We start from the raw sequence: 55,157 nt of genomic DNA on the forward strand, positions 1-55,157 counted from the left end.
AGGTTGAAAACCTGACGTCCTAACCGATAGACGAACGGGCCATGCCTTGGCGTGACGCGTAACTAGGCAAAAGCGGCGGGGGGCGCAAGAGGGATTTTGCAAAAACTTCACGCCGCAATCAGAAATTTACGCTCCGGGGCGCGGGCCTGTCGAACAGGGGGGTTTCAGGCCGGAGCGGCGTCTTCGAGGCGCAATTGCACGTTCTGTCTGCCGCCCCAACTGTTGATGTCGAGCCGCCCGGCAAGGTGGAATCGCGCGCCGCCATGCGCCAGTAACGCGGGCCCCAGCGGCCCGTCGAGCGCGCCAAAGGCGATGGCATCGAGACTGGCGCCCATGCCATCGCCAAAGCGCAGCTTGAGATGCGCGCCGCTCAGCGCCTTGGCAAAGGTAATCTGGCAATCGGGAAAGACATAGCGGGGGCCGGGCGCGCCTGCGCCAAAGGGGCCGGCAGCCTCGATCCGCTCGACCAGGTCGACCGTTGCCGCACCGGGCATCAGGAGACCGTCCAGCCGCAGATCGGCGGGGCCGCCCGCGCCCGCGCCCTGTTTGGCGAGCAACTCTGCAAGGCGCGCCATGGCAGCCTCGAGGTGATCCCGCGCCACGGTGAGACCCGCCGCCATCTTGTGTCCGCCGCCCTTGATCAAGAGCCCCTCGCTGGCCAGTCGCTGAATGGCGGCCCCGAGATCGACGCCCGAGACCGAGCGGCCCGAGCCTTTGCCCTCGTCGCCGTCCAGCCCGATCACGATGGCGGGGCGGTTGGCGCGTTCCTTGAGGCGGCTGGCGACGATGCCCACGACACCGGGATGCCACCCCTCGCCCGCCGCCCAGACAAGAGGGGCCTCAAGGCCGCGGGCCTCGGCCTGAGCAAGGGCGGCATCACGCACCTGCGCCTCGACCTCGCGCCGCTCGGTGTTGAGCTGGTCGAGGCGTTCCGCCATTGCGCGGGCCTCGGCGGGGTTATCACAGGCCAAGAGGCGCGCGCCCAGGTCCGCCTTGCCGATGCGGCCTCCGGCATTGACGCGCGGCCCCAGAAGAAAGCCCAAGTGATAGGCATTTGGGGCGGTGTCCATCCGCGCCACGTCTGCCAGCGCCACCAGACCGGGGCGGGTGCGCGTGGCCATGACGCGCAGGCCCTGGCGCACGAAGGCGCGGTTGACGCCGATCAGAGGCGCCACGTCGGCGACGGTGGCCAGTGCCACCAGATCGAGCATTGCCATCAGGTCCGGCCCCTGAGCGCCCGACGCGCGCAATTGCCGCCCGGCCTCGACCAGCATGAGAAAGACCACACCGGCGGCGCAGAGATGGGCCAGATCGCCGCTCTCGTCCTGACGGTTGGGATTGACGACGGCGAGGGCGGGCGGCAGCGTCTCGCCGCCCAGGTGGTGATCGAGCACCACCACATCCGCGCCCTTGGCGGCGGCAATCGCCTCATGGCTGAGGGTGCCGCAGTCGACGCAGACAATGAGATCGTGGCGCGCGGCCAGATCGGACATGGCGGGCACGTTGGGGCCATAGCCCTCGTCGATCCGGTCGGGGATATAGAGCGTGGGCGTAGGTGCCTGCATCTGGCGCAGCCAGTCGATCAGCAGCGCGGCAGAGGTGCCGCCATCTACATCGTAATCGGCGAAGATGGCGATGCGCTCCGAGGTCCGAGCCGCCCTCAGAAATCGCGCCGCAGCCTCTTGCATGTCGCGCAGGCTGCGCGGATCGGGCAGCAGATCGCGCAGCGTGGGGGCGAGATAGGCCTCTGCGGTATCCTCTGTCACGCCCAGCCGGGTCAGCGTCTGACAGAGCGGGCGGGGCAGGGCGGTGGCCTGTGCCATCGCCTCGGCCAAGCGGTCGGTCTCGACCCCCGGACCCACCCAACGACGCCCCAAGAGCGAGTGTTCCACTCCGAGAAAGGCCGGACCCATGCGCGCCTCCTCTCATTCATCTGGCGGCAAATACCTCGGGGGAGTCCCGGGTCAGGCCCGGGACGGGGGCAGCGCCCCCACCCCCCGTGCCCGTGTTCAGTCCCGCTTGCTGCGATAGATCATCCGCCGCACCGAACCGGTGCGCGAGCGCATGAGCAGGGTCTCGGTTTCGACATAGCCGGGGCGGCGTTTGACGCCCGAGAGGATCGAGCCGTCGGTGACGCCGGTGGCGGCAAAGATCACATCCGATGTCACCATCTCGTCGCGCGCATAGATGCGGTCGAAATCGGTGATCCCGGCCTTGGCGGCGCGGGCGCGTTCATCCTCGTTGCGGAACACAAGGCGTCCCCACATCTGCCCGCCCATGCATTTGAGCGCAGAGGCCGCCAGCACGCCCTCGGGCGCGCCACCTGTGCCCATATACATGTCGATGCCGGTGCGGTCGGCCTCAGCGCAATGGATCACGCCGGCCACATCGCCATCGGGGATCAGGAACACGGCGGCCCCCGTGCTGCGCAGTTCCTCGATCATTTCCTGATGGCGCGGGCGCTCCAGCACGCAGACGGTGATTTCGGACGGGCGGCACCCACGCGCGGCTGCCAGCGCCTCGACCCGCTCACGCGGGCTCATGGCGAGAGAGACGACATTCTCGGGGTAGCCCGGCCCGATGGCCAGCTTGTCCATATAGGTGTCGGGTGCGTGCAACAGCGTGCCGCGCGGGGCCATGGCGATCACGGTCAGGGCATTGGGCATGGCCTTGGCGGTCAGGGTCGTGCCTTCGAGCGGGTCCAGCGCGATATCGACGCCGGGGCCGTCGCCGGTGCCCACCTCTTCGCCGATAAAGAGCATCGGGGCCTCGTCCCGCTCGCCCTCGCCGATCACCACGACCCCCTTGATGGCCAGAATGTTGAGCTGTTCGCGCATGGCGTTCACGGCGGCCTGATCGGCGGCCTTTTCATCGCCACGCCCGATCAGGTCAGCACAGGCCAAGGCGGCCTGTTCGGCCACGCGCGCGAGGCCGAGCGAGAGCATGCGATCGTTGAAGGCAGTATCAGAGGTCATGGGATGGTCCTTGTAAATCTGGTCAAATCAGCATTAGCGCCGCGGGCTCTGGCGCACAAGTCTGGCGGGCGGGGCCGCGTCAGACGGTTTCGATGCGCAGGGCCACCGGCTCTCCTGACAGGACGTCAAGGCGTCTGATGCCCGTCAGGGCGGTGTCGAGCGCGTCGCGCGTGGTCTTGTGCGTCACGATCAGAACCGGCGCTGTGGTGGCGTCATGGCGATACTGGCGCATCCGGTCGATGGAGATACCCGCCTCGCCGAGGATGGTTGCGACCTTGGCCAGGGCGCCGGGTTTGTCGATCAGCGACATGCGCATGTAATAGGGGGCCGGTGTGGCGCTGGTCGCGGTCTGGCAGCGGCTGAGGCTGGCGGCGGGTTGGCCAAAGGTCGGCAGGCGGAAGCCGCGCGCGATGTCCATCACGTCGCCCATCACCGCGCTGGCCGTGGGGCCCATGCCCGCACCGGGGCCGCGCAGCACGATCTGTTCGACATTGTCGCCTTCGAGCACAACCATATTGGTGCCGCCCTCCAGTTGGCCAAGGGGGCTGGTGTCGGGCACAAGGCAGGGAGACATGCGCTGTTCCAGTCCGCGCCCCGTCATCTGCGCCACGCCCAAGAGCTTGATGCGATAGCCCATGTCGGCCGCGTGACGGATATCCTCGATGGTGACTTTCTGGATGCCTTCGAGGGTCACACCGTCGAAATTGACCTGGCAGCCAAAGGCGATGGAGGCGAGCAGCGCCAGCTTGTGCCCCGCGTCGATCCCGCCCACATCGAGGGTCGGGTCCGCCTCGAGATAGCCAAGTTTGGCGGCCTCTTCGAAGACCTGCGCATAGGGCAGGCCCGCCGATTGCATGCGCGTCAGGATATAGTTGCAGGTGCCGTTCATCACGCCCATGACGCGGGTGATGTCATTGCCCGCCAGCCCTTCGGTCAACGCCTTGATCACTGGAATGCCGCCCGCGACGGCCGCCTCGAAGCGGATCACGCGGCCCGCTGCCTCGGCGGCGAGGGCCAGTGCCTGACCGTGATGCGCGAGCATTGCCTTGTTCGCGGTGACAATATCCTTGCCTGCGGCAATCGCCGCCTCGGTTGCGGCCTTGGCCGGGCCGTCCGACCCGCCCATCAGTTCAACAAACACATCCACATCATCGCGTTTGGCAAGGGCGACGGGATCATCCTCCCAGGCGTAGTCACTGAGCGTGACACCGCGATCCTTGTCGCGGGTCCGCGCCGAAACGGCGGTGATGACCACGGGGCGACCTGCGCGGGCGGCCAGAAGATTGGCCTTTTGCCGGATGATCCGCACGACACCCGTGCCGACCGTGCCCAATCCGGCGATGCCAAGGCGCAGGGGTGTGTTCATGGGGCTCTCCGATTATCACTGTTCAGGGATTTTGCCGCGATGTAACGGGTTCGGCGGTCCCTTGCAACGCGGCTTGCAGGGGCAGGGCCGTGGTTTTCACTCGTTCACACCGCTTTGCATGCGCTCTTGCGTGCCGGGATCGACCACACCGCGCTTGAGCCGTGCGGCGCGCGCACGCAATCCCGCACTGCGCTGGTCGAGCGTCTCGGCGGTGTCCGGTGTGATTTGGGGCGTGGTGGCCTGCGCCCTGATGTCTTCGGTCGGGATCAGATCGGGATAAGAGGCGTCACGGGTGCGTTTGTCGACGGTGCGGTCGAGCGGCAGGATATCGCTGCAGCCCGCCACAAGGCCGGTGAGCAGGATCAGAAGAGGCAGGCGCAATGCCATGGCGGCCGGTATCCTTGTTTCGGTGGATGGACCTGTCTTGCCATTCTTTGGGGTCAGAGGGCAAGCCGGGCTTTGATCTGAACGAATGTTCAGTTAAACCCGGTGTCATGGCACGAACCCAAGGCTCTCATTCCGATATCACCGGCCCGCGCGTCCGCGATGCGGCGCTGCGTCTCTTTGCGCGCCACGGGTATGCGGCGGTCTCGATGCGGCAGATCGCGGCGGCGGTGGGGGTGCAGGCGGGTGCGCTCTACAATTACACGCCCGACAAGCAAACGCTGCTCTTTGACCTGATGCGCGGCCATATGGAGGATTTGCTGGCGGCTTGGGATGCGGCAGAGCCCCAGGGCGACGCAATGGCGGCGCTGGAGGCGTTCACCCGGTTTCACATCCGCTTCAACACCAGCCGGGCCGATGCGGTCTTTGTGTCCTATATGGAGTTGCGCAATCTTGAGCCTGCGAATTTCGCGGTGATCGAGGGGTTGCGGCGGGACTATGAGACGCGGCTCGAGGTGGTGTTGCGGCGCGGGGCAGAGGCGGGCGTGATGGTCGTGACCGAGCCACGGATTGCCAGCATGGCGCTGATTGCCATGCTGACGGGCGTGAACACCTGGTATCGCGCAGAGGGGCGTTTGTCGCTCGATGAGGTCGAGGCGGTCTATTGGGATATGGTGCGCCGGTCGGTGACGGGGTGAACCGGCGGCATGGCCCGCCCTGGGGGCAGGCCATCACCAGCGGTCGAGGTCAGTTTCCGCCTTTTTTCAGTCCCGCAGGTTGGTTTCCAGCCAATGTTCCAACCAGTGAATGTTGTAATTCCCGGACTGGATGTCATCCTCTTGCAGCAGCGCGTGAAAGAGGGGCACGGTGGTGTCGACGCCATCGACGATCAACTCGCCAAGTGCGCGGGCCAGACGGCGCAGGGCGCTGTGACGGTCCTTGCCATGCACGATCAGTTTGGCGATCAGGCTGTCATAGTAGGGCGGAATTTTATAGCCGTCATAGAGCGCTGAATCCATCCGCACGCCCAGACCGCCGGGGGCGTGAAACTGGGTGATCCGGCCGGGGCGCGGCGCGAAATCCGGTAGTTTCTCGGCGTTGATGCGCACCTCAATGGCGTGGCCATTGATGATGAGGTCGTCCTGGGTGAAGGACATCGGCAGGCCTTCGGCGACGCGGATCTGTTCCTGCACGAGGTCCACGCCAAAGATCGCCTCGGTTACGGGATGTTCGACCTGCAGGCGCGTGTTCATCTCGATGAAGAAGAATTCGCCCTTCTCATAGAGAAACTCGATGGTGCCTGCGCCGCGATACTGGATGTTCGCGCAGGCATCGGCGCAGATTTTGCCGATGCGCTCGCGTTCCTCGGAGGTGATGCAGGGGCCGGGGGCCTCTTCCAGCACCTTTTGGTGGCGGCGTTGCAGAGAGCAATCGCGCTCACCCAGATGCACGGCGCGGCCCTTGCCATCGCCAAACACCTGAATTTCGATGTGGCGCGGCGTGGTGAGGTATTTCTCGATATAGACTTCGTCATTGCCAAAGGCGGCCTTGGCCTCGGAGCGGGCGGTGAGAAAGGCCTTTTCCAACTCGGCGGCGCTCTGCGCCACCTTCATGCCGCGTCCGCCGCCACCGGCGGTGGCCTTGACGATCACCGGAAAACCGATCTCCGCGCAGAGCGCCTGTGCTTGTTTGAGAGTGGCGACGCCCCCCTCGGAGCCTGGCACGCAGGGCACGCCAAGCGCCTTCATCGTGTCCTTGGCGGTAATCTTGTCGCCCATGATGCGGATGTGTTCGGCGGATGGGCCGATAAAGGTCAGTCCGTGATCCTCGACGATCTGCACGAAATTGGCATTCTCGCTGAGAAAGCCGTAGCCGGGATGGATCGCCTGCGCGCCCGTGACCTCGCAGGCGGCGATGATCGAGGGAATCGACAGATAGCTTTCAGACGAGGACGGCGGACCGATGCAGACGGATTCGTCGGCCATGCGCACATGCATCGCGTCGGCGTCGGCGGTGGAATGGACTGCGACGGTCTTGATCCCCATCTCACGGGCGGCGCGGATCACGCGGAGGGCAATCTCGCCCCGGTTGGCGATCAGGATTTTCTCGAACATCGCAGGGGCCTTATTCGATGATCATCAGAGGTGCGCCATATTCGACCGCCGCCCCATCTTCGATCAGGATGCGTTTGACGGTGCCGCCGCGCGGGGCGGGAATATGGTTCATGGTCTTCATCGCCTCGATGATCAGAAGCGTGTCGCCCTCGGACACCTGCGTGCCCACGCTGACAAAGGCGGGCGCGCCCGGTTCGGCCTGCATATATACGGTGCCGACCATGGGCGAGGTGACGGCGCCGGGGTGGCTTGCCGGGTCTTCGGTGGCTGACGCGGCGGCGGGGGCAGGGGCGGCCATGGCGGCGGGAGCCGGAGCATATGAGGGGGCCGGGGCCGGGGCGTAGTGGGCCGTTACGGCCTCACCGCGGCGGCTGACGCGGACCTGCAGCGTGTCATCCTCGCCATATTCCCGCTTGACCGACAACTCTGTCAGGTCGTTCTCGTTCAGGAGTTCCGCCAGAGCCTTGATAAAGGCCACGTCCGATTCATGGGATTTGTTCGACATATCTTCCTCGACCACAGCGCGATGATGTCCCGCGTGGCGGGCTCATGGCATTTGTTTTGGCCGCTTATAGGGCAAGGTGCAGGCTGAGAAAAGCGGCCATTGACCCTTAATCTGGGGGCAGGAGGGCAATTTTACGAGAGGCGCGCACAATCAGAGCGGCATGCCCGAAAGTTTGGCCACGAGTTCCGCGAGTTTTCGGGCCTGAAATTTTTCAAGCAGGCGTGCGCGATACACCTCGACCGTGCGATAGCTCAGACCGAGATCAAGGCCGATTTCCTTGGACGTCAGCCCGCGACAGGTGAGAATCGCCACCTCGCGTTCGCGTTGGGTCAGTTCGACAAGCGGGCGTTCGTCCGAGAGATCGGAGAAAGACCAGATGCCGCGCTGAAACGGCGCCTCTGGCGTGAGCGACTGTCCGCGCACCCGGCACCAGAAGAGCGTGCCATTGCGCCGCTTCATCACCCGCTCGTCGGAATACCGCCCGGTCTTGCGCATGATGGCGAGCGCATCTGCCCCGATGCGGCGATAATCCTCGATCGAGGGGTAATAGCGGGCGAGCGGAATGTTGGCATAATCGGCGGGCGTATCGCCAAAGATCGCGGCGAATTTCTGATTGCACTGCCGGATGATGCGATGTTCCAGCAGGGCGAGGCCCACGGGGGCATGATCGAAGGCGAGTTCCTTGATGTCCATGGCCCGTTATGCCGCGCGGGATGCGGCACGCCAAGCGGTTTGCGTGTTTCTACGGAATTGTGCCGCGGCGGCGTCGGTGCTTTGGTGTGGTTCGGGAGGAACCGGGGGATGAATATCGGGATTTGGCTGGAACGCGCGGCGCAGGCGTGGCCTGCGCGCGGGGCGCTCTTCACCGGCGTTGATCTGGTGGCGGATTATGCCGGATTTGACCGCGCGGCACGTGAAGTGGCTGGCGCGCTTGTCGCGCAGGGCGTGGCCCCCGGCGACCGGGTCGCGATCTTCATGGGAAATGCGCCCGACTATCTCTTGGCGCTCTACGGTATCTGGTATGCCGGGGCCGCCGCCGTGCCGATCAATGCCAAGCTGCACGGGGCAGAGGCGGCGTGGATCATCTCGGATGCAGGCGCGCGGGTGGTTCTGGCGGATGCGGCGCGGCGGGATGCCTTGGCTGAACAGGGTGTTGCGGCGCAGGCGGTCACGCGGGGCGCGGCCGTAGCCGAGGTCGCCGCGCGCGCGCCGGTGGATTTGGCGTGGCTCTTCTACACATCGGGCACCACCGGGCGGCCCAAGGGGGTGCGGATCACGCATCGGATGCTGGTGGCGATGTCGCTCGCCTATCTGGCCGATGTGGACGAGGTGAGCGCCGAGGATGCCACGCTCTACGCCGCGCCGATGAGCCATGGCGCGGGGCTCTATGCCATGGTGCATGTGCTGCGCGGGGCGCGGCATGTATGCCCGGCGTCGGGCGGGTTCGCTGAGGGCGAAATCCTTGGTCTCGCGCGGCATCATGGCCGGGTGCATATGTTCGCGGCACCCACGATGGTGAAACGGTTGACCGCCTGGGCACGGGCGCGCGGCGAGACTGGCGCGGGCCTGCGCAGCGTGGTCTATGCCGGGGGGCCGATGTATCTGGCGGATATTCTCGAGGCGGTCGAGGTGTTCGGCCCGGTTTTCCTGCAAATCTACGGGCAGGGGGAATGCCCGATGGCGATCACCGCGCTGTCGCGCGCCGATGTGGCGGACCGCAGCCATCCGCGTTGGCGCGAGCGGCTGGCCTCGGTGGGCCGCGTGCAGTCGGTGGTCGAGGTGCGGATTGCGGATGAGACAGCGGCCGAGGTGCCGTGCGGTGAGGTGGGCGAAATCCTCGTGCGTGGCGATGCGGTGATGCCGGGCTATTGGCAGAACACGGCGGCGAGTGAAAAGGCGCTCAAGGGCGGCTGGCTCTGGACTGGCGATCTGGGTCGGATGGACGGTGACGGCTATGTGACCCTGCAGGACCGCTCCAAGGATATGATCATCTCGGGCGGCAGCAACATCTATCCGCGCGAGGTGGAAGAGGTGCTCTTGACCCATCCTGACGTGATCGAGGCGGCGGTGGTGGGCATGGCCGATGCCGAATGGGGCGAGGTGGTGGTGGCCTTTGTGGTTTGCAACGGGACGCTCGATGAGGCCGCGCTTGACGCGCATTGCCTAGGCCAGATCGCCCGGTTCAAGCGGCCCAAACGCTATATCGCGGTCGCCGAGCTGCCCAAGAACAATTACGGCAAAGTGCTCAAGACAGATTTGCGGGCGCGGTTGGCCGGGGAGTCATGAGCGGCAGAGCGCCATAAAACTCACTGCCGCTGAGGTTGGGGCCTTGCAGCCCCTCGGTTCCGGCAAAGGCAATGACCAGTTCATTATTGGTGGAATTGAGAAACGCTCGGGCTTGGAAGCCAAGCGGGCCGTCGATGATCTGTGTAATCTCGGTGTAGGTGCCGTTGGCGGCTTGGACATCTGGTGTTGTGACAGAGTTCCCCGGAGCTTGAGGCTGTAGATATGTTTGGACGGCAATCTGCGCGTAGGCATCCAGCGTACGGATATTTGTAACAGCCATTGTCTTTCCTTTCAGTGCAGCGGAAGAAAACCAGTAACTCCGGCTCCGCCCGGGACGGTGATTTGGGACGGTTTCGGTGGCGAAATGGGATTGGGTCCGTAATAGGCCAAATAAGCGGCTGAGCTTGGTAGTCCTCCTGGCCACCAACAAGTCATGTACTGATCCGCCCGGCCCTCGTTATAGACATCACAAGAGGCCCGACCTCCACGCAGTTTCGGCAAATGCTTGGCCGGGACTTCGGTTGGTTGGTTAGCGCGCAGCGCCTGATAGATCGGATCGTTTTCAGGGGCGGGACCGCAGGCGGTGAGGACGGCCGCCGCGCAAAATGAAACCCATCGTTTCATGAAAACTCTCCACACTCGTTGACACTATGACCGAAACAACTTTCCCGAGTGTTGCCTATAGGGGGCAAGGGTTCAAGGTGGGGTATTCAATACCTTTAGCCGAAGAGGCAAAACGGCGGCGGGCGCTCTGCCTTGTTTTCACCCGCCAAAGGCGCTAGATGCGCGGGGTCGAGCGGTCGCAGCCTACCCGCTTTAAAAAACAAGGATGAAAGATGAGGACGATTGTTATCTGCTCGGGCGGGCTCGATTCCGTATCGCTCGCCCATAAGGTGGCCGCTGAGCATGAATTGGCGGGGCTTCTGAGCTTTGATTACGGGCAACGCCATGTGAAAGAGGTGGAATACGCCGCCGCTTGTGCGCGCCGCTTGGGCGTGCCGCATAAGGTGGTGGATATTCGCCAGATTGGCGCGGCGCTGTCGGGGTCGGCGCTGACCGATGATGTGGCGGTGCCGGATGGGCATTACGCCGAAGAGACCATGAAAATCACCATCGTGCCCAATCGCAATGCGATCATGCTGGCCATCGCCTTTGGCATGGCGGCGGCGGAAAAGGCCGACGCCGTGGCCACGGCGGTGCATGGCGGCGATCATTTCATCTATCCCGATTGCCGCCCCGGTTTCATCAACGCGTTTCAGGCGATGCAGGATGCGGCGCTTGAGGGCTATGCCGAGGTCACGCTCTACACGCCCTACCTCAACGGCTCGAAAGGTGACATCGTCGCCGATGGTGCCAAGCATGGCACGCCCTTTGCCGAAACATGGTCGTGCTACAAGGGCGGCGCGCGCCATTGCGGGCGGTGCGGCACCTGTGTCGAGCGGCGCGAGGCGTTTCATCTGGCGGGGGTGGTTGATCCGACCGACTATGAAGACCCGGATTTCTGGCTGGCGGCTGTGGCCGGGCGGGGGGCGTGATGTACCGGATCACCAAGGAATTCCACTTTTCCGCGTCGCATCAGCTCTTTGGCCTGCCTGAGACGCATCAATGCGCGCGGCTGCATGGGCATAATTACATCGTGGTTGTGGAACTGACCGCAGCGGAATTGAACGCGCATGGGTTCGTGCGCGATTACCTCGATCTGGGCGATCTGAAGCGGTATATCGACGACACGCTGGATCACCGGCATCTGAATGATGTGCTGGGGGATGATTGCGTGACCGCCGAGCGGATGGCCAAGCATCTCTTTGACTGGTGTCGGGCGCGTTGGCCCGAGGTGACGGCGGTCAAGGTCAGCGAAACGCCGAAAACCTGGGCGGAGTATCGCCCGTGAGCGAGGCGATCCGCGTATCCGAAATCTTTGGCCCGACCATTCAGGGCGAGGGCGCGCTGATCGGACAGCCGACGGTGTTCGTGCGCACCGGGGGGTGCGATTACCGCTGTAGCTGGTGCGACAGCCTGCACGCGGTCGACTCGGCCTATCGCGAGACATGGGCACCGATGAGCGCCGAAGCGGTGATGGCCGAGGTGACGCGCCTCTCGGGCGGTCGGCCGATCATGGTGACACTCTCGGGCGGCAATCCGGCGATTCAGCCCTTGGGCGCGTTGATCGACCAAGGCCATGCGCAGGGCTATTGGTTCGCGATGGAAACCCAAGGCTCTGTCGCGCGCGACTGGTTTGCCGCGCTCGATATGCTGGTGCTCAGCCCCAAGCCGCCGTCGTCCGGGATGGAGGTGGATTGGGCGCTGTTCGACGCGTGTGTCGCTGCGGCCAAGGGGGCGGCGCACGTTCTCAAGATCGTGGTGTTTGACGACGTGGATTACCAATGGGCGCGGGACGTGGCGGGGCGCTTTCCTGACCTGCCGCTCTATCTGCAACCGGGCAATCACACGCCGCCCCCACCCGAGGATGACACGGCCACCGTGGATCAGGACGGCATCGACGACCGGATGCGCTGGCTGGTGGAGCGGGTGACAGCCGACGGATGGTTCGAGGCAAGGGTCTTGCCGCAATTGCATGTGATGCTCTGGGGCAACAAGCGCGGGGTGTGAAGGAGAGAAAGATGAGCGAGAATATCTACAAGGATCTCAAACAGTTGGGCGGGGCTACCGTGGTCCCCCAAAATCCGGAAGAGGCGGTGCTTGAGCGGGTTTCCAATCCGCAGGCCGATGTGCAGTATAACGTGCGCTTCACCGCGCCCGAATTTACATCGCTCTGCCCGATGACCGGACAGCCGGATTTCGCGCATCTGGTGATTGATTACGTGCCGGGCAAATGGCTGGTCGAGAGCAAGTCGCTCAAGCTCTATCTCACCAGCTTCCGCAATCACGGGGCGTTCCACGAGGATTGCACGATTTCGATTGCCCGGCGGCTGGTGCAATTTCTCGAACCGGAGTGGCTGCGGATTGGCGGCTACTGGTATCCGCGCGGCGGCATCCCGATTGATGTGTTCTGGCAGACCGGGGCGATGCCCGACGGGGTCTGGATCCCCGATCAGGGCGTGCCGCCCTATCGCGGGCGCGGCTGAGGCCGCTGGATTTTTTTGCGCCCGCCCGGTCAACGGGCGGGCGCGTGTTGATTCAAACGCCAAGCCAGCGATGCTGTGCCTCGGTATCCGCGCGGATGGCCTCGGCGCTGCCGGTCCAGACCACCTGACCCTTGCTGACCACGACCACATCATCGGCAAGCGAGGTGGCAAAGCCGAAATTCTGCTCGACCAGAACCATCGACAGCCCCTCGCGCTTGAGCTCCATCAGCTTGTCATGGATCAGCTTGACGATGATCGGGGCCAGCCCCTCGGTCGGCTCGTCGAGGATCAGCAGGCGCGGATTCATCAAAAGCGCGCGCGCGATGGCCAGCATCTGCTGTTCGCCCCCCGACAGTTGCGTGCCGCCATTCTCCAGCCGTTCGCCAAGGCGCGGGAAAAGGTCCAGCACCCGGTCCATCGTCCACGCCCCGTCAAACCGCTTGGACGCGATTTCAAGGTTCTCGCGCACCGTCAGAGAGGGAAAGATATCCCGCGTTTCAGGCACATAGGCGATGCCCGCCTTGGCGATGTCATAGGGGCGCTTGGGCATGGCCTGTCCTTCAAGGGTGATCTGCCCGTCGCGCAGCGGCAAGAGGCCCATCACCGTCTTGAGCGTGGTCGATTTGCCCGCGCCATTGCGCCCCAGAATGGCCAGAACCCGGCCCGCCTCGGCGCGCAGCCCCATGCCATAGAGCACTTGGGTTTCGCCATAGCCGGAATTGACGGCATTCAGTTCAAGCATCTTCCCAACTCCCCAGATAGATGTCCTTGAGCAGCTTGGAGCCGCGCGCGGCCTCGGGCAGCCCGTCAAACACCACTTCGCCATAGTTCAGCACGGTGATCGTATCGGCCACGTCAAAGGCCAGATCCATGTCATGCTCGATGATCAACAGCGTGAGATCACGCGGCAGATTGTTCAGCAGATCGTGAAAGCCCTTGGCCATCTCGGGGCCGACACCGCTGGTCGGTTCGTCCATCAAGAGAACGAGGGGCCGTGTGGCAAGGGCCACGCCCACCTCCAATTGCCGCCGCACGCCATAGCTGATCTCGGACACGCGCGCATGCAGGTAAGGCATGAGATTGACCTGCTCGGCGACCTCGGCCACGATCTCGCGCACCTCGGGACGGGCGAGGCTGTCGGTATAGAGCCGCGTTGCGTTGCCGGTGTGGATCGCCGCCGCGAGCCCCAGATTTTCCTCGACGGTCAACCCGTCAAAGAGCGTGTTCTTCTGATAGCTGCGCGACAGACCCTGGCGCGCGCGCCGGGCCACGGGCAGGGCGGTCACATCCTCGCCTGCCAGATGCACCGAGCCGCTGTCAGGGGTCAATTCGCCCACCAGCAGGTTGAAGAGCGTCGTCTTGCCCGCGCCATTCGGGCCAAGGATCACCCGCCGCTCGCCGCGCTCCAGTTTGAGCGAGACCCCGCGCGTGACATGCACCGCACCAAAGCTCTTGTCGAGTTTGCGTGTCTCAAGCATCGGTCTTGACCTCCCTAGGGTCTATATCGCGCACCGCATCCGCCGCGCGCCGTTCAATCCGCGCGCCAAACCGCGCCTCGATCCAGCCAAAGATGCCATTGGCGCGGCTCATCACCACGGCAATCAGGATGACCCCGACCACCAGATGCCAATAACTCGTGAGCGCGCCCACCTCATGCTTGAGCAGCACAAAGACCGCCGCCCCCAGCAAGGGGCCGACCAGCGTGCCAAGCCCGCCCAGGATCACCACCACAAGCGCCTCGCCCGAGACCGTCCAGGACAGAAGGCCGGGAGAGACGAACATCACATGCTGCGCCGCCATCGCGCCGGCCAGGCCCGAGATCAGACCAGAGAGGCCAAAGACATCCGCCTTGACCCGCCAGACCGTGAGGCCAAGCGCGCGCATCCGCTGTTCGTTGTGCATGACCCCCGAGAGGGACCGACCCAATCCCGAGCGCAGGATCAGCACCGCCGCGCCATAGATTGCGGCCAACACGCCAAGGCAGAAGAGTGCAAAGCTGCGCCCGTCATTCAGGTCTAGCCCGATCAGCGTGAGGTCCAGCCGGGCAATGCCGCCCAGCCCGTCATCGCCACCAAAGAGCGGCGCCTCGAACACATAGGAATAGCCCATCTGCCCAAAGGCGAGCGTTGCCATGATGAAATAGATGCCGTGACTGCGCGCGCAGATGGCCCCGATGACCCAGGCGATACCCCCGGTCACGGCCACCGCCCCGCCCATTGCCATGAGCGGCGTCAGCCCCACCTTCGTGGACAGGATCGCATAGCCATAGGCGCCGACGCCCAACAGCGCGCCGTGGCAGAGCGAGACCATGCCGCCAAAGCCCGCGACCATGTCGAGCGCGATCACCAGCATGGCGAGAATGAGTATCTCGGTCAGGATTTCCAGCCCGAAATATTCCGCGGTAAAGGCCTGAAAGAGGGCGGCCGAAGCCAAGAGCACGAGCGCGGCATATCTGAGCGGTGTATGTCGAAACATCGCCTTATCCTTTCGCCGGAAAGAGGCCCACGGGCCGGATCACCAGCACCGCCGCCAAGAGCGCGTAGATCAGAACCGAGGCCAGTTGCGGTGCCAGCACCGCGCCAAAGGTCTGCACGAAGCCAAAGATGAGCGAGCCCGCAATCGCCCCCTTGAGCGAGCCGAGACCCCCGATCACGATCACGATCAGGGTTGGGATGAGGATTTGCAGGCCCATGTCGGGTGTGACGCTCAGCAAGGGGGCCGCCACGGCGCCCGCCAGACCCGCAAGCGCGCAGCCCACGCAGAACACGATGAAGAAGAGCCGCTCGACATTGATGCCAAGACAGGCCGCCATGGCGTCATTGTCCACGCCCGCACGGATCATGGCGCCGATCTGTGTCCGGCTCAGCACAAAGGCCAGAGCGGCAAAGATGGCAAGGCCCAGTGCAATGATGAAGAGCCGGTAAGCGGGGTATTCGACACCCAAGAGCGCCACGCGCCCGGCAAGAAGTGTTGGCACTTCCAGCCCCAGTGCCAGATCGCCCCAGACGATCCGGGTGATGTCGAGCAGGGCAAAGATGAGGCCGAATGTCACCAGCACCTGCGCCATCGGTCCCGATTTGCGCATCCGTTGAATGAGGCCGGAATAGAGCAGCACGCCCACCCCCGCGACCGCCACCGGGGCCAGGAAGAACCCTGCCCAATAGCCGCCGACCGCCGCCACAGAGGCCGCGAAATAGGCCCCGAGCGCGTAGAGCGCGCCATGCGCCAGGTTGACGAAATGCATCAGGCCAAAGATTACGGTCAGGCCGATGGAAAGCAGAAACAGAAGCATCGAAAGCTGGAGCGCGTTGAGCGCCTGCAGCGTCCAGAAACCCAGATCAAGTGACATTGCGGAACCTCCTCCCGAATGGGCCCGGCCAGGGATAATGGCCGGGCCTTGGCTTTTAGTTGCTGACGGGTGTGGCCATCTCGCAGCCATTGACCGGATCGGCCTCGGCGGGCAGGGCGGCCAGCACCTTTTGCGTGAGGCCGTCGTCGCCTGCGACAGTCTCGTAGACATAGATCGGCTGCACGATGTTGTTCGTCGCGGGATCAATCGAGAGCGCGCCGCGCGGTCCGTCGAAACTGACCTGCCGCAGGGCATTGGCAAGGCTCTCGCGGTCCGTGGCCCCGGCCTTGACGGCCTCGATCAGCGCGCGACCGGCGTCATAGCCATGCACCGCGAATTCCGACGGCACGCGGCCCGTCTTGGCCTTGAACGCCTCGACGAACTGCACGTTCGCGGGATTGTCGAGCGTGGGCACGTAATGCAGCGCGGTGATCACGTCCTCTGCTGCCGGACCTTCGGCGTTGACATAGAGCGACGAGGTGAGAAAGCCCGAACCATAGAGCGGCAACTCGGCCTTGAGGCCAAAGCTATCGTATTGTTTGACAAAGGAAATCGCCTCGCCACCTGCGTAGAACACGAACACCGCCTCGGCGCCGCTCGACTTGGCCTGTGCCAGGTAGGGGCCGAAATCCTGTGTCTTCTGGAAGGGGGTGAAATCCTGCCCGACAATCTCGCCGCCCGCGGCGGTGAAGGTCTGAACAAAGCCGTCGATCATCTGCCGTCCGGCGGCATAATCGGGGGCCAGCGTATAGACCTTGCGGATGCCCTGATCATACATCCATTGCCCCATCGGGCGGTTGACCTGCCCGTTGGAAAAGGACATGCGCGTGATATAGGGCGAACAGGCCTCGCCCGTCGCCTCGTCATTGCCGGCATTGGCCACGATCAGCGGCACGCCTGCGCCATGCACCATGTCGCGCACGGCGCCCAGTACGCCAGAGCTGACGATGCCCGAGATCACATCGACCTTGTCCTGCAAGATCAGCTTCTTGGCCTTGGCCAGGGCCACGGGCGGCTTGACCTCGGTATCCTCGCGGACAATCTCGAATGTGGCCGGGGTTTCGCCGCCGAATTGTTCAAGCGCGGTGGTAAACCCGGCCTCGATGTCATTGCCGAGGGCGGCATAGACGCCGGAGAAGGGCAAGAGAAGCCCGACCTTGATGTCTTGGGCTGTTGCAGGCACAGCGAGGCCAGTGGCGAGCCCGAGGGCCGCCAGAATTGCGCGTTTCATAGGGTAGTTCCTCCAGTTGGTGTTCAGACCCCTCCTCAGGGTCTATCCAAGATCGCCCCCGCCCACCGGCACGGTAACGCCGGTGATGTAAGAGGCCTCATCCGACGCCAGGAACAGGATGGGTCCTGCCTGTTCGTCGAGTGTTCCGTAGCGTTTCATCAGGCTGGACTGGATCGTCTGATCGACGATGGTCTGATACCAGTCGGCGCGCTGTTCCTCCGCCGCATTGGGGTTGCGCGGCACCACGCGGGGCGGCGCCTCCGTGCCCCCCGGTGCTGTGGCCACAACGCGAATGCCACGTTCCCCCACCTCCCAAGCAAGGCTGGCCGTGATCGCATTCACCCCACCCTTGGCCGCCGCATAGGGCACGCGGTTGAGGCCGCGCGTGGCAATGGACGAGACATTGACGATCACGCCCGCGCCTTGCGGCAACATCTGCTCGATCGCGGCCCGACAGCAATAGAGCGTCGGAAAGAGAGAGCGGCGCACCTCGGCGTCAATCTCATGGGGCGCGTAATGCTCATAGGGTTTGGCCCAGATCGTGCCGCCTACGTTGTTGATCAGAATGTCGATCCGACCCCAGATCTTGACCGCCGTTGCAATGGCCGCCTCGCAGCCGTCCCATGTTTCCAGATCGACGTTGAGCGCCTGGGCCTCGCCGCCTGCGTCGCGGATCGCCCCGACCACCGCCTCGCGCTGCTCGGAGCGGTCCACGACCAGCACTTTTGCCCCCTCGGCGGCGGCGCGTTCGGCCACCCGGCGTCCGATCCCCTGGGCGGCGCCGGTCACGACCATCACCTTGCCTGTGAAACGCGGTGTCATGCGGCGGCTGCCTCTGTCTCGGTCGGGTTGAACTTCTCGAAATGGAACGCGGCGGGGGTTACGCCCAGTTGCGCGAAATGCGCGCGCACCGCGTCCACCATCGGGGGCGGGCCGCAAAGGTAGACATCGCAATCGCCGTTGTTGAGATCCTCGGACGTCACATGATCGGTGACAAAGCCCTTGCGATCATGCGCCTCGTTCTGATCGGCCAGCACGGTGATGACAGTCACATTACCAATCGCCTCGGCCAGTGCCGTCACCCGGTCCAGATCCACCAGATCGGCGGTGCGGGTCACGGCGTAGTAGAGCGTGATCGGCTGATCCGAGCCCTGCACGGCCACCTGCTCCAGCATCGAGAGGAACGGGGCAAGACCCGTGCCGCCCGCCAGCCACAGTTGCGGCCGCGTGATGGGTCGCAGGTAGAAGGCACCCATCGGCCCTGTCAGCGTGACGGCATCGCCGGGGGTGGCGCGCTCGCCCAGATAGCGGCTCATGACCCCGCCCGGAATGTTGCGGATCAGGAACGTCGCTTCCTCCGCGCCAGGGGCAGAGGAGAAAGAATACGAGCGGTGTGCCTCTGTGCCGGGCACGCTCACATTCACATATTGACCGGGCAGGAACCCCATCGGCTTGGCCAGCTTGACGCGCAGACCAAAGGAGGTCTCGGACAGGCGGTCCACGCCCAAAACTTCGGCGCTGATCGCCTCGGGTGCGGTCTTGCACACGGCAGAGGAGGCCGGCACGCGGACCACGCAATCGCTCTGCGGCATCATCTGGCAGGTCAGCACATAGCCCTCTGCCGCCTCTTCCTCGGTCATCGCCTCGTCGAGGTAGAATTCCAGCTCATACTCGCCCTTTTCGGCAAAGCATTTGCAGGTGCCACAAACCCCGTCGCGGCAGTCCATCGGAATGTTGATCTTTTGCCGAAAGGCGGCTTCGGTGACTTTCTCGTCATCCTCGCACTGGATGACACGGGTCACGCCATCCTCGAAATTCAGGGCGATGTTGTAGCTGGTCATGGCGGGCTCCTCCCCTCTGCTGGCGCGCGCCCTCGGGCACGCGCCGGTCCTGGTCTCAGATGTGATAGACGTCGATCACATGGTGGATCTGGTCATTCTTGAGCACGACCTTCTTGTCGGTGATCAGCGGCTTTTTCCCCGTCACATCAAGCGTGTAGAACGACGTGCCCCAGTGCTGGTCGGTCTTGCCATAGCGATAGGTCAGCGTGTGCCAGTTGAAGCGCAGCGTGATCTTGCCTGCCTCCCGGCTCAGCACTTCGATATTGGCAAGGTAATGATTGGTGCGCGGTTCTGGCAGGGACGTGGCCGAAGAGCGATCCGTCTGGATGCGGAACACGCGATCCTCGATGCCCGAGCGGTCGGGATAATAGATCAGGGACATCTCGTTTTGCGGATCCTCGGTCAGTTGATCCTCATCATCCCAGGCGGGCATCCAGAATGGGCAATCCGGGTGATAGAAGGTCAGCCAATTGTCCCAGTCCCGATCATCGAGCGCGCGGGCCTCGGCATAGAGAAAGGCTTGGATTTCCTCGTAGGTCATGGTGGCCTCGGTGCTCTGGCGGTCAAGTGTTGCGGTTGTCATGGTCTCTCCTCCTCACTCAGCCGCGACCTGGGCGTCGGATGCGGTGGCGCGTTCCTTGGCGATGGCCTGCGCCATCCGCTCGGACCACTGCTTGTGCTGGATCACAAAGAGACCCTCGTCCTCGGTGCGGGCTCCCGACAGGATCGGGTTCACGCCAAGTGCCTTGGCATCCTCGTCCGGGCCGTGGATCCACTGGGTCGCGCCTCGGCAGATGTCATTCCACTTGGCATGGGCGGCCCCGGCATAGCCGCGCTGCGTGGCGCGGAATTCCTCGGTGTCGTCAGGCGTGGCCATGCCGGAGGCGTTGAAGAAATCCTCGTACTGGCGAATGCGGCGCGCGCGGGCCTCCTGGGCTTCGCCCTTGGGCGCGATGCAATAGATCGTGACCTCGGTTTTATCCACGCTCACGGGGCGGAACACCCGGATCTGGCTGCTGAACTGATCCATCAGGAACACGTTGGGATAGAGGCAGAGATTGCGCAGCACACCCACCATCCATTCGGCCTTGGTCGCGCCGTATTTCTCGGTCCATTCCGCAAGGCGCGGATAGTTGGGGCGGTTGGTCGGGTCCGACCACGCGGTCCAGAGCAGCAGGTGACCATTCACATAGGAATGGAACCCGCCCTTCTGCTTGGCCCATTTGCTGGCATCGGTCGCCTTGATCTTGTCTTCCTTGCCATCCGCCGTGCGGTGCGATGTGGTGGCGACATAGTTCCAATGCACCGCCGAGACGTGGTAGCCATCGGCGCCATTCTCGGCCTGCAATTTCCAGTTGCCGTCAAAGGTATAGGTGGATGAGCCGCGCAGCACCTCGAGCCCCTCGTCGGATTGATCGACGATCATGTCGATCATCTTGCGCGCCTCGCCGAGATACTCTTCGAGCGGGGCGACATCGGCATTGAGCGAGCCAAAGAGAAAGCCGCGGTAATTCTCGAACCGCGCCACCTTGGTCAGATCGTGGCTGCCATCCTTGTTGAACTGCTCGGGGTAGCCTGCGCCATTGGGATCCTTGACCTTGAGCAGTTTGCCGGTATTGGAAAAGGTCCAGCCGTGGAAGGGGCAGGTAAAGGTCTTTTGATTGCGACGCTTGAAGCGGCAAAGCTGTGCACCGCGATGCGAGCAGGCATTGACCAATGCGTTGAGATTGCCGTCCTTGTCGCGGGTGATCACCACCGGCGTGCGCCCCATGGTGAGGGTAAAGTAATCGCCGGGATTGGGGATCTGGCTTTCGTGCGCCATGTAGATCCAGTTACCCTCGAAGATATGCTTGATCTCAAGCTCAAAGAGCTCCTCATCGGTGAACATGTCACGCCGCGCGCGGAAAATCCCCGCCTCGGCATCTTCTTGCACGATACCGTCAAGACGGCCTTCCAGTTCGTCGAGATTGGATTGGGCAAACATCGTCTTTCCTCCTCCGGAAAAGTCTTGGGTCTTGGGCCGGTTACTCACCGGCCACGGTTTTCAGGCTCCGCGTACGGTCGCGGCGGAAAAACTCGACCTTGTCGTGGTCGAGCGTCACGCCAATGCCCGCGCCCTGCGGCACCTCGACGGTGAAATCGGCATAGCGGATCGGGGTGGCCAGAATGTCCTCGGTCAAGAGGAGGGGACCAAAGAGCTCGGAGCCCCAGCGCAATTCCTCGACACCGGCAAAGAGTTGCAGCGCAGCCGCCGTGCCGAGGCCGGTTTCCAGCATGGTTCCGGCATAGAGGCCAAGGCCCGCCGCCTGCCCGATCGCCACCACTTCGGACGCGCGTTTGATCCCGCCCGATTGTGCGACCTTGACGGCAAACACATCTGCGGCACCCTTGGTCACGATGCTCACGGCATCCTCTGGGCCGTTCAGCGCCTCATCGGCCATCACCGCAATCTCGTGGTTCCGCGTCAATTCCCGCAGCGCATTCAGGTAACGCGCACGCACCGGCTGTTCGACCAATTCGCAACCCACATCCTGCAGGCCCTTGAGCCCCCACCGAGCATCCTGAAGCGACCATGCCTGATTGACATCGACACGGATGCTGGCGGCATCGCCCAGAGCGGTCTTGATCCGTGCCACATGCGCCACATCCTCGGCCACCGCGCGCTTGCCGATCTTGAGCTTGAAGATGTTGTGGCGGCGGGTCGCGATCATCTCTTGCGCCTCGGCAATATCCGTGTCGGAGTTGCCCGACGCGAGCGTCCAGGCCACCGGAAGCCGCGTGTGCACGGCACCGCCGAAAAGCTGCGCTACCGACACGCCCAAACGCCGACCCAAGCCATCCCAAAGCGCGATTTCAACCGCCGCCCTGGCGATGCGATTGCCCTTGACCAGATGGTCGATCAGCTGCACCGCGCCGTTCACATCATCCGCCGCACGGCCCAACAGGGCAGGGGCGATATAGGTGTCGATGGCGGATTGGATGCTCTCGGGGCTCTCTGGGCCATAGGTGAGCCCGCCGATGGTGGTGCCCTCGCCAATCCCCTCGGACCCATCCGAGAACCGTATGCGGACCAGAACGGCGGTCTGGACCCGCATCGTCGCCATCGACAGGACATGGCCCCGGATGGTCGGAATATCGAGGATCATCGTTTCGATCTGGTCGATCTTGGTCACGGCGTTCACCACATGTCAGTATTGCATTGAGGTGCAAACTGCCTGTGGTGGGGCATCAAGTCGATGATGCTGCGGGTCTTGGGTGATACCCGCGCCGAAAGGTTGCCCCTGCCCGGTGCCGCGCCATGGCGCAAAGGAAAAGGCGCGCCAGATTGGCGCGCCTTGCTGAAATCCGTGCGAGAGGGGGCGGTTTACATCATGCCCAATGCTTCTTTGTACATCTCGAGAACCGCCTCTTCTTCGGCGATGTCATCCTTGTCGCGTTTGCGCAGGGCGATAACCTTGCGCATGACCTTGGTGTCGTAGCCGCGTCCCTTGGCCTCGGCCATCACTTCCTTTTGCTGGTCGGCAATGTCCTTTTTCTCGGCCTCGAGCCGCTCGAACCGTTCGATGAACTGGCGCAACTCATCGGCGGTAACGCGGTAGTTGCTGTCGGAATTCATATCGTCCATGGCCTGATCTCCGGTCGGTTGGGGTTTCTGACTAGCGCCCCGCCGGATAGGGTGCAAGGGACATCTGCGGCGCGGCTTGCAATGGTGGAAAAATTGCTCTAGCGCCGGGGCGGTAACCGGCCGGGGAGGTGGCAATGGAGTATATGATCTGGTCTGGGGCCGCCCTGTCGCTGGCTGGTCTGGCCACATTGATCTGGTGCATCGTCAAGGTCTGGCGCGCGCGCAATGCGGGGCTGTCGGATGACGCATTGCGGGCGGCGGTGCAACGGATCGTGCCGCTCAATACCGGTGCCTTGTTCTTGTCTGTGATCGGGCTGATGATGGTTGTTGTGGGCATCCTGCTTGGGTGACTTCGGCTGAGTGCCTCAGGCGTCGGCCCGCCGACCAAAGAAACCCTCGCCATTCTTGACCATCTCGCGCAGCATTGGCGGCACCTCCCAGAGTGGGCTGCCCAAGGCGGCGAGCGCCTTGAAATCCTGCAAAACCGCGAGCATCCCGCGCTGATCGGCGGCGAAAAGAGGCCCGCCGCGCGCGCGGTCGTAGCCGTATCCACGCACCAACAGCAAATCGAGATCCGACGCGCGCTGTACGGCACCGCGCGCCAATAGCTGCATTGCGGCACCGAGCAGTGCGGCCTGCAAAGCATGTCTTGGTGCCACCGCGCCCAATACCTCAGCCGGATCACGCCCTGGCCCTGCCCAGGTCTTGGGGGCGCGCGGTCCGTCGCTTGGGTGGTCATAAAAGCCGCGCCCGACCGCGCGGCCGACCGCCCCTTTGGCCAGACACTCGGCCAGCGGATCATCCGCGCCGTGGGCAGGGCAACCCAGCCATTCGGCCACTGTTCGTAGCCGTGCTGCCACCACCGGCAGCCCTTCATAATCCATCATCAGGAACGGCCCCGCCCGAAACCCGAGGCGTTGGGCCGCCTGATCCACCCGTTGCGGGGTCATGCCAAGGCGCACCAGTTCCAGCCCAGCCAGACTGAGCGCCCCCATCAGCACATGACCCAGCCCCGGCCCCGATGCAGGCTGCGCCGCGCGCACCGCCGCCACGCCCAGCCCGGTGCAGAGCCGCGCAAGGCTGGCTACCGTCCCGGCATCTGCGGCATGGGACACTGCGAGTTCCGCGAGCCGAAGGGTCTGCGCCGGTCGGTAGAGCCGGAGGCCCAGCTGCGCGCCAGCCAAGCCGCGCCCATCATCGAGCGGCAGGCTGAGCGCTACATTCGCGGCCTCTGAGCCGCGCGTGCAGAGCGCCAGATCAACGGGCGCTGTGCCATTCTGCAACCGCGTCAGATATGCGTCGCGGGTGGCAGCCTCGATCTTGCCTTGTGTGACCAGCCCGTCGAGCGCGCGCGACACGCTGGTGCGCAGGTCAGGGGCATCGCTGCGCACCTCCTTGCCGCCCTCCAGGAGCAGCAGCGCGACATCCCCCAACCGCGCCCCGGCAAGTGCGATTCGGGTCATGTCACGCGTTGGGGATTGCGCGCGTTCGGGCATGCCCGAGGCCCGGCGCTCGGCCGCGTAAATGTGCCGCTGCGCGCGCGCTTCGGGGCTGTGCAACCGGTCGTCGAACAGCGTCGCCTCAAAGGCCAGCCCCTGTGGGAAGGGCAGAAGCTGCGCTGCCTCGACGGCACGCAAGATGTCGGAGGCCGCACCGGTCTGTCCCTTGAGCCGCTCGGCGACGGCGGAGATGGCGCGCTGATAGCCTGCAGGATCGGACAGGCCGCGCGTGGCGTCTTGGCTGCGGCGCCAATGGCCCTGATCCGCCAGCTTGTGGGCAAGATCAACCGCCGCAGGCAACGGATCATCTGTGGTGATCTGGGAAAAGAGGCGACGCAGCCGCGGATCGGTGGCGCGGAGGGTCTGCCCTGTCAACATCACCTCCAGCGCCACCTGTGCCCCCAGAAGGCGCGGCAATCGTTGTGTTACTCCGCCCCCCGGCACCATCCCAAGCGTGATTTCAGGAGAGGCGAGCCGCGCCTCAGCCTGCACAACGCGGGCATGCGATGCGAGGGCCAGCGCCAGACCCGCGCCGAAGGTCGCGCCGTGCAACGCGGTGATCACAGGCTTGGGAAACTCCTCGATCCGCGTGCAGAGCGTGTCAATCCACGGCTCTGCCAGCGGGCCGTCGTATTCCGTGAGATCGACACCAGAGGAAAACCCGGTGCCTGATCCCGCAAGGACCACGGCGCGCACCTCGGCTCCGGTGGCCGTGCGATCCAACGCGGCCGCAAGCTCTGCGCGCAAGTCAGGGGACAGCGCATTGGCCACGGGGCGATCCAGCAGCAGCACCGCCACCCCGTCCCGCAATTCCTGGCGTATCTGCCCCGTCACTCCGTCCCACCCGTAAAACGCTTCTACGCACAAGTTCTACGGGGAATTTCCTCCTGTGCAAGCTTGGGACGGAAAAACTGGTGGTTTCAGACGGGCATGTTGTCGAACTGCGCCTCAATAGCCTCGCACAAGAGCAGCTCGTGCAGGCTCTTGGTTTCGTCCGGAACGGCTATGCCTTCGTCATGCAGCCGCGCAATCATCCGGCGCAATTGCGGCTCCAGCTTGTGGCGGGTGTCGGGATTGGCCTGTCCAATCTGATGCTCAAGGCGGTCAAGCTCGGTGCGCGTATTGATCATGGTGGTCCTCCCTGGTGGCAATGCAACTCTAGCGTGTTTTACGCTGCAATTCGAGGCTTTATCGAGACCCCGTAACAGTTGCGTGACGGGATCAGGAAACCTGTGCGGCACAGGCCCGGCAGAGCGGTGTTTCTGGCAAAACATCCAGACGATCAGCGGCAATCTGTTCTTCGCAACGGGCGCAGGTGCCAAAGGTGCCCTTGCGGATACGGTCAAGTGCTGCGCGGATTCGTGCGACTTCTTCCTGACCGTACTGACCCAGATGCTCGAGCACCTCATCGCCTTCGCGCTCGATCGCGGCGTCGTCCCAATCCTTGGATTTGGTCGAATCGAGCTCATCTTCAATGGCATGCAGACGTTTGTCCAATTCGCCAAGCCGGGCCATAAGCGCCAACCGGTATCGTTCAGTCTCGAGCATCCAAAGCCTCCTTTATTTTAGATATCCTAGCAGACGGCGGTGTTTCGGTCATTGATGCAGGTCAAGAGGGCGCAGATCGGCGTGAAGGTGCCTGATTACATCGGATGATCGGTAAGGTTCTGAGCCTCGATCGGCAAGAGATCAGAGCCGTTTCGGGGGGCGACAGGGGCGGGGTCCGGGACCGGGTCTGGCGGGTCCGGCGGGTCTGGTAAAGGTGAGGCCGCCCCTGAAATCAGGCGCAGCGCGCGCACGCCGTTCATTTGCCCAAGCTCTGCCGTGGCCACCAAATGCCCGCGCGTGCCGACAAGCTGGGTTCCGGTCAGCGCCTCTCGCGGAAGGGGAAGCAGATCGCCGGGTTTCAGCGCCAGAATATCACGCAGGGGCAGGCGTAACCGGGCCATGACAGCGTCAAGCACCACCGGAGCCTTGGACACAACCTGGTCGATATGTGCAGGCGTTTCGATTGCGGCGCTTGCGGTTTTGCCGGGGGTGGCGCGTGCCGGCGGTGCGATCACGGGCAAGAGCAGGTCAAGGCGCCCGGTCTTGGCCCCCGGTCCCAGATCGACCGTGAGGCGCAGCACCTCAAAATCCGGGGCCACCAGCAAGAGCAGCAGACCGCGCAGGTCCTCGACCATATCGCCAAAGGCAAAGTGGCGGGCCGGTGGCGCATCAGGCTCTGCCGTCAACTGGCTGTCAAAATCGGCCAGAACCGCGTCGATCAGGGGCGCGACCATCGCCGCGTCGGTGCGCGTGGCCGCGCGTGATCGTGCCATGCCGGCGCGCACGGCGCCCGTGGTCTGCACCTCGATCAGCCCGGCAAGGAATTGTGAATCAAGACAGAGCGCGCCGCGTGCGCCCCCGGCCCCCTCCAACAACACCAAGAGACCTGCATCGCACAAGCTGTGCCCCACGTCGGCAAGCGGCACGCGTATCTGTTCGACGGTGGCCACCGTCAAGCCAAGGCCAAGAAGGGTATCCGCCGCGCGTGCCAAGGCCAGGCGCAGCGCCTTGACCGGAGTCATATGGCGGCTGTCGGACCCGTCGCGTGCGGTTTGCGCCATCCGCTGAATGACCGAACTGTGATCCTGCGATCCCATACCCTGCGCCATCGCCCCTTTCTGAAGCTGTCGGGGTGACCCTAGGCAGGCTTGGTTACGATTTTCTTTAGGCTGGCTGGAAAACCTCTGGTCTATTGTGCGGCCATGCGCGCGCTCAGCGGTAGGGTCACGCGGAATGCGGCCCCTTTTTGTCCCGGTAGGTAGCTGACCGCGCCGCCCAAACGCGCCATGATCTCGCGGCAGATGGCCAGGCCAAGACCCGCGCCGCCGGCCTTGTGCTGGCCTATGCGCGAGAATTTCTCGAATATGACGGCCTGTTGGGCGGGGGCGATGCCCGATCCGTTGTCGGTAAAGTCAATCACCAGTTCCCCATCGATCACCGCCGTGCGAATCGTCAAAATCGGCGGCTGCCCGTCGCAGTATTTGCGCGCATTGGCGATGAGGTTGATAAAGACCTGCACCAGCCGGTCCAGATCCGTGGTGAGCGCCACCGCTTCGGCTGTACGGTCGCGCATCACCCTAAGTGTGCCACCCTGCACCCCCGCCGCGCGTTCCGCCCGGTCCAAGAGGTCAGCCAGAGATCCGGTTTGCACGTGCAAAACGACCTGCCCGTTTTCCAACACGCTGAGATCCAGCAGATCATCCAAAAGCCGCGTCAGGCGCACCGCCTCGTCATGGATCACCGAGGCGTATTTACTCTGTTCTTCCGGGGTCAGATCGCCCGTGTCGCGCAGGATTTCCGAAAAGGCGCGGATCGAGGTCATCGGCGTGCGCAGCTCATGGCTGATCTGGCTCAGAAACCCGTCCTTTTGCACCGAGAGCTGTGTCAGTTTTTCATTGGCCTGCCGGAGTTGGCGCGCGGTACGGGCCAGTTCCTGCGATTTCGCCTCAAGCTGGCTGGAATATTCCATGATCTGCGCGGTTTCATCTGCAACTGCCATCAGATCTTCGACTGACACTGCGGCACCCCCGACGATCTGGCTGATCATGGCATGCGCCGTCGCGGCCCCGACAGAGCCCGACAACTCGCGCTCCAACTCTTGCAGGAAAGAGGGGCTGGGTTCGGGCAGATAGCCCGCCAGCCCCTGTCGTCTGGCGGCCTCGGCAAAAAGCGCCTGCGCCTCGGTGGCACCCATGATGCGTTGTGCCATGATCAACAGGTCTTCGCTCTGCGCCATGCCGCCGGTCCAGCCGCCGGGCGTGCCGGAATGATCGAAGACATTGACGAATTGCGCCCCTTGCAAGCGTTCCACGGGCTGCGGAAAGCTGAGGAGTGAGCCAAGGACAAAGGCGGATGTGTTGAGCAACAGCGACCAGAGCACCGCATGTACCACCGGATCCATCCCCTCGGTGCCAAAGAGCGCACGGGGCCGCAACCAGTGCAGTCCAAAGAGACCTTCGTCAAAGACCACCTGCGGCAGCACCAAGGAGGGGCCGAAGCTGGGCAGAAAAAGGCAGTAGATCCACACCACCGCCCCGACGATCAGACCCGCCAAGGCCCCGGTGCGTGTGGCCCCGCGCCAGAAAAGGCCGCCCATCAGCGCGGGCATGAATTGCGCCACCCCGGCAAAGGCAATCAGCCCGATTGCCGCAAGAGCCGTGCCGCCCCCCGACAGGCGGAAATAGACATAGCCCAAGAGAACGACACCCGCGATACTCAGCCGGCGCGCCAGCAGGGCCACATGCCGCACATCCCCCGAGACCATCGCCGCCCCGCCTGAAAAATGCAGCCAGAGGGGCATCACGACGTGGTTCGACACCATGGTCGAGAGCGCAATCGCCGCCACGATTACCATTGAGGTGGCGCTGGAAAACCCACCCAGAAAAGACAGGATCGCCAGCCCGTCGCGCCCGTCCATCAAGGGCAGCGTCAGCACGAAGAGATCGGGATTAGCACCCCCCGGCATCAATTCCAGCCCTACCGCCGCGATCGGCACGACAAAGAGGCTCATCAGCATGAGGTAGGTTGGAAACGCCCAGGCAGCGGTGCGCAAATGGTCTTCGTCCTCGTTCTCGACCACCATCACCTGAAACATGCGGGGCAGGCACAGAAATGCCGCCGCCGACAGCATCGTGAGCCCAACCCAGCGACTGCCCGACACCTCGAACCGTGCAATGGCCGAGGCGTCGATCCGGTCGAGCGTTGCCGCCACCCCGCCCGACAGACCCCAGACCACGAATATCCCGACGGCCAAAAGGGCAAAGAGCTTGACCACCGCCTCAAGCGCAATGGCCATGACCACACCATGATGGCGCTCGTTCGCATCCAGATTGCGGGTGCCAAAGAGAATAGTGAAGAGCGCCAGCCCCCCCGCCACCCAGAGGGCGGTGGATTGCATGTCCGGCAATGTCGTGGCTGTGGGGTCCGTTTCTGCAAACGCAGCAAAAGACAGCGTCACCGATTGCAATTGCAGTGCAATATAGGGTGTCGTGCCAATGACCGCCAAAACGGTCACGATCACCGCGAGCAGGTTCGACTTGCCATAGCGCGAAGAAATGAGATCGGCGATCGAGGTGATCCGCTGGCTTCGGCCAACCCGCACCATTTTGCGCAGGGTCCACCACCAGCCAATCATGATCAGCGTCGGACCCAGATAGATGGTGACAAATTCCAGCCCCGAGCGCGCGGCAAAGCCGACCGCGCCATAGAATGTCCAGGCGGTGCAATAGATCGACAGCGACAGGGTGTAGATATAGGGCGAGCGTAGCCAGCTTCCGCGTCCGCGCAGCGCGGCGCGGTCGGCGGCGAAGGCCACGGCGAAGAGAAACACCACGTATAGTATGCAGACAAGGATGAGGACGTTGAGGATCGTCATCTATCGCTCCTGCGGCCCCTTTGAGTCTTCCTCGCTCTCGGTCGGGCGCAGCCGTGCCGAGATCACGCCGGCAATCCCTGCCAGCACGATCCAGAGGCCAAAGATATAGAACATCGCCCGCGTGGTGCGTACGCCGTCTGTCTCCCACAAGAGGGGCACCGCGAACAGGACAGCCCCGGCAACCGGCAGCATCCGCGCTGCATCCGAAAGCCGCCGCATCCGATAGGTGCGCCGCGCCAGAAACAGCGGGCCGCGCTCGGCGCTCATGGCACGACCAGCGCCCGCACCGCGGCCAAGACATCGGCGTTGGAAAAGGGCTTGGTCATGTATTGGCTGGCCCCGGCGCGTTCTGCCATTTCGCGATCCTTGGTCTGGCCACGCGCCGTCAGCATCAGGACTGGCGTGTGGCCATAGACGGCATCGGCGCGGATTTCCTGAAGGATGTCAAAGCCGCTTTTGCCGGGCAGCATCACGTCGAGAATGATGAGGTCGGGGGCGCGGGCGCGCACCGCCTCCATCGCATCATGGCCATTGGCATGGGTCTTTACCTCCCAGCCATCCCGCGAGAGGATAAAACTGACAGCTTCGATGATGTTCGGCTCATCCTCGATCACCAGAACCCTCTTACTCATGCAACCGGCCTCCCCTCCGTTGCGCGCGCGGTCTTTGCCGTGCGTCTGATTCCCTGTTCGCCCATGCGGTCACATCCCTTCTGCGACAATCGACGGCTCGCGTCGTGCGGCGCAATCGGCCAGTGGACATATCCGGCAACTCACCCCAATGGCACGCACCGCGCCGCCCGCCTCGCCGGGATCGGGCAGCATCAGCATCAGCGCCTGCATCAGCGGCGGGCGGTCAAAGCCTGCGGGCCCGGTTTGGGCGGCCACCGCAAAGGCCTCGATCACCTCGGCGCCGCGTCCGGCCTGTCGCAGCCGCAACCGCAGGGGCACCTGTGGCTGGCTCAACACCTGATAGAGGGGCCAGAGCGCGCAGGCCCCGGCCATGCGCGGTGTGGCGAATCCGGCAATCGGCTTGCGAAACGTCAGCGTGCCGGAGGCATCGCAGATCACCAAGCCTATCGGCCCCACTTCGGCCTCGGGCAAGCTGGCCAGACGCCGGAACACCCGCGCCATATCCGCGCCCGTCGCCTCGGCCAGCCGGTCGGGGCGCAGCCCCAGTGTCCTGACCCGTGCCAGAAACGCCCGCAGGGGCAGGGCCGCCGCGTCCTCCATATAGCGCAAGAGCGCCTCGCGCGTTAGGTTCTGGGCCGGGCTGGACATGCCGTCGGTTGCGGCAGTTTCAATCAGGCGAGCCACATCACTTGGCCCCGCCATTTCGCGCTCCAGCTCGGGCAAATGATAGCCGCGCGCCGCCAGATAGGCATGCATCTCATCTTGGGGCGAGGTCAGCTCTGCCTCGGTATTGGGGGCCGCTTCGAGATAGCGCACGAGGGCTTGCGCGCCTTCGGTCAGGCGGGCGCTGTCCTCGTTGATATTGCGGTGAAACCGCGCCTGCCATTCGGGTTCGATTGCCTCGGTTTCCACGAGGATCGACGAGGTGGCGCGAATGGCCGTCACGGCGGAAATCACCTCGTGCAGCGAATCCGCGAGAAAGGGATCATGCGCCAGTCGGTCGGTCAGGGTTTCGATGGTGCGCTCCAGCGCCTGCGTGCGCCGATGCAACTCGCTCAAAAGGCTGGCCCAGCCGGGATAGCGCCCGGCGAATTCCTCGGTCCGGTCAAGCTCGGGCCCATCTGAGCGGGGTTTGCCCGCTGCCTCGCGCAGGCCTGAAATCAACGTGGCCTCGGCCCCTTGGGTCAGTTGTGATGGCTCGACCTTGAGCGCCTCGGCCAGTTTGAGCAGGGTCTTGCCGCCGATCCGGCGATGGTTGTGCTCTATCAGATTGAGGTAAGACGGCGAAATCCCGGCCCGCTGCGCCAGATCGGATTGCCGCATGCCGTTCAGAACCCGCCGCTCGCGTATTCTGGTGCCGATCAAGAGCCGGTCCGGCATCTGGCGTGTCCTTTTCCGGGGGAGGCGAGAGATACGAGAATTTTTTTACAACAGGCGCGCAGGGCTTGTCTATAAGTTTACAAGCGATTTGTTCCATATGATATTTGCTTTGCGCAAGATTGTTTCGCGTTTACCTGCGGACGTTCCGTGCTGCAAGTGATCCCGTTCAACGCCCTGCCGTGCCCCCGTCTCGCGCAGGGCCGGATCGGGTGACGGGTTCCCCTGATTTTCCGCGATCACGTCGCAAAATGGCGCGACAGTCGGTTTCGATCTGCCCAGCGTGAGAGGTAGTGGCCGCGCGCCAACAGCTCAGAAATGGAACCCCATGGCCACGCTATTGGCACAGCCCGCCCCCGCGCCCTCGCGCGCGCTGCAAGGGATACTCTGCGTCGAGATCGCCATGCTGCTCTTTGTCGGTCAGGACGCGATGATGAAGACGCTGTTGACCATCTATCCGGTCTGGCTGCTGATCTTCGTGCGTTCCATCGTGACGGTTCTGGTGATGACGCCGCTGATCCTGTGGCTGGGCAAGCCGCATCGCCTGCTGACGCCGCTCTGGCCGCTGCATCTGATCCGTGCGTTCCTTTTCGCCACAGGTTTTTCGATGTTCTACGCGGCTTTCCCGTTCATGGGATTGGCCGAGGTCAGTACGATCTTTTTCTCGGCGCCGCTCATCACCGCGCTCTTCGCGGCGGTGTTCCTGCGCGAAACGATCGGCTGGCATCGCGGGATCGCCTTGGTGGCGGGGTTTGTGGGCGTGCTCATCGCGATGAACCCGGCGGGCGAGAACTTTTCCCTTGTCGCGGTCTTGCCGCTGCTCTGTGCCGTGACCTATGCGATTTCCCAGATCATCGCCCGTCAGATCGGCGACCGGGAGAGCACGCTGACCGTTGGCCTTTATACCCTGACATTTGCAGGGCTCTTGATCCTGCCGATGGGCTGGCTGGTCAATCAGGTGATCGACATCACCCCGGCGACCTATCACCTGCGTTGGGAATTGCCGCCCAGGGCGCTTGACGACCTGCCGCGTCTTGCGCTCCTGGGGGCCATCGGCATGGCGGCTTATACGCTTGTCTCACGGGCCTATCAGGTGGCCAATGCCAGCCTCGTGGCGCCATTTGACTATACCTATCTGCCCTTCGCGGCCCTGCTGGCCTATGTGCTCTGGGATGAGGTGCCGGCGTTCAATACCCTCGCGGGCATGGTGATGATCACCGCTTCCGGTCTTTACCTCGGGTGGCGGGAACTGCGCGCGTCGCGTCAGAGCGATGCATCGCCGGTCACCGCCGAGGCGATCTTTGCCCCCGGCAGCCCCCTGCCGCCGCAAATCCCCGACGAAGAAAGCAGCCTATGACAACCCTGACGATCCAGCCTGAACGCGATTTGCGCGGCTATTTCTTCGTGTTTCTCGCCGGTCTGGTCTGGTCCACGGTGGGCCTTGGTATCCGTCTTGTGGACGAGGCGCAGGTCTGGCAGATCCTGTTCTATCGCTCGGCCTCGATGACCCTGCTGCTTTATGTGGTGATCCGCCTGCGCACGGGGCAGGATGCGCTGCGCCTCGCGCTGCAAATGGGCTGGCCGGGGGTGATTGGCGGGCTTTCGCTGGTGGCGGCCTATACGGGTGCTATCTTTGCGATCCAGACTACGTCGGTTGCCAATGCGATGATGCTTTTTGCCTGCTCGCCGCTCTTGGCCGCGATCCTCGGACGGGTTGTGCTGCGCGAATATGTCCGGCCGCAAACCTGGGTCGCCATCGTGGTGGCGGGCTGTGGCATTGCGGTGATGGTCTGGGACAAGTTCGGGGGTGCAGCACTTGTGGGCAATCTCGCGGCCATCGGTTCGGCGGTGGGCTTTGCCACCTTCACCATCACCCTGCGGTGGGGCAAGGCGACCGAGATGATGCCCGCGATCTTTCTCTCGGGGCTGTTCGGCATGGGCCTCATGGCGGCGATCTGTTTCTGGCTGGGGTTACCACTTCGGATTTCCAACGCCGACACCGCGCTGTCGCTTGGCATGGGGGTGTTTCAGGTGGGGCTGGGGCTGATCCTCTACACGATCGGTTCTCGCACCGTGCCGGCCGCTGAACTGACGCTCTTGTCGCTGGCCGAGGTGGTGCTGGGGCCGGTCTGGGTCTGGCTGATCCTGGGCGAAACGGCGACGACCAACACCCTCATTGGCGGGACGATCCTCTTGGGGGCGATTGCGGGCAATGCGCTCTCGGGGGCACGGCGCAGACCGCCGCCGCCGATGCTCTGACCGGCAATCCCCTGCCGACAGAGCGTGGCGCAGGAACAAATCCCGTTCCCCCACGTTATCTTGGACAACATGAGCAATCCAAGAAACAGAAGGGAAAGACCATGAACCGCAGTCTCATTCTTGCCAGCGTTACCAGCCTTGCCTTGGCAGGGTGCATGCAGGGCGTCAGCGACCGGGAACTTGTTGGCGGTGCGGCGGGTGCTGCCGGGGGTGCCTTGCTCGCCTCGGCCTTTGATGCCGATTCCGACTGGACGATTGTCTCGGCGCTGGCCGGGGCGGCAGCGGGCACGCTGGTCGCGCGCAACACCGCGCGCAATCAATGCGCCTATGCCAATGGCGACGGCACCTATCGCACCGTGCCGTGCTGACACCCGAGGCGGCGGGCGTCATGCCCGCCGCTCAGAACTGCTTGCGCGCGACCTTTTGCGCAAGCTGCACGAAATTGTGCACATGCACGCCCTGTTCATCCAGCCGGTGATTGACCGACAGGCTGGTGCGGGCAATCTCCGGCTCGATCCGCAGGAATTTCATGCCCTTGCGCGGCGCGGTCGCGACCGACTCGGGCACGATGCACACGCCCTCGCCAATCGCCACAAGGCTGAGCGCGGTTTGCAGATCCATGCACCAGAGGCGCAAGGGCGCGGTAAACCCCGCCGCCTCGACCGCATTGAGCACGAAATCGGCGAAACTGGGCCGCGGATACTCGGGGTAGAGCACAAGGTTGTGCGTCTCGAGCCGTTCGAGCTTGGCCACCGTCCGCCCGCCGGTGTCGACCGTGTCGGGCAGGGCGAGAATCAGCTTTTCCTCCATCAACTCCTTGGTGACGAACTCGGGATCCTTCAACGCGGGCCGGGCAAAGGCCACGTCCAACTCGCGTGAGACAAGGGCGCGGTGCAATTGCGCATTGTTCATCGGGTTGAGGCTCAGATTGACCTCAGGGTAATTGGCACGAAAGGATTTGATGATGGTGGGCAGAATGCCAAAGGTGGCCGAGCCGACAAAGCCGACGCGCAGCCGCCCTTCGGCCCCCTGACCCAGGCGGCGCACCTCGAGCTTTGTGTCGTCCAGCTGCGCCAGGATCGAGCGCCCGCGCTCCAGCAACCGCTCGCCCGCCTGGGTGAGACTGATGGCGCTGCGGCCCCGGTTGAAGAGGATCGCGCCCAACTCCTCTTCGATCTGCTTGATCTGACGACTGAGCGGCGGTTGCGCCATGTCGAGCCGTTCCGCGGCGCGGCCAAAGTGCAATTCCTCCGCCACAGCGATGAAATAGGTCAATTGCTTGAAGTTCATCCCGGCCGTCCTCCCCAAGGAAGACGTTAGGGCAAGCCGGTATTCGGGGAAAGAGTTCTGAATTGCGGCTCGCCTCGTGTATGCGGGGCGTCGGTCCTGCCTTGGCGGACCGGTGTGTCGCTGTGCGGCAGGGGCCGTTTCAAGCCCAAATCACCCTGGCAACATAAAGGATCAGGCTCTTCGGTTCATGGTTTCCAACCTGAACTTCTAGGGTTTCGTCGACCCCTGCTATCCTGGCCAATTCCGCGCTGTCACCTTCTGATAACCTGGGTGCAGGCCATGATCGCCTTGCCAAAATTCGGCCAAACTCGGCGATTAGACAACGTTTGTTCAAACCTGGCAGAAAGAGGCGATCTGTGAACAAGACCGATGCGTTGAAAGTTCTCATGACGGCGCAAAAGGGCTTCATAAACAAAACCGTTGATGAAGTTGGCGTCCCGTTTCTGACAGGCGTTAGCCTTCCGATCAGGTTCTTCGCAGAAGAAATTGATCTTGACCTCGCTGCCGATGCGATTGCCAGGTTCAGCCGCACATCTCCTTCGTCTCGCAATCTCATTCAAGATCACCTGTTCAGGGCAGCACAGCAATCTTTCGAGGACTGTTCCTGCGATTTTGACTCGCCGCAGGACCAACTTGACTGGGAGAGCGAAAGCACAGGTCGGTTCAATGCTGCAAAGGTGCCAACCACGTCCAGCGAAATCTGGTCGCTCGTCAAGTTCAACGCCATTCATATCGCACCGGGCGGCAGTGCAATGCACGGTCAATACGTCCTGAAGGTCAGCGGTGAATGTGCCTGGGACGGAGAGCATGGCGTTGCTGTAACTTTTGCTGGGGATGGCAGACTTGTCGGGGTTGGAGAAGCATAGTTGCGTATTTCGCGCCAACGTTTGATGTGGATGGCTGCTTCTGTCCGCAAGGCTGCCCTTCGCTTCCTTTAGCGCATCACTATGTTTCATGCGGGCGCGCCATTGGCAGCAATCCGGCCTCGCTGGTTGTGAGGCAGAAAAAAGGCCCCCGAATTCGGGGGCCTTCAGGTTGCAGGGAGGGAGGTTGGGTTACTCGGCGGCCACGGCCTGCGCTGCCGCATCCGCCTTGAGCACGAAGTCGAACTCGAAATGCAGGTCGGTGCCAAGCGCCTCGGGCGCCGGTTTGAACGTGCCGATCAGGCTGTCCTTGACGGCAAACACGCTGTCATTGTCCAGCCACTTGCTCTCGCCATCGTAGATCTGGCTGATGAGCGGACGATAGCCCTCTTTCGAGATGATAAAGTGCATGTGGCCGGGGCGGTTGGGGTGGTGGCCCATATAGCGCAGCAATTCGCCCGCAGTTTCGGTGTCGGGGATCGGATAGGGCACCGGGCGCACGGCGACAAAGGCGTAGTGGCCGTTCTCGTCGGTCTCGAAGCGGCCGCGCAGATTGTATTCCGGCTGATCCGGGTCGAGGTTTTCGTAGATGCCATTCGGTGCGTCTTCCCAGACGTCGAGTGTCACACCGGCAATGCCGTTGCCCGCCGCATCGCGGATATAGCCTTCGTAATAGGCGGTTTCCTCGTTGTCGTAATGCTTCTGGATGGTCGAGGCGCCCTTGGGCAGAACGGGCGGGTTCTCGCGATAAAACGGCCCCAGCACGGTCGACTCGCTCTCCGGCCCCTCCACCGGGTTCGACAGCATGTCCACCAGCACTTCGACGCCGATGATATCGGCCAAGAGGATGAACTCCTGGCGGTTCTCATCACAGGTCTGTCCGGCGCGCTTGAGAAACTCGCAGCCCTCGAGGAATTCGCCATGCTGCAGGTTCACATCCTTGCAAAAGGCGTGCAGGTGGCGAATGAGCGCGGTCATGATCTCGCGCTGACGCTCTGTGATGTCACCGTGCTTGCCAAGGCTCGCGATCACCACATCGGTGATGTTTTCCAGATTGACGATTCCCATGGGTTCTCCTCCAAACGGGGTTTCATATGGCGCGGGGCAGGCCGGGGCTCACCCTCTGGTCCTCGTTGTCGATGATGGCGGGCGTCAAACCAATGCCGTGGGCGGTATCGCGTGATACCCCGTCCGGCATGGATCAAACGCCCCCTTAAATGTCACTTCTAGCACATCCGCAGCATCAGGAGGGAGGCAGAGGTGATCGACAGATTTCGCGAGATAGAGGCACGGCTCAAGGATCAGCCGCATCTCTTGCGCCTTGGACGGCTGTTTTCCGAGACAGTGCTGATCGAGATAGAGGGAGAGGAAATCTATCTGACCTTCGACAAGGGGCAGATCACCTCGGTCATGGCCGGTCCAAGCCGCAAGACGCCGTGGCGCTTCGCGCTGCGCACCGATGCCGATGCGCTGGAACAGTTCTGGCAGGCGCGCCCCGCGCCGGGATTTCACGACATTTTCGGGCTGGCCAAGATCAGGCGCGGGCGGATTGACGGCGACATTCTGTGTCTGGTCAAGAATCTGCGCTTCTTCAAAGAGGTCATGGCGCTTGCGCGTTGCAAAGAGGAGGCAACCCTATGAGCATCGAACCCATCACAGGCCGTTACCTGAGCGTCGAGATCGCAGGCGCCCCGCGCCGCATCTATTTCGAGGAGGCGGGGCAGGGGCGGCCGGTGCTCTGCCTGCATACGGCCGGCGCGGACACGCGGCAGTGGCGGCATCTGATGAACGATGCCGAGGTGACGGCACATCACCGCCTGATCGCCTTTGACATGCCCTGGCATGGCAAATCCCTGCCGCCCGAGGGGTTCGAGACCGAAGAATACCTGCTGACCACCGAGGCCTATATCGAGACCGTTCTGGCGGTGGTCGCGGGCCTGGGGCTGGAGCGGCCCATTCTGGCGGGCTGTTCCATGGGCGGGCGCATCGCGCTGCAACTGGCGGCGCTGCACCCCGAGCAGTTCAGCGGCTTTATCGCCATTGAGGCGTCGGATTTTCAACCCGCGTGGTATGACATCGACTGGTTCCACCGCCCCGATGCCCATGGCGGCGAGATGGGCGCGGCGCTCGTGTCGGCCAATATCTCGCCCTATGCGCCGAATGCCGAGCGCTGGAACACGCTCTGGATGTTCATGCAGTCGGGACCGGGCGTGTTTCGCGGCGACCTGAGCTTCTACACCCGCGACGACAGCCTGATCGGGCGGCTGGCGCAGATCGACACCGCGCGGACCCCGGTGCATCTGCTGGTCGGGGCCTATGATCTGACCTGCACGCCCGAGGATGCGAAACGCACGGCAGCGGCCATTCCCGGTGCCACGGTCGCGGTGATGGACGAGTTGGGCCATTTCCCCATGAGCGAACACCCCCAAGGGTTCCGGCCCTTTTTCATGGATGCCCTCGCGCGCATGGCGCGCGCGGCGGCGCAAGCAGCCTGAGAGGAGGGGCTGACATGACCAAACCCTGCATCATCTGTGTGGCGATCACCGGCAGCCTGCCGCAGAAATCCGACAATCCGGCGGTGCCGATCACCGTGGCCGAACAGGTCGACTCCACCCATGAGGCCTACGAGGCCGGGGCCGCAATCGTCCACGCCCATGTGCGCAACGACGATGGCGCGCCCTCGTCCGACCCCGAGAAATTCGCCCGGCTCAAAGAAGGGATCGAGGCGCATTGCCCCGGCATGATCGTGCAGTTCTCCACCGGCGGGCGTTCCGGCGCGGGCCAGACGCGGGGCGCGATGCTCTCCTTGCGGCCCGACATGGCCTCGCTCTCGGTCGGCTCCAACAATTTCCCCACTCGTGTTTATGAGAACCCGCCCGATCTGGTCGATTGGCTGGCGGGGGAAATGCGCGCCCACGAGGTCAAGCCCGAGATCGAGGCGTTTGACCTGAGCCACATCCTCAAGGCCAAGGAAATGGCCCATCACGGTCTCCTCCTCGGCACGCCCTATGTGCAATTCGTGATCGGGGTGAAAAACGCCATGCCGGTCGACCGCGATGTGTTCGACTATTACATCCACACGGTCAAACGCCTGTTCGGCCCGGATGCGCCCTGGTGCGCGGCGGGGATCGGGCGACACCAGATCACGCTCAATGAATGGGCCGTGGCGGCGGGTGGGCATGCCCGCACCGGGCTCGAGGATAACGTGCGGCTGGATCGCGACACGCTGGCGCCCTCGAACGCCGCTCTGGTGCGCCGCGTTGTCGACATCTGCGCGCGTCACGACCGCCCTGTGGCCACCTGTGCCGAGGCGCGGCAGATGCTGGGTCTGCGCAATTCACAGGGTCTGGCGGACGGCAAGGCGGCCTAGTCCGATCGGGATTTGGCCGGTGCCGGGTGTCACCCCGTCACCTTGCCATCCCCCACCACGATCCGCCGCCGACAGAGTGATGCGATCTGATCGTCATGGGTCGAGATCAGGAATGTCGTGCCTTCTTCGCGGTTGATCTGGCCAATCAGCTCCATCACCTGCATGGCCGACAGGCGGTCCAGATTGCCCGTCGGCTCGTCTGCCAGCACGAGTTCGGGGCTGTTCATCAGCGCGCGTGCCACGGCCACGCGCTGCTTTTGCCCCCCAGAGAGATGGGTGGCGGGGAAATGGATCCGCTCCGCCAGCCCCATCCGCGCCAAGAGATCACGCCCGCGCGCCCGTGCCGGGGCGGTTTCCCGGCCTTCGCGGACAGCCGTCGGGAAAATCACATTCTCCAGCGCCGTGAAATCCGGCAAGAGATTGTGGAACTGAAAGACAAACCCGATATGGGCGTTGCGAAATTCGGTCAGCGCCCGATCGTCGGCGGCAATGAGGTCTTGACCCAGCATGACATGCTGGCCCGAGGTGGGTTTCATCAAGGTGCCAAGGATGGTCAGTAGCGTGCTCTTGCCCGATCCGGATGGTCCCAACAAAGCCGCCATTTCGCCCGCATCAAGCCGTAGGGATAGTCCGCGCAAGACGCGGGTCGCGGCCTCGCCGGTGCCAAAGGTCTTGACCAGATCGCGCACCTGCAGAAGCGCTGTCATTGGCCGATTGCCGTGACCGGATCGACCCGCGCCGCAGATCGCGCGGGCAGGATCGAGGCGAGGATGGCACCAATCACCGTCAGGGTAATGGCCAGCCCGTAAGAGCCCTGAGTGATGTCCATCGGCAGGGTGCCCGGCTTGAACGCTTCGCGCGGCGGGAAGGGCAGGAGGGCCAGATACCCGAGCCCCGCGCCCATGATCCCGCCCATCAATCCAATAAGCGCCCCTTGGGTCACAAAGACAAACACCACAAAACCGCGCCCCGCGCCCATCGCGCGCATGATCCCGATTTCCGGGCGGCGGCGGTAGGTCGAGAGCAAGAGCGCCGAGGCCACCCCGATCACGATTGTGATAAGCGCGAAGGTCTTGAGGAAATAGCCGGTCTGCGCCTGCGCGCTCAGCGCCTCCATCAACTGCTCTGCCCCGTCGGTCCAGGGCACCGCATCGAGCCCGGTCAGCCCGCGAATACGCAGCGCCGTGGCATCGGCGGCGTTGAGGTCAAAAAGCTTGATCTCGATCTGGCTCACACCTTGCGGCATGGCAAAGAGCGTGCGCGCGGTCGAGAGGCTGACAAAGGCGCGTGCCCCGTCCAAGGCGCCGTTGCCTGTCTCATAGATGCCGGAGAGTGTAAGCAGGGCCGTCACGCCCTCAGAGCTTTGCAGGCGCAGCGGCTGATTGAGCGACAGATCGAGATCATCGGCCAGTTCGCGCCCCAGCACGATCAGCCCCGCGCCCAGCCTCGCGCGCCCTTCGACCATATATCCCTCCAGATCGAGGATGGCGGATTCGCGCCCCGGCTCGACCCCGGTCACGCTGACCTGTTCGACCTGTGCGCCACGCGTCAGAAACCCGGCACCGGTGATCTGCGGCGAGACCGCTTTGACCCCTGGCACCGCCTCGATAAGGGGTAGCCAAGTCGCAGCCTCTGAAAGAGACGCCGTGCGGGTGCGCCCGCGTTCGGCAACCAGCAGCACATGGCCTGCGGGCGAGATCAAGAGGGCGGGGTCATCTGGTTCGGCCTCGATGGTGACATGCGATATATCGCCAACGGTGCGTGACAGGATGAATTGCGCCAAACCGCCAATCAGCGCCGACATGAAGATGAAGATAAAAACCCCAACCGCTACCCCAAGCACCAGAAGGGCTGTTTGCGCCTTGCCGGCGGTCAGATAGCGCGCGGCGATCTTGAGCGCGTAAAGCATCAGGGTTGCCCCGCTGTCACGGCCTGACCATCCGTGATGCCTGTGGCCTCGGTAATCAGCACTTCGCCCTCGGCCAGCCCCGCCGTGACGATCAGCCGGGCGGCGGGCCAATCCACCACGCTGACCGGCTGAAATCTGGCGGTGCCGTCGCGGAGCACGAAAACGCCCGGCGCGCCTGCGTCCGAAGTCAGCGCGGTGCGGGGCACGGTCAGGGCCGTGTCCCGCTGCTCTACGATGATGTTGGTGGCCACCGTCAGGCCCACCGGCGCAGTGACTGGCGTATCAAACGACAATTCGACCGCCAGCCCGCCGGTTGCGATGTCGACGCGCTGTGAGACATAGCTGACCCGCCCGGTGCGGGTCTGGGTTTCGCCGGCGAGTTGCAGGATGGCGGGCTGATTGAGGGCGATCTGGGTGGCGTAGGCCTCGTCCACATCCGCCTCGACCAAAAGCGCGCCGAGGTCGGCCAGGGTCAGGATCGGCGTGGCGGGGCTGACAAGCTGACCCTGCTCGACATCGAGCATCACGACGCTGCCCGCGACGGGCGCGCGGATCGTGTGGTTGGCCAAAAGGACGCGGGCCTGATCGAGCGCCGCGCTCAGGCGGGCAACCTCTTGGGTCGCCGCTTCGAGTTTGTAACCATAGGTGTCGCGCACCGAGCGGGCGATTGTCGTGCTCAGAGAGGCTGCGCGGTCAAACTCGGCCTGTGCTTCGCGCTGCGCATCGCGGGCGGCATCGAGGGCAGCTTGTGCCTGGCGCACGCTGGCGCGTTGCGCTTCGGCATCAACCTGCGCAAGCAGTTGACCTGCCGTGACCTTGTCACCCTCGGCCACGGGCAGGGCGACGAGCGTGCCGGTGACAGGGGCTGTCACCTCGACCGAACTGACCGCCGCAATCCGGCCATTGACCGCCAACACACGAGTAACAGGGGCGAGCGTTGCCGTCTCGACCGCAACAAGCGGGGGGCGGGTCATCAAGACCTGCGCCGCGATCAGCCCCGCCACGGCCAGGCCGAACAGCACAGCCGCGCCCCAGAGCCATCGACGCCGCGAGGGTCGCGCAGGCGCGTCTTGTCGGGCAGGGGTCTGATCCGCCGGGGCCAAACGGGGCTCCTTCGCTTGGGGCAAAAACTGCCGTGATGGCGGATATGGCACCGCCTTCTCTTCCTCCAGTATAGGCGGGCAAACCGCGGCTGCCTTGACGTGGATCAGCGACGGGGACGAACTGCGCACCCGTCCATTGACCCATGCATCCACGCGGGGCATAACCGGCGTAAAGGGGCGGTATCAGGCCGCTTTTTCCGTGTCATGCTGCCCGACCGATCAAGGTTGGGGTAGCCAGAACCATAGAGTCGGACCATGCGCAGCAGCAAGATCATCCACGTCGTTTCCTGTCATGCCGAAGGCGAGGTGGGGGATGTCATCGTGGGCGGCGTGACACCGCCGCCCGGCGCCACGATCTGGGAGCAGCGCAAATGGATCGCTGAGGATCAGACGCTGCGCAATTTCATGCTGAACGAGCCGCGCGGCGGGGTGTTCCGGCATGTCAACCTGCTCGTGCCGCCCAAGCACCCCGAGGCACAGGCCGCCTGGATCATCATGGAGCCCGAGGATACGCCGCCGATGTCCGGGTCGAACTCGATCTGCGTGTCCACCGTGTTGCTGGACAGCGGAATCCTTCCCATGCAAGAGCCGGTGACGCATATGGTGCTTGAGGCGCCGGGCGGCCTCGTGCGGGTGCGCGCCGAGTGCGCCAATGGCAAGGCCGAGCGTATTTTCGTCGAGAACCTGCCCTCCTTTGCCAGCCGTCTGGGCGTGCTGCTCGACGTGCCGGGGCTGGGGCGGATCACCGTGGATACGGCCTTTGGCGGGGATAGTTTCGTGGTGGTCGATCCGGTGGCCCTTGGGGTGGACCTGATCGAGGATAACGCGCGCCAGATTGCGGAACTGGGTATCCGCATCACCAATGCCGCCAACGCGCAGTTCCGGTTCGAGCATCCCGAGAAACCCGATTGGGCGCATCATTCGTTCTGCCTCTTTGCCGGGCCGATCACGCGCGAGGGGACTGCCTTGCGCGCGCAATCGGTGGTGGCGATCCAACCCGGCAAGCTCGACCGCTCTCCGACCGGCACGGCGGTCTCGGCGCGCATGGCGATTCTGGCCGCGCGGGGCGAGATGGGCGAGGACGACCGCTTTACCGGCGTGTCGATCATCGGATCAGAGTTTCACGGCCGGATTCTGGGCCGGGTGCAGGTTGGCGAGCTTGACGCCATCCGCCCCGAAATCAGTGGGCGGGCGTGGATCACCGGCACGGCACAGCACATGCTGGACCCCAGCGATCCCTGGCCGGGCGGCTATCGGCTCTCGGATACATGGCCACGGATCGGTTGAGGTCGCAGCGCGCAGGGCGCGCCAACAAGGCCCCTGCACTCAACTCTCGACCGCTGCAAGTCCCTCGGCCTCGAACCGTGCCAATTGCGCCAGTTCCGCATCGCTGAGCGCGATGCCCTCTCGCAAGGACGCCTCGCGCGCCGCAAAGCGACGCTCTGAGGGCAGGCGCGCGCCTTGGCCGCTGATGGCGGTCAACAGCCGCTCGCCCTCGGCAATGGGATCACGCCCGCTGCGCGCGGCAAAGCGGACCGGATCAAGGGCCAGAACCAACGCCCCATGCCGTGGGAGCAGGGCAGTGCCGCCGGAAAACTCCAGCGCTTCCTTGCTCATGAATTCGCCCAGCATGGCACCAGCCAGCAATTCGACCATGGTCGAAATTGCAGATCCCTTGTGCCCGCCAAAGGGCAGCATCGCACCCGCGAGCGCCGCTTCTGGATCGGTGGTCGGATGGCCGTCGTGGTCCATGGCCCAGCCTTCGGGGATGGGGGTGCCAGCGCGGCGGTGCAACTCGATCTCGCCACGCGCGGCGACGCTGGTCGCGAAATCGAACACATAGGGATGAGGGCCGGGGCGCGGCCAGCCAAAGGCAATCGGGTTTGTGCCCAAAAGCGGCTCCTTGCCGCCCGTGGGGGCGACGGACGAATAGCTGGGGCACATCGACAGGGACGCAAGGCCCCGTGCCGCCAAGGCCTCGACATCATGCCAGAGCGCCGAGAAATGCAGGCAATCGCGGATCACGAGGGCGGCCAGCCCCGAGTCGCGCGCGCGGGCTGCCAGCGCGTCCACCGCCGCGTCAAAGGCCGGGTTGGAAAAGCCGCCGTTCGCATCCACCTCGATCACCGCGAGGCCCGTATCATGCAGCATCGGCACCGCATCCGGCACCACCTTTCCCGCCGCGATCACCCGCAAGCAGCCTTCGATCCGGTAGATGCCATGCGATTTGCAATGATCCCGCTCGCCCGCGACGATCACCCGCGCCACCGCTGCGGCACTCTCGGGGCGCACGCCTGCGTTCTCGAAAATCGACGTCACCCGCGCCAGGAGGTCATCAACGGAAATCACGTTCGGCTCAGCCATGCGGGCGGCTCCTTCAGGATCAAGAGGTCTTATTTGTCGACATCGGTATAGGTGCAGGCCCAGAACACCTTGGTCTCGGTGTCATCGAGCGCGCGCAACCCGTGTTTGATCGTGCTGTCGAAATAGGCGCAATCGCCGGGCTCCATGATCACCGGCTCGTAATGCTCCACCGTCAGTTCGACCCGCCCCGACAGCACATAGAGCGTTTCTTCGCCGTCATGCGATTCCAGCTCATCGCGCGTGAGCGGCGCGCGTTTTTCGACCAGCGTGACCAGTGGGATGATCTTTTTCTCGGCCAGCGCGTTGCACAGCACCTCATATTCGAAGTTCTTGGCGCGCACCTTGCGCCCTTGACCTGCGCGCGTCACGGTCATGCGGGTGGTTTGCGTGGCGTCGTGGTCGGCGGAAAAGAGCCGCTCCATGCCGATGTCATAGGCGCGGGCGATCTTGATCAGGTTCTCATAGCTGGGCGAGACACGCCCGTTCTCGATCTTGTGGATCGTCGACAGGGCAAGGCCCGTGCGTTGTGCTGCCACTTCGAGCGTATAGCCGCAGGCCTGTCGGACCGCCTTCATGCGGGCACCCAGATCGGCGCGCAATTGGTGGCGCTCGACGTCCCAATCATCTGCTGCGTTCTCGGTTGAGGTTTTTTCCGTTTCGGCCATAATTTTTCTTTTCTTACCAACCGTGATTGTTTAAGCATATTTTTACGTTGGGCACAACAGTAGCAATCGACGGTGCGCAAGGGGAGACCGAATATCGGAGTTTTCCGAAATCCCTGCCGAACCGCGTCAGAACAGACTTCAAAAAAGGGTGATCTCATGCCGGACCTGATTGTCGCCGCCGAGGTTGAGGGGCCGATCCTGCTCTGCGACGAGGGGTTGAGTGTCTGGGGCGGTGTCGATCCCCTCAGCGGGCGGATCATCGACGCGCATCACCCGCAGCAGGGGCAATCTCTGGCCGGTCATGTCGTGATGATGCCGACGAGTCGCGGCTCTTGCACCGGGAGTGGCGTGCTCTTGGGTCTGGCCTTTGCCGGCACTGCGCCCAAGGCGCTGATTTTCCGCGAGGGCGAGGACATCCTGACATTGGGTGCCCTCGTGGCCACGCGGCTGTTTGATCGGCCCATCGCCGTTCTGCGTCTCTGTGGTACCGATTATGACCGCCTGGCGCAGCACTCCCACGCCACAATCACCGCCACGCATCTGCGCGCGGGCGATCTGGCGTTGCCGCTGACCTCCGTTGCCTCCGAGGGTCTGACGCTTTCGGACGTGGACCGTGCCTTTCTGGCCGGGGATCATGGCGCGGCGGCGCAATTGGCGATGGAGATCATCACGACGCTGGCCGCCGCCCAAGGCGCGCCCAGCCTGACCGATGTCAGCCGTGTGCATATCGACGGCTGCATTTATGCCAGCCCCGCCTTTCTGACCTTTGCCCGCGCCATGGCGGACAAGGGCGGGCGCGTGCGGGTGCCCACCACGATGAACGCCATTTCCGTCGATCACGCCAATTGGCGTGCGCAAGGCGTGTCCGAGGCATTCGGCCTGCCTGCCAGCCAATTGGCCGATGCCTATGTCGAAATGGGCGCGCGCCCCAGCTTCACCTGTGCGCCCTATCTGCTCGAGGACAAGCCGGTCGCGGGCGAGGATATCGCCTGGGCCGAAAGCAATGCCGTGATCTACGCCAACACGGTTCTGGGCGCGCGCACCGTGAAACATGCCGATTTCATGGACCTCTGCATCGCGCTCACAGGGCGCGCCGCACGTGCGGGCGTCTATCTGGACCAGAACCGCGCTGCCCGCCGGATCATCGACATCGACGTGCCCGAGGGCATTGACGATGCCTTTTGGCCGATGCTGGGCTGGATCGTGGGGCAGGTGGCCCCGGATCGTATCCCGCTCTTGCGTGGGCTCGAGGGGCTGCATCCTTCCGACGATGATCTCAAGGCGCTTTGCGCGGCCTATGGCACCACCTCTGCCTCACCGATGATGCATATCAAAGGGATCACGCCCGAGGCGGATATGCCCCCCGCGCCCGAGGCCGATCACGCCCGCATCACGGTGCAGGATTTCGCGCAGGCTTGGCAGGGGTTCAATCAGGGCGCCGACAAGGTGGATCTGGTCGCCCTCGGCAGCCCGCATTTTTCCGCCGCCGAAAGTGCCGTCTTTGCCGATCTGATGGAGGGCCATCATGTCCACCCGGATGTTACCACGATCATTACGCTCGGGCGCGGCACCCTGACCACCATCACCGCCAATGGCGTCAAGGCGCGGCTCGAGGCCGCTGGCGTGACCATCGTGCCCGACATCTGCTGGTGCTCGATCTCCGAGCCGGTCTTTCCGCCCTCGGCAGAGGTCCTGATGACCAATTCCGGCAAATACGCGCATTACGCGCCGGGTCTGAGCAACCGCGCCGTGCGCTTCGGCTCTCTGGCGCAATGCGCGCAAACCGCGCAAACTGGCACGGCCCCCATCAACCCGCCGCCGTGGATCGCCGCGGCTCTGGCCCCTGCCGGCCACTAACCGCCGCAATCAAACGACACGCACCCAAAGGAGTTCCCCCATGAAGAAAGACGTCTTTCACGGCACCATCCCCGCCCTGCTGACCCCCTGCACCCCGGATCGCAAACCCGATTTCGACGCGCTGGTGCGCAAGGGGCAAGAAATGATCGCGGCGGGTATGTCGGGCGTGGTCTATTGCGGCTCTTGCGGCGACTGGCCGCTCTTGACGGATGCCGAGCGCATGGAGGGGGTCGCGCGCCTGACGGCGGCGGGCGTGCCCGTGGTCGTGGGCACCGGTGCCATCAACACCAAATCCGCCGTGGCCCATGCCGCCCACGCGCAAGAGGTGGGTGCCGCGGGCCTCATGGTCATCCCGCGCGTTCTGTCGCGGGGGCTGTCGGTGGCCGCGCAGCGCAACCATTTCAAGGCCATTCTGGATGCCGCCCCGGATGTGCCCGCCATCATCTACAACAGCCCCTATTACGGCTACGCCACCAAGGCCGATCTCTTCTTCGCCCTGCGCGCCGAGCACAAGAACCTCATCGGGTTCAAGGAATTCGGTGGCAAGAATGATCTCAGCTACGCCGCCGAACACATCACCCACCAGGATGATGACGTGCTCCTGATGGTGGGCGTCGATACCGAGGTCTATCACGGCTTTGTCAAATGCGGGGCGGTGGGGGCCATTACCGGCATCGGCACCATCTTCCCCAAAGAGGCGCTCTTGCAGGTGGCCCTGTCGCGTCGCGCGGCGACGGGCTGCCCCGAGGCCGATCAGCGCGCGCGCGAACTGGCGGATGCGCTGCATGTCATCGCCAAGTTCGACGAGGGCGTCGATCTCGTGCTCTATTTCAAACATATGATGGTGCTGAAGGGCGAAGAGGAATACCGCCTCAACATCAATGAAACCGATGCGCTTTCGCCCTCTCAGGCGCGCTTCTGCGAGGCGCAGTTCCACCAGTTCAACACATGGTTCGCCACTTGGGTGAAACAGGGCGGGGTGATCGCTGAATGCATGTGATCGACAGCCACACCGGCGGCGAGCCGACGCGCGTGATCCTCGACGGGGGGCCGAACCTTGGGTCTGGTCCCCTGTCCGAGCGTGCGCGGCTCCTCGCCTCAGAGCATCGCGAGTTCTATCAATCGGTCAGCCTCGAGCCGCGGGGCCAGGTGGCGATGGTCTGCGCCCTTCTGGTGCCGCCCACCGATTCGACCTGTGTCACCGGCGTGATCTATTTCGATGCCGAGGCGGTCCTGGGCATGTGTGGTCATGGCACCATCGGTCTTGTCGTGACGCTGGCGCATATGGGCCGGATCAAACCGGGCACGCATCGGATTGAGACACCCGTGGGCATTGTCACCGTCGATCTCATCGACGCCAATACCGTCACCGTCACAAATATCGAGAGCCGCCGCACCCATACCGGCGTCACGGTCGAGATTGAGGGTATCGGCACGGTCTCTGGCGATGTGGCCTATGGCGGCAATCTCTTTTTCCTTGTCGATCCCAGCCCCGTTCCCGTCCATTCCGGCAATATCCGGGCGCTGACCGATGCCACCATCGCGGTGCGAGAGGCGGTGCAGGCGCAGGGGATCGACGTGGATCACGTGATTTTCTACGGCCCCTCCGACGATCCGCAGGCCCATAGCCGCAATTTCGTCCTCTGCCCTGACAATGCCTATGATCGCTCGCCCTGTGGCACCGGCTGTTCGGCGCGTCTGGCTTGTCTCGCGGCCGAGGGGCGGCTGGACGCGGGGCAAGAGATTGTGCAGGAAAGCGTGATCGGTAGCACCTACCGGCTGTCCTATGCTCCCGGTCCGGACGGTGGCGTGATCCCCTCGATCACCGGGCGCGCCTATGTCATGGCCGACAGCACGCTCCTCTTCGATCCCAACGATCCGTTCCGCAACGGCATCCGTCTTTGACCCTTACGGCAAAGGTGCCCCATGGCGCGCTCTGAAATCCTTGTCATCGGTGCCGGTATCATCGGCGTCACAACTGCGCTTGCGCTGCAACGCGATGGCCATGCCGTGCGCATCCTCGACCGCAAGGGCGTCGCCGCCGAGACATCGCGCGGCAATGCCGGGGCCTTTGCCTATACCGACATCGAACCGCTGGCGACGCCCGGCATTCTGCGCAAGGCGCCGAAATGGTTGCTCGATCCGCTGGGGCCCCTGTCCATCCCGCCGGCCTATGCGCTGCCGCTCCTGCCGTGGATGCTGCGCTTCTGGCGGGCAAGCTGGCGGGATCGCTACGCGGCGGCGGTGGCGGCACAGGCCAGCCTGATGCACCAGTCCCGCGCCGCTCTGGAGCGGTTGATCGCGGATGTGTCAGGCGAGCCGCTGATGCGCCGCGAGGGGCAGTTGCAGGTCTACGAGGGCGAGGCCGCCTATCGCGCCAGCCTTCCGGCATGGGACCTGCGCCGCCAGCATGGCGTGCGCTTCGACCTCTTGCAAAGCCCCGGTGCCCTGGCCGAGATTCAGCCCGGTCTCAGCCCGCGCTTCACCCATGCGGGCTATACACCCGACTGGATGAACACCGTCGATCCGGCGCGCTGGACCGAACATCTGGCACAACAGTTTGTGGCCGCAGGCGGGCAGATCGACATCGCCGATGTCCGCGCGCTGCGGCAGGTGGGCGAGGGCGTCGAGGTCGAGACCGCCACCGGCAGAATCCGCGCCGATCAGGTCGTCTTGGCGGCGGGGGCCTGGTCGCACCATCTCGCGCGCAGCTTGGGCGACACGATCCCGCTCGAAACCGAGCGCGGTTATAACACCACCTTTCCCACAGCCAGCTTCGATCTGCGCACCCATGTGACCTTTGCCGATCACGGCTTTGTCGTGTCGAAAATCGGCGACGGGCTGCGCGTGGGCGGGGCGGTGGAACTGGGAGGCTTGCGCCGCGCGCCCAATTACAAGCGCGCCGAAACGCTCTTGCGCAAGGCGTGCGATTTCCTGCCGGGGTTTGACCCGCAGGGTGGCACGCAATGGATGGGCTTTCGCCCGTCGCTGCCCGACAGCCTGCCGATCATTTCACGCGCGCCGCGCGCCGACCGGGTGATCTATGCCTTTGGGCATGGGCATCTGGGGCTGACGCAATCGGCGGGCACGGCGGAATTGGTGGCGGCCCTTGCCGCCCGCCGCGATCCGGCGATTGCGCTCACTCCGTTCGACGCACGCCGCTTCTAGAGCAGGGGGCGTCTGCTTGCCTTCTCATCGCCCCGGCCCCCGAACCGGGGCCTCCATCCTGCCTTGGCAAGGTCCCGGGTCCAGCCCGGGACGTGTGCGGTGTCGATCGCTGCGCCGTCGCCAGCCCGCTCAGCGCACGTTGGCGAGGAACTTTTGCGTCTCCGGATGCTGCGGATCGTTAAAGAGCTGATCCGGCGCACCAATCTCGGCCATGATCCCCTGGTGAAAGAACGCCACCCGGTTCGATACATCGCGGGCAAACCCCATTTCATGCGTGACGCAGATCATGGTCATGCCTTCTTCGGCCAGCATCTTGAGGGTTTCCAGAACCTCGCCCACAAGCTGCGGATCAAGCGCCGATGTCACCTCGTCAAAGAGCATGTAATCAGGCGACATCGCCAGCGCGCGCGCAATCGCCATGCGCTGCTGCTGCCCGCCCGACAGGCGCGAGGGATAGGTCGTCAGCTTGTCACCCAGGCCCACATGGCGCAATTGCTTTTCGGCAATCGCCTCGGCCTCTGCCTTGGCCATGCCCAGCACCTTGCGCGGGGCGAGGGTGACATTCTCCAGCACTGTCAGATGCGGAAAGGCGTTCCATTGCTGAAACACGATGCCCACCTTGCGCCGCAGCTTGTTCAGATTGGTGGATTTGGCATGCACCTCGGTGCCGTCGATGGTGATCCGCCCGGAATCAATCGGCTCCAGCCCGTTGATGCAGGTCAGAAGGGTCGATTTGCCCGACCCTGAGCCGCCGATGACGGTCACGACTTCGCCGCGCTGCACCGTCAGGTCGATCCCCTTGAGAACCTCCAGATCGCCAAAGGATTTGCGGACATTCTGGATCTCAATCATTGGACCACCTTTTTTCGAGATAGCCGCCGAAACGGGCAAGCGGGAAGCTGATGACAAAATAGAACGCACCGCAGATCAGCAGCAGGAACAGCGGCTCTTGCAGGCGCGTGATGAGGATTTGAGTGGACTTCAACAGTTCCGTAACCTGCACCACATACACGAGGGCCGAGTCCTTCATCACCCCAAGCGCCAGACCGATCCACGACGGCAGCGCCACGCGCGTTGCCAGCGGCAGGACGATATAGCGCATGTCCTGCCCCCATGTGAGGCCAAGGGACCGCGCCGCACGGCGGGTGATTTCCGGAACCGCATCAATGCCGCCGCGCACGATCTCGGCGCAATAGGCCGAGGTGTAGAGCGACAGTACGATGCAGGCGACGGTAAAGCCGGAAATCTGGAGTTGCAGCACCATGCCCACAAAGGCATTGCCCAGAACAAGCTGGATCAGCAGCGGCACCGAGCGGAAGATATCCAGCACAAAGGTCAGCGGCGCAGACCAGATCGGACCAAGCTGCACCCGGATCACCCCAAAGAGGATGCCCAAGAGGGTGCCGATGATCACAGAAATCGCGGTGACAAGGATCGTGATCCCGGCACCCTTGGCGAGAAACACGAGGTCATTGGCGGTGAGGGCGGTGTCAAACATGCGCGTGCCCTCTCAATACCGGAACAGCCGCGCCGCAATCAGGCGGCCGCCGAGGGTGATGGTTTTCGTGATCAGGTAAAAGATCACGGCGGCCAGAGCGAAAAGCTCGAAGGTGCGGAAGGTCAGCGCATTGAGATCCTGCGTCACCCCGTAAAGATCGCTGTTCATACCCACGGTCACGCCCAGCGAGGTCATGAGGATCGCCCAGACCATCTGGTTGGTCATCGGCAGGAACGAGATCCGCAGCATCTGTGGCGCGATGATATAGCGAAAGGACTGCAGTTGCGTCAGGCCCAGCGACCGGCCCGCCCGCGTCTGTGTATCCGGAATGGCCTTGAGCGCGCCGCGAAAATTCTCGGTCAGATAGCCCGCGTTGTTAAAGGTAATGCCGATCAGGATCGACACGAAAGGGCTGAAATGGATGCCGAAACTGGCCACGCCGAAATGCGCCATGTAGATTTGAAACAGGGCAGGGGTATTGCGCGCGATTTCGACCCAAGTGGTCGCAAAGGCCATCAGCGGGCGTGATCCCGACAACCGAAAGACGGTGAGCAGGATCGCCAGCGCGATGCCGAGAGCCATAGACAGGACCGCGATCTCCATCGTGACCAGCGCCCCATCGAGCATCTGCGGCAAGCGGTTGAACGCCTGTTTCCATTGGAAAGTATAGTCGAACATCAGTTCACCCTGCCCCTTGGTGAAATAGCAATTGGCGGCGCGGGGTATCCGCGCCGCCAATCCTTGCGCAGGCTATCAGCGATAGGTGTTCGGCACCACCAGTTTCGGCACTTCGCCGCCAACCCACTTCTCATACAGCTCGTCATACCGGCCGGTGCGCACCTGCTGGTTCACGAAGAGATTGAGATAGTTGAGAAAGCCATATTCGTCCCGCTTGGCAAAAAGCGCCACATAGTCGGTGTCGAACGGGGCAAAGCCCACCACGGAGATGTCCTTGTAGTTGCCCGACTGCACATTGGCCTGCGCCACGGTCGAGGTCGAGACGGTGGCGTCAAGCTGACCCTGGCTCAGTGCCAGGAACACATCGGCCTGCGTCTGGTAGGGGCGGAATTCGCCCTCGCCCCATTCCTTGACCTGCGCCTCGAGCGCGATCGCCTCATAGGTGCCTGCAACCGCGCCCACGGTGTGGCCCTTCATCCCCTCGTAAGAGGTGATACCGGTGCCGCTATTGGCGGTCACGGCCATTTCAAAGGCGAAATAGGGGATCGAGAAGCCGACCGTCTTGGCCCGCTCCAGCGTGTCCGAGGTCGAGGCCACGCCCACATCGACACGGCCCGACATCAGCGCCGGAATACGCTCGGGGAAGGGGGTTTCGACGATCTCGGCCTCGACGCCGAGGGCTGCAGCCAGATCGTTGCAGTAATCGACGTCAAAGCCGATGGGCACGTTGTTGGCATCGCGCATCCCCATGGGTGGGAAGTCGAGCACGACCGCGCAGCGCAAGGTGCCAGAAGAAATGATGTCGTCAAGCTTGTCCGCCTGAGCAGTGCCGGCGATGCTGGTCATACCCAGCAGGGCGGCAAAAAGTGCCGTTTTTTTCATTGGTGGAGCCCTCTCTGTTGATTCTTCGCTCAGCATGAGGCCTTTGGTTCTTTTTTGCAATAATTTTCCTAAAAGAAAAATACTGGCATGTCGGGAAAAAAATCGTTAAGCCGTGAAAATCCCGCATCGAGCGCCAGATCGCGTTCGGTCATTCCTATGGACTGAAAGGATTTCCCATGAGTTTCGCACCGCATGGCAAGCATCTCATCGCAGGCGCATGGATCGGCACACCGGAGACATTCCTGTCCGATCCGGTAGAGGGCGCGGCGCGGGCATTTTCCGTGGGCACGCCAGAGCTTGTGGATCAGGCCTGCCGCGCCGCAGAAGAGGCGTTCTGGGTCTATGGGGCCAAATCCCGCGCCGAGCGGGCGCAGTTCCTGAACACCATCGCCGATGAGATCGAGGCGCGCGGCGCAGAGATCTCAGAAATCGGTACGCAGGAAACCGGCCTGCCTGCCGCGCGGCTGGAGGGCGAACGCGGGCGCACCACCGGGCAATTGCGCCTCTTTGCCGACCATATTCTTAAGGGCGATTACCTCGACCGCCGCCATGATGCGGCGCTGCCGGATCGCAAACCCCTGCCGCGCCCCGATCTGCGGATGATGCAGCGGCCCATCGGGCCGGTTGCGGTCTTTGGCGCGTCGAATTTCCCGCTCGCCTTCTCCACGGCGGGTGGCGACACGGCGGCGGCGCTTGCGGCGGGCTGCCCGGTGGTGGTCAAGGGCCACGGCGCGCATCCCGGCACGTCCGAGCTGGTGGCCGAGGCAATCCATGCCGCGATTGCCGCTTGCGCAATGCCTGCGGGGGTATTCAGCCTCGTGCAGGGGGGCAATCGCGCGGTGGGGCACGCCTTGGTTCAGCATCCGCTGATCCGCGCCGTGGGCTTTACCGGCTCGCTGGCGGGGGGGCGGGCGCTCTTTGATCTTTGCGCGGCACGGCCCGATCCGATCCCCTTCTTCGGCGAATTGGGCAGCGTCAACCCGATGTTCCTCTTGCCAGAGGCAATGGCCGCGCGCGGTGCCTCCATCGCGACGGGCTGGGCCGGGTCGCTGACCATGGGCGCAGGCCAGTTCTGCACCAATCCTGGCATCGCGGTGGTGATCAAGGGACCAGAGGCCGACGCCTTTGCCGAGGCGACCCGCGCAGCCCTCAGCGAGAGCGGGGCGCAGGTGATGCTGACAACCGGAATCGCTGCGGCCTATGCGACGGGCGCGGCTGAGATGGGCGCGCAATCGGGCGTGCAAGACCTCTTGACCGCGATGTGTGACCAGCGTCAGGCCAAGCCCTTTCTCTACCGGGTCGCGGCTCGGGACTGGCTCGCCAATCATGCCCTCAGCGAAGAGGTGTTCGGCCCGCTCGGCCTGATCGTCGTGGCCGAGAATACCGAGGAAATGCTCGCCGTCGCGCAGAGCTTCACGGGTCAGTTGACCGCCACCTTGCATATGGATGCCGCCGATACCGACATGGCCCGCCGCCTCTTGCCGGTGCTGGAACGCAAGGCCGGTCGTGTGCTGGCCAACGGTTTCCCGACCGGGGTCGAGGTCTGCGATTCCATGGTC

58 protein-coding genes (1 of these 58 running past the window's edge) are annotated in these 55,157 nt (G+C 63.8%); 20 read left to right on the top strand and 38 right to left on the bottom strand.

The window, feature by feature from the left end; genetic code table 11:
- Positions 1-164 precede the first annotated feature (164 nt).
- From recJ to AACZ65_RS15660, 4 genes are all read right to left on the bottom strand, one after another.
- Complete coding sequence (gene recJ / locus AACZ65_RS15645) at positions 165-1,913, bottom strand: single-stranded-DNA-specific exonuclease RecJ (RefSeq protein WP_339672386.1); 1,749 nt, start codon at positions 1,911-1,913, stop codon at positions 165-167.
- 96 nt (positions 1,914-2,009) lie between these two features.
- Entirely contained in the window at positions 2,010-2,975 is a 966-nt protein-coding gene (gene glpX / locus AACZ65_RS15650; protein ID WP_037270582.1) for a class II fructose-bisphosphatase, read from the bottom strand.
- Positions 2,976-3,054: 79 nt separating this feature from the next.
- Positions 3,055-4,341, bottom strand: coding sequence for a homoserine dehydrogenase (locus tag AACZ65_RS15655; protein ID WP_339672389.1), 1,287 nt, complete (start codon positions 4,339-4,341; stop codon positions 3,055-3,057).
- 96 nt (positions 4,342-4,437) lie between these two features.
- Positions 4,438-4,728: a hypothetical protein gene (locus tag AACZ65_RS15660; RefSeq protein WP_339672391.1), complete on the bottom strand. Its 291-nt coding sequence runs from the start codon at positions 4,726-4,728 to the stop codon at positions 4,438-4,440.
- A gap of 107 nt (positions 4,729-4,835) precedes the next feature.
- Between AACZ65_RS15660 and AACZ65_RS15665 the strand changes: the two genes are divergently transcribed.
- Entirely contained in the window at positions 4,836-5,423 is a 588-nt protein-coding gene (locus AACZ65_RS15665) for a TetR/AcrR family transcriptional regulator (RefSeq protein ID WP_339672393.1), read from the top strand.
- 66 nt (positions 5,424-5,489) lie between these two features.
- Here AACZ65_RS15665 and accC read toward each other — a convergent pair whose 3' ends face one another.
- The 3 genes from accC to AACZ65_RS15680 form a co-directional block, all read right to left on the bottom strand.
- Complete coding sequence (gene accC, locus AACZ65_RS15670) at positions 5,490-6,839, bottom strand: acetyl-CoA carboxylase biotin carboxylase subunit (protein ID WP_339672395.1); 1,350 nt, start codon at positions 6,837-6,839, stop codon at positions 5,490-5,492.
- A 10-nt stretch (positions 6,840-6,849) separates the two neighbouring features.
- On the bottom strand, positions 6,850-7,344 hold the full coding sequence (gene accB, locus AACZ65_RS15675; RefSeq protein ID WP_339672493.1) for an acetyl-CoA carboxylase biotin carboxyl carrier protein: 495 nt from the start codon (positions 7,342-7,344) through the stop codon (positions 6,850-6,852).
- A 150-nt stretch (positions 7,345-7,494) separates the two neighbouring features.
- Complete coding sequence (locus AACZ65_RS15680; protein ID WP_245875125.1) at positions 7,495-8,037, bottom strand: helix-turn-helix transcriptional regulator; 543 nt, start codon at positions 8,035-8,037, stop codon at positions 7,495-7,497.
- Between the two features lie 108 nt (positions 8,038-8,145).
- Here AACZ65_RS15680 and AACZ65_RS15685 point away from each other — a divergent pair, with 108 nt between their 5' ends.
- The gene (locus AACZ65_RS15685; RefSeq protein ID WP_339672398.1) at positions 8,146-9,630 is read left to right on the top strand and encodes an AMP-binding protein; all 1,485 of its coding nucleotides are present in this window, start codon (positions 8,146-8,148) and stop codon (positions 9,628-9,630) included.
- On the opposite strand, the gene AACZ65_RS15690 is transcribed toward AACZ65_RS15685, so the two are convergent.
- A complete protein-coding gene (locus AACZ65_RS15690; RefSeq protein ID WP_339672399.1) occupies positions 9,590-9,910 on the bottom strand; it encodes a hypothetical protein in 321 nt (106 codons plus the stop codon). The genes AACZ65_RS15685 and AACZ65_RS15690 overlap by 41 nt on opposite strands.
- Positions 9,911-10,466: 556 nt before the next feature.
- On the opposite strand from AACZ65_RS15690, the gene queC reads away from it, so the two are divergent.
- Genes queC through queF form a run of 4 tightly spaced genes read left to right on the top strand, consistent with a single transcriptional unit; the run spans position 10,467 to position 12,716 of the window.
- Entirely contained in the window at positions 10,467-11,165 is a 699-nt protein-coding gene (queC, locus tag AACZ65_RS15695; protein ID WP_339672400.1) for a 7-cyano-7-deazaguanine synthase QueC, read from the top strand.
- Positions 11,165-11,521: a 6-carboxytetrahydropterin synthase QueD gene (queD, locus tag AACZ65_RS15700; protein ID WP_296635702.1), complete on the top strand. Its 357-nt coding sequence runs from the start codon at positions 11,165-11,167 to the stop codon at positions 11,519-11,521. Before queC ends, queD begins: the two co-directional genes overlap by 1 nt.
- Positions 11,518-12,240: a 7-carboxy-7-deazaguanine synthase QueE gene (queE, locus tag AACZ65_RS15705; protein ID WP_339672404.1), complete on the top strand. Its 723-nt coding sequence runs from the start codon at positions 11,518-11,520 to the stop codon at positions 12,238-12,240. The genes queD and queE overlap by 4 nt, the downstream gene beginning before the upstream one ends.
- Positions 12,241-12,251: 11 nt before the next feature.
- On the top strand, positions 12,252-12,716 hold the full coding sequence (queF, locus tag AACZ65_RS15710) for a preQ(1) synthase (protein WP_339672406.1): 465 nt from the start codon (positions 12,252-12,254) through the stop codon (positions 12,714-12,716).
- Positions 12,717-12,768: 52 nt separating this feature from the next.
- Here the strand turns inward: queF and AACZ65_RS15715 are convergent, their stop codons facing one another.
- From AACZ65_RS15715 to AACZ65_RS15765, 11 genes are all read right to left on the bottom strand, one after another.
- Positions 12,769-13,458, bottom strand: a complete 690-nt coding sequence (locus tag AACZ65_RS15715) for an ABC transporter ATP-binding protein (protein ID WP_339672408.1) — start codon at positions 13,456-13,458, stop codon at positions 12,769-12,771.
- Positions 13,451-14,194: an ABC transporter ATP-binding protein gene (locus tag AACZ65_RS15720; RefSeq protein ID WP_339672410.1), complete on the bottom strand. Its 744-nt coding sequence runs from the start codon at positions 14,192-14,194 to the stop codon at positions 13,451-13,453. The genes AACZ65_RS15715 and AACZ65_RS15720 overlap by 8 nt, the downstream gene beginning before the upstream one ends.
- The gene (locus AACZ65_RS15725) at positions 14,187-15,191 is read right to left on the bottom strand and encodes a branched-chain amino acid ABC transporter permease (protein WP_339672412.1); all 1,005 of its coding nucleotides are present in this window, start codon (positions 15,189-15,191) and stop codon (positions 14,187-14,189) included. Before AACZ65_RS15725 ends, AACZ65_RS15720 begins: the two co-directional genes overlap by 8 nt.
- Before the next feature lie 4 nt (positions 15,192-15,195).
- Positions 15,196-16,065 (bottom strand): branched-chain amino acid ABC transporter permease, encoded by an 870-nt coding sequence (locus AACZ65_RS15730; protein WP_339672414.1) that lies wholly within the window; start codon positions 16,063-16,065, stop codon positions 15,196-15,198.
- Between the two features lie 55 nt (positions 16,066-16,120).
- Complete coding sequence (locus tag AACZ65_RS15735; protein ID WP_339672416.1) at positions 16,121-17,296, bottom strand: ABC transporter substrate-binding protein; 1,176 nt, start codon at positions 17,294-17,296, stop codon at positions 16,121-16,123.
- 42 nt (positions 17,297-17,338) lie between these two features.
- The gene (gene benD, locus AACZ65_RS15740; protein ID WP_339672418.1) at positions 17,339-18,118 is read right to left on the bottom strand and encodes a benzoate diol dehydrogenase BenD; all 780 of its coding nucleotides are present in this window, start codon (positions 18,116-18,118) and stop codon (positions 17,339-17,341) included.
- Complete coding sequence (gene benC, locus AACZ65_RS15745) at positions 18,115-19,137, bottom strand: benzoate 1,2-dioxygenase electron transfer component BenC (RefSeq protein WP_339672420.1); 1,023 nt, start codon at positions 19,135-19,137, stop codon at positions 18,115-18,117. The genes benD and benC overlap by 4 nt, the downstream gene beginning before the upstream one ends.
- A gap of 55 nt (positions 19,138-19,192) precedes the next feature.
- Positions 19,193-19,720: a benzoate 1,2-dioxygenase small subunit gene (gene benB / locus AACZ65_RS15750; protein WP_297543157.1), complete on the bottom strand. Its 528-nt coding sequence runs from the start codon at positions 19,718-19,720 to the stop codon at positions 19,193-19,195.
- 12 nt (positions 19,721-19,732) lie between these two features.
- Complete coding sequence (gene benA, locus AACZ65_RS15755) at positions 19,733-21,121, bottom strand: benzoate 1,2-dioxygenase large subunit (protein WP_339672422.1); 1,389 nt, start codon at positions 21,119-21,121, stop codon at positions 19,733-19,735.
- 40 nt (positions 21,122-21,161) lie between these two features.
- Entirely contained in the window at positions 21,162-22,310 is a 1,149-nt protein-coding gene (locus AACZ65_RS15760; protein ID WP_339672424.1) for a muconate/chloromuconate family cycloisomerase, read from the bottom strand.
- A 191-nt stretch (positions 22,311-22,501) separates the two neighbouring features.
- Positions 22,502-22,762: a DUF2312 domain-containing protein gene (locus tag AACZ65_RS15765; RefSeq protein WP_008281976.1), complete on the bottom strand. Its 261-nt coding sequence runs from the start codon at positions 22,760-22,762 to the stop codon at positions 22,502-22,504.
- 134 nt (positions 22,763-22,896) lie between these two features.
- Here AACZ65_RS15765 and AACZ65_RS15770 point away from each other — a divergent pair, with 134 nt between their 5' ends.
- Positions 22,897-23,112 carry a hypothetical protein gene (locus tag AACZ65_RS15770; RefSeq protein ID WP_339672428.1) on the top strand — a complete coding sequence of 72 codons (216 nt, stop codon included), beginning with the start codon at positions 22,897-22,899 and terminating at the stop codon, positions 23,110-23,112.
- A 15-nt stretch (positions 23,113-23,127) separates the two neighbouring features.
- Here the strand turns inward: AACZ65_RS15770 and AACZ65_RS15775 are convergent, their stop codons facing one another.
- From AACZ65_RS15775 to AACZ65_RS15810, 8 genes are all read right to left on the bottom strand, one after another.
- Positions 23,128-25,095, bottom strand: coding sequence for an enoyl-CoA hydratase-related protein (locus AACZ65_RS15775; RefSeq protein ID WP_339672430.1), 1,968 nt, complete (start codon positions 25,093-25,095; stop codon positions 23,128-23,130).
- A gap of 86 nt (positions 25,096-25,181) precedes the next feature.
- The gene (locus AACZ65_RS15780; RefSeq protein ID WP_037270615.1) at positions 25,182-25,391 is read right to left on the bottom strand and encodes a hypothetical protein; all 210 of its coding nucleotides are present in this window, start codon (positions 25,389-25,391) and stop codon (positions 25,182-25,184) included.
- A 91-nt stretch (positions 25,392-25,482) separates the two neighbouring features.
- Positions 25,483-25,809, bottom strand: a complete 327-nt coding sequence (locus AACZ65_RS15785) for a TraR/DksA C4-type zinc finger protein (RefSeq protein WP_037270617.1) — start codon at positions 25,807-25,809, stop codon at positions 25,483-25,485.
- A 95-nt stretch (positions 25,810-25,904) separates the two neighbouring features.
- Complete coding sequence (locus AACZ65_RS15790) at positions 25,905-26,918, bottom strand: FliM/FliN family flagellar motor C-terminal domain-containing protein (protein ID WP_339672434.1); 1,014 nt, start codon at positions 26,916-26,918, stop codon at positions 25,905-25,907.
- Positions 26,919-26,998: 80 nt separating this feature from the next.
- Positions 26,999-29,683, bottom strand: coding sequence for an ATP-binding protein (locus tag AACZ65_RS15795; protein WP_339672436.1), 2,685 nt, complete (start codon positions 29,681-29,683; stop codon positions 26,999-27,001).
- Complete coding sequence (locus tag AACZ65_RS15800) at positions 29,684-29,950, bottom strand: hypothetical protein (protein ID WP_037270622.1); 267 nt, start codon at positions 29,948-29,950, stop codon at positions 29,684-29,686.
- Positions 29,947-30,315, bottom strand: coding sequence for a response regulator (locus AACZ65_RS15805; protein WP_037270623.1), 369 nt, complete (start codon positions 30,313-30,315; stop codon positions 29,947-29,949). The genes AACZ65_RS15800 and AACZ65_RS15805 overlap by 4 nt, the downstream gene beginning before the upstream one ends.
- A 69-nt stretch (positions 30,316-30,384) precedes the next feature.
- The gene (locus tag AACZ65_RS15810; protein ID WP_339672438.1) at positions 30,385-31,695 is read right to left on the bottom strand and encodes a helix-turn-helix domain-containing protein; all 1,311 of its coding nucleotides are present in this window, start codon (positions 31,693-31,695) and stop codon (positions 30,385-30,387) included.
- 325 nt (positions 31,696-32,020) lie between these two features.
- Between AACZ65_RS15810 and AACZ65_RS15815 the strand changes: the two genes are divergently transcribed.
- The 3 genes from AACZ65_RS15815 to AACZ65_RS15825 all read left to right on the top strand — a co-directional run bounded on the left by AACZ65_RS15815 (position 32,021) and on the right by AACZ65_RS15825 (position 34,319).
- A complete protein-coding gene (locus AACZ65_RS15815) occupies positions 32,021-33,049 on the top strand; it encodes a DMT family transporter (RefSeq protein ID WP_339672440.1) in 1,029 nt (342 codons plus the stop codon).
- Positions 33,046-33,951, top strand: a complete 906-nt coding sequence (locus tag AACZ65_RS15820) for a DMT family transporter (RefSeq protein ID WP_339672442.1) — start codon at positions 33,046-33,048, stop codon at positions 33,949-33,951. Before AACZ65_RS15815 ends, AACZ65_RS15820 begins: the two co-directional genes overlap by 4 nt.
- Before the next feature lie 101 nt (positions 33,952-34,052).
- Positions 34,053-34,319, top strand: coding sequence for a glycine zipper 2TM domain-containing protein (locus AACZ65_RS15825; RefSeq protein ID WP_037270631.1), 267 nt, complete (start codon positions 34,053-34,055; stop codon positions 34,317-34,319).
- Between the two features lie 31 nt (positions 34,320-34,350).
- Here AACZ65_RS15825 and AACZ65_RS15830 read toward each other — a convergent pair whose 3' ends face one another.
- Positions 34,351-35,241, bottom strand: coding sequence for a LysR substrate-binding domain-containing protein (locus tag AACZ65_RS15830; RefSeq protein WP_297543128.1), 891 nt, complete (start codon positions 35,239-35,241; stop codon positions 34,351-34,353).
- Positions 35,242-35,597: 356 nt separating this feature from the next.
- Here AACZ65_RS15830 and AACZ65_RS15835 point away from each other — a divergent pair, with 356 nt between their 5' ends.
- Complete coding sequence (locus tag AACZ65_RS15835) at positions 35,598-36,107, top strand: hypothetical protein (protein WP_339672448.1); 510 nt, start codon at positions 35,598-35,600, stop codon at positions 36,105-36,107.
- Positions 36,108-36,296: 189 nt separating this feature from the next.
- Here AACZ65_RS15835 and AACZ65_RS15840 read toward each other — a convergent pair whose 3' ends face one another.
- Positions 36,297-37,172 carry a dioxygenase gene (locus tag AACZ65_RS15840; protein ID WP_339672450.1) on the bottom strand — a complete coding sequence of 292 codons (876 nt, stop codon included), beginning with the start codon at positions 37,170-37,172 and terminating at the stop codon, positions 36,297-36,299.
- 192 nt (positions 37,173-37,364) lie between these two features.
- Between AACZ65_RS15840 and AACZ65_RS15845 the strand changes: the two genes are divergently transcribed.
- Genes AACZ65_RS15845 through AACZ65_RS15855 form a run of 3 tightly spaced genes read left to right on the top strand, consistent with a single transcriptional unit; the run spans position 37,365 to position 39,474 of the window.
- Positions 37,365-37,745 (top strand): hypothetical protein, encoded by a 381-nt coding sequence (locus AACZ65_RS15845; protein WP_339672452.1) that lies wholly within the window; start codon positions 37,365-37,367, stop codon positions 37,743-37,745.
- Positions 37,742-38,599 (top strand): alpha/beta hydrolase, encoded by an 858-nt coding sequence (locus AACZ65_RS15850; RefSeq protein ID WP_339672454.1) that lies wholly within the window; start codon positions 37,742-37,744, stop codon positions 38,597-38,599. Before AACZ65_RS15845 ends, AACZ65_RS15850 begins: the two co-directional genes overlap by 4 nt.
- Before the next feature lie 14 nt (positions 38,600-38,613).
- Complete coding sequence (locus AACZ65_RS15855; protein ID WP_339672456.1) at positions 38,614-39,474, top strand: 3-keto-5-aminohexanoate cleavage protein; 861 nt, start codon at positions 38,614-38,616, stop codon at positions 39,472-39,474.
- A 29-nt stretch (positions 39,475-39,503) separates the two neighbouring features.
- Here the strand turns inward: AACZ65_RS15855 and AACZ65_RS15860 are convergent, their stop codons facing one another.
- From AACZ65_RS15860 to AACZ65_RS15870, 3 genes are read right to left on the bottom strand one after another with little or no spacing between them, the layout of a single operon-like run.
- Complete coding sequence (locus tag AACZ65_RS15860; protein ID WP_339672458.1) at positions 39,504-40,181, bottom strand: ABC transporter ATP-binding protein; 678 nt, start codon at positions 40,179-40,181, stop codon at positions 39,504-39,506.
- Positions 40,178-41,383, bottom strand: coding sequence for an ABC transporter permease (locus AACZ65_RS15865; protein ID WP_339672460.1), 1,206 nt, complete (start codon positions 41,381-41,383; stop codon positions 40,178-40,180). The genes AACZ65_RS15860 and AACZ65_RS15865 overlap by 4 nt, the downstream gene beginning before the upstream one ends.
- On the bottom strand, positions 41,383-42,486 hold the full coding sequence (locus tag AACZ65_RS15870) for an efflux RND transporter periplasmic adaptor subunit (RefSeq protein ID WP_339672461.1): 1,104 nt from the start codon (positions 42,484-42,486) through the stop codon (positions 41,383-41,385). Before AACZ65_RS15870 ends, AACZ65_RS15865 begins: the two co-directional genes overlap by 1 nt.
- 255 nt (positions 42,487-42,741) lie before the next feature.
- On the opposite strand from AACZ65_RS15870, the gene AACZ65_RS15875 reads away from it, so the two are divergent.
- Positions 42,742-43,773: a proline racemase family protein gene (locus AACZ65_RS15875; protein WP_339672463.1), complete on the top strand. Its 1,032-nt coding sequence runs from the start codon at positions 42,742-42,744 to the stop codon at positions 43,771-43,773.
- Between the two features lie 39 nt (positions 43,774-43,812).
- Here AACZ65_RS15875 and AACZ65_RS15880 read toward each other — a convergent pair whose 3' ends face one another.
- A complete protein-coding gene (locus AACZ65_RS15880; RefSeq protein WP_339672465.1) occupies positions 43,813-44,850 on the bottom strand; it encodes an Ldh family oxidoreductase in 1,038 nt (345 codons plus the stop codon).
- Positions 44,851-44,879: 29 nt separating this feature from the next.
- On the bottom strand, positions 44,880-45,515 hold the full coding sequence (locus AACZ65_RS15885; RefSeq protein WP_297543110.1) for an XRE family transcriptional regulator: 636 nt from the start codon (positions 45,513-45,515) through the stop codon (positions 44,880-44,882).
- 156 nt (positions 45,516-45,671) lie between these two features.
- On the opposite strand from AACZ65_RS15885, the gene AACZ65_RS15890 reads away from it, so the two are divergent.
- From AACZ65_RS15890 to AACZ65_RS15905, 4 genes are read left to right on the top strand one after another with little or no spacing between them, the layout of a single operon-like run.
- Positions 45,672-47,372 carry an aconitase family protein gene (locus AACZ65_RS15890; RefSeq protein ID WP_339672467.1) on the top strand — a complete coding sequence of 567 codons (1,701 nt, stop codon included), beginning with the start codon at positions 45,672-45,674 and terminating at the stop codon, positions 47,370-47,372.
- A 40-nt stretch (positions 47,373-47,412) separates the two neighbouring features.
- Positions 47,413-48,372 (top strand): dihydrodipicolinate synthase family protein, encoded by a 960-nt coding sequence (locus AACZ65_RS15895; protein WP_339672469.1) that lies wholly within the window; start codon positions 47,413-47,415, stop codon positions 48,370-48,372.
- Positions 48,363-49,277 carry a proline racemase family protein gene (locus AACZ65_RS15900; protein ID WP_339672471.1) on the top strand — a complete coding sequence of 305 codons (915 nt, stop codon included), beginning with the start codon at positions 48,363-48,365 and terminating at the stop codon, positions 49,275-49,277. The genes AACZ65_RS15895 and AACZ65_RS15900 overlap by 10 nt, the downstream gene beginning before the upstream one ends.
- 21 nt (positions 49,278-49,298) lie before the next feature.
- Positions 49,299-50,540, top strand: coding sequence for an FAD-dependent oxidoreductase (locus tag AACZ65_RS15905; protein ID WP_339672473.1), 1,242 nt, complete (start codon positions 49,299-49,301; stop codon positions 50,538-50,540).
- Positions 50,541-50,669: 129 nt separating this feature from the next.
- On the opposite strand, the gene AACZ65_RS15910 is transcribed toward AACZ65_RS15905, so the two are convergent.
- The 4 genes from AACZ65_RS15910 to AACZ65_RS15925 form a co-directional block, all read right to left on the bottom strand.
- Complete coding sequence (locus AACZ65_RS15910) at positions 50,670-51,392, bottom strand: amino acid ABC transporter ATP-binding protein (RefSeq protein WP_339672475.1); 723 nt, start codon at positions 51,390-51,392, stop codon at positions 50,670-50,672.
- Positions 51,385-52,038, bottom strand: coding sequence for an amino acid ABC transporter permease (locus AACZ65_RS15915; protein WP_297543098.1), 654 nt, complete (start codon positions 52,036-52,038; stop codon positions 51,385-51,387). The genes AACZ65_RS15910 and AACZ65_RS15915 overlap by 8 nt, the downstream gene beginning before the upstream one ends.
- Positions 52,039-52,050: 12 nt before the next feature.
- Positions 52,051-52,716, bottom strand: coding sequence for an amino acid ABC transporter permease (locus AACZ65_RS15920; RefSeq protein ID WP_339672478.1), 666 nt, complete (start codon positions 52,714-52,716; stop codon positions 52,051-52,053).
- A 75-nt stretch (positions 52,717-52,791) separates the two neighbouring features.
- On the bottom strand, positions 52,792-53,598 hold the full coding sequence (locus AACZ65_RS15925) for a transporter substrate-binding domain-containing protein (protein ID WP_297543094.1): 807 nt from the start codon (positions 53,596-53,598) through the stop codon (positions 52,792-52,794).
- 176 nt (positions 53,599-53,774) lie between these two features.
- On the opposite strand from AACZ65_RS15925, the gene AACZ65_RS15930 reads away from it, so the two are divergent.
- Positions 53,775-55,157, top strand: the 5' portion of a protein-coding gene (locus AACZ65_RS15930; RefSeq protein ID WP_339672481.1) for an aldehyde dehydrogenase (NADP(+)). It continues 132 nt past the right edge of the window; the window shows 1,383 of its 1,515 coding nt (coding positions 1-1,383); its start codon is at positions 53,775-53,777; the stop codon falls past the right edge of the window.

It is taken from the genome of uncultured Roseovarius sp. (genome assembly GCF_963972555.1).
GTDB classification, from domain to species: Bacteria; Pseudomonadota; Alphaproteobacteria; order Rhodobacterales; family Rhodobacteraceae; genus Roseovarius; species Roseovarius mucosus.

Bases quoted from the DNA above. Each gene is read 5' to 3' on its own strand.
- recJ (WP_339672386.1), bottom strand. From the start codon at position 1,913: ATGGGTCCGGCCTTTCTCGGAGTGGAACACTCGCTCTTGGGGCGTCGT.
- glpX (WP_037270582.1), bottom strand. From the start codon at position 2,975: ATGACCTCTGATACTGCCTTCAACGATCGCATGCTCTCGCTCGGCCTC.
- AACZ65_RS15655 (WP_339672389.1), bottom strand. From the start codon at position 4,341: ATGAACACACCCCTGCGCCTTGGCATCGCCGGATTGGGCACGGTCGGC.
- AACZ65_RS15660 (WP_339672391.1), bottom strand. From the start codon at position 4,728: ATGGCATTGCGCCTGCCTCTTCTGATCCTGCTCACCGGCCTTGTGGCG.
- AACZ65_RS15665 (WP_339672393.1), top strand. From the start codon at position 4,836: ATGGCACGAACCCAAGGCTCTCATTCCGATATCACCGGCCCGCGCGTC.
- accC (WP_339672395.1), bottom strand. From the start codon at position 6,839: ATGTTCGAGAAAATCCTGATCGCCAACCGGGGCGAGATTGCCCTCCGC.
- accB (WP_339672493.1), bottom strand. From the start codon at position 7,344: ATGTCGAACAAATCCCATGAATCGGACGTGGCCTTTATCAAGGCTCTG.
- AACZ65_RS15680 (WP_245875125.1), bottom strand. From the start codon at position 8,037: ATGGACATCAAGGAACTCGCCTTCGATCATGCCCCCGTGGGCCTCGCC.
- AACZ65_RS15685 (WP_339672398.1), top strand. From the start codon at position 8,146: ATGAATATCGGGATTTGGCTGGAACGCGCGGCGCAGGCGTGGCCTGCG.
- AACZ65_RS15690 (WP_339672399.1), bottom strand. From the start codon at position 9,910: ATGGCTGTTACAAATATCCGTACGCTGGATGCCTACGCGCAGATTGCC.
- queC (WP_339672400.1), top strand. From the start codon at position 10,467: ATGAGGACGATTGTTATCTGCTCGGGCGGGCTCGATTCCGTATCGCTC.
- queD (WP_296635702.1), top strand. From the start codon at position 11,165: ATGTACCGGATCACCAAGGAATTCCACTTTTCCGCGTCGCATCAGCTC.
- queF (WP_339672406.1), top strand. From the start codon at position 12,252: ATGAGCGAGAATATCTACAAGGATCTCAAACAGTTGGGCGGGGCTACC.
- AACZ65_RS15715 (WP_339672408.1), bottom strand. From the start codon at position 13,458: ATGCTTGAACTGAATGCCGTCAATTCCGGCTATGGCGAAACCCAAGTG.
- AACZ65_RS15720 (WP_339672410.1), bottom strand. From the start codon at position 14,194: ATGCTTGAGACACGCAAACTCGACAAGAGCTTTGGTGCGGTGCATGTC.
- AACZ65_RS15725 (WP_339672412.1), bottom strand. From the start codon at position 15,191: ATGTTTCGACATACACCGCTCAGATATGCCGCGCTCGTGCTCTTGGCT.
- AACZ65_RS15730 (WP_339672414.1), bottom strand. From the start codon at position 16,065: ATGTCACTTGATCTGGGTTTCTGGACGCTGCAGGCGCTCAACGCGCTC.
- AACZ65_RS15735 (WP_339672416.1), bottom strand. From the start codon at position 17,296: ATGAAACGCGCAATTCTGGCGGCCCTCGGGCTCGCCACTGGCCTCGCT.
- benD (WP_339672418.1), bottom strand. From the start codon at position 18,118: ATGACACCGCGTTTCACAGGCAAGGTGATGGTCGTGACCGGCGCCGCC.
- benC (WP_339672420.1), bottom strand. From the start codon at position 19,137: ATGACCAGCTACAACATCGCCCTGAATTTCGAGGATGGCGTGACCCGT.
- benB (WP_297543157.1), bottom strand. From the start codon at position 19,720: ATGACAACCGCAACACTTGACCGCCAGAGCACCGAGGCCACCATGACC.
- benA (WP_339672422.1), bottom strand. From the start codon at position 21,121: ATGTTTGCCCAATCCAATCTCGACGAACTGGAAGGCCGTCTTGACGGT.
- AACZ65_RS15765 (WP_008281976.1), bottom strand. From the start codon at position 22,762: ATGGACGATATGAATTCCGACAGCAACTACCGCGTTACCGCCGATGAG.
- AACZ65_RS15770 (WP_339672428.1), top strand. From the start codon at position 22,897: ATGGAGTATATGATCTGGTCTGGGGCCGCCCTGTCGCTGGCTGGTCTG.
- AACZ65_RS15780 (WP_037270615.1), bottom strand. From the start codon at position 25,391: ATGATCAATACGCGCACCGAGCTTGACCGCCTTGAGCATCAGATTGGA.
- AACZ65_RS15785 (WP_037270617.1), bottom strand. From the start codon at position 25,809: ATGCTCGAGACTGAACGATACCGGTTGGCGCTTATGGCCCGGCTTGGC.
- AACZ65_RS15790 (WP_339672434.1), bottom strand. From the start codon at position 26,918: ATGGCGCAGGGTATGGGATCGCAGGATCACAGTTCGGTCATTCAGCGG.
- AACZ65_RS15795 (WP_339672436.1), bottom strand. From the start codon at position 29,683: ATGACGATCCTCAACGTCCTCATCCTTGTCTGCATACTATACGTGGTG.
- AACZ65_RS15800 (WP_037270622.1), bottom strand. From the start codon at position 29,950: ATGAGCGCCGAGCGCGGCCCGCTGTTTCTGGCGCGGCGCACCTATCGG.
- AACZ65_RS15805 (WP_037270623.1), bottom strand. From the start codon at position 30,315: ATGAGTAAGAGGGTTCTGGTGATCGAGGATGAGCCGAACATCATCGAA.
- AACZ65_RS15810 (WP_339672438.1), bottom strand. From the start codon at position 31,695: ATGCCGGACCGGCTCTTGATCGGCACCAGAATACGCGAGCGGCGGGTT.
- AACZ65_RS15815 (WP_339672440.1), top strand. From the start codon at position 32,021: ATGGCCACGCTATTGGCACAGCCCGCCCCCGCGCCCTCGCGCGCGCTG.
- AACZ65_RS15820 (WP_339672442.1), top strand. From the start codon at position 33,046: ATGACAACCCTGACGATCCAGCCTGAACGCGATTTGCGCGGCTATTTC.
- AACZ65_RS15825 (WP_037270631.1), top strand. From the start codon at position 34,053: ATGAACCGCAGTCTCATTCTTGCCAGCGTTACCAGCCTTGCCTTGGCA.
- AACZ65_RS15830 (WP_297543128.1), bottom strand. From the start codon at position 35,241: ATGAACTTCAAGCAATTGACCTATTTCATCGCTGTGGCGGAGGAATTG.
- AACZ65_RS15840 (WP_339672450.1), bottom strand. From the start codon at position 37,172: ATGGGAATCGTCAATCTGGAAAACATCACCGATGTGGTGATCGCGAGC.
- AACZ65_RS15850 (WP_339672454.1), top strand. From the start codon at position 37,742: ATGAGCATCGAACCCATCACAGGCCGTTACCTGAGCGTCGAGATCGCA.
- AACZ65_RS15855 (WP_339672456.1), top strand. From the start codon at position 38,614: ATGACCAAACCCTGCATCATCTGTGTGGCGATCACCGGCAGCCTGCCG.
- AACZ65_RS15860 (WP_339672458.1), bottom strand. From the start codon at position 40,181: ATGACAGCGCTTCTGCAGGTGCGCGATCTGGTCAAGACCTTTGGCACC.
- AACZ65_RS15865 (WP_339672460.1), bottom strand. From the start codon at position 41,383: ATGCTTTACGCGCTCAAGATCGCCGCGCGCTATCTGACCGCCGGCAAG.
- AACZ65_RS15875 (WP_339672463.1), top strand. From the start codon at position 42,742: ATGCGCAGCAGCAAGATCATCCACGTCGTTTCCTGTCATGCCGAAGGC.
- AACZ65_RS15880 (WP_339672465.1), bottom strand. From the start codon at position 44,850: ATGGCTGAGCCGAACGTGATTTCCGTTGATGACCTCCTGGCGCGGGTG.
- AACZ65_RS15885 (WP_297543110.1), bottom strand. From the start codon at position 45,515: ATGGCCGAAACGGAAAAAACCTCAACCGAGAACGCAGCAGATGATTGG.
- AACZ65_RS15890 (WP_339672467.1), top strand. From the start codon at position 45,672: ATGCCGGACCTGATTGTCGCCGCCGAGGTTGAGGGGCCGATCCTGCTC.
- AACZ65_RS15895 (WP_339672469.1), top strand. From the start codon at position 47,413: ATGAAGAAAGACGTCTTTCACGGCACCATCCCCGCCCTGCTGACCCCC.
- AACZ65_RS15900 (WP_339672471.1), top strand. From the start codon at position 48,363: ATGCATGTGATCGACAGCCACACCGGCGGCGAGCCGACGCGCGTGATC.
- AACZ65_RS15905 (WP_339672473.1), top strand. From the start codon at position 49,299: ATGGCGCGCTCTGAAATCCTTGTCATCGGTGCCGGTATCATCGGCGTC.
- AACZ65_RS15910 (WP_339672475.1), bottom strand. From the start codon at position 51,392: ATGATTGAGATCCAGAATGTCCGCAAATCCTTTGGCGATCTGGAGGTT.
- AACZ65_RS15915 (WP_297543098.1), bottom strand. From the start codon at position 52,038: ATGTTTGACACCGCCCTCACCGCCAATGACCTCGTGTTTCTCGCCAAG.
- AACZ65_RS15920 (WP_339672478.1), bottom strand. From the start codon at position 52,716: ATGTTCGACTATACTTTCCAATGGAAACAGGCGTTCAACCGCTTGCCG.
- AACZ65_RS15925 (WP_297543094.1), bottom strand. From the start codon at position 53,598: ATGAAAAAAACGGCACTTTTTGCCGCCCTGCTGGGTATGACCAGCATC.